Here is a 56,284-nt window from a genome sequence, read left to right on the forward strand (position 1 = left end):
ACGACTACGAATGGCGGGTCAACGTGACCCAACTGGCCAACGCGGACGGCAGCGCGGCCGACGGCACGGACGCGGACTCGCTGTCGGCCGGCGAACTGGAAGGCCGGCGCCAGATCGTGCAGTACCTGGCATTCCTGCGCGCCAAGGTGCCCGGCTTCGAGAACGCCTACGTGCTGGACATCGCTCCCCAACTGGGCATCCGGGAAACGCGCCGCATCGTCGGCGAAGCCGTGCTGACCAAGGAACACGTACTCGGCTGCGCCGACTTCGAGGACAGCATCGGCGTCAACGGCTGGCCGCTGGAAATGCACACGGCCGGCGACGTGCAGTGGGTCTGGCCGCCCATCCCGGAATCCCGCGGCTACAACCAGCTACCGTTCCGAATGATGGTGCCACGGCGCGGGCCGGGCCTGGCGGACAACGTGCTGGTCGCCGGACGCTGCGCGTCCATGACGCACGAGGGCCAGTCCGCCGCGCGGGTGAGCGGTAGCTGCTTCGTGATGGGCGAAGCGGCCGGCACGGCGGCGGCGATGGCGCTCCAGGCCGGCATCGCGCCGGCCGGCGTTTCCATCCCCGCTTTGCAGGCTCGAATGAAAAAGCAGGGCGCCTTCCTGGGCGGCCGGGACTGAACGGCGCGGAGGCCGCAATGAACGCAACGCAGAAAACGACGCCCTCGGGGCAATCCGTCATCGTGGTCGGCGGCGGCATCGGCGGCCTGGCCGCCGCGCTGGCGCTGACCCGCCAGGGAATCGCCGTACAACTGCTGGAACAGACCGCGCACATCGGCGAGATCGGCGCCGGCATCCAGCTCGGGCCCAATGCCTTCGCGGCGCTGGACGCGCTGGGCGTGGGCGCCGCGGCGCGCGGACGCGCCGTGTTCACCGACCACATCATCATGATGGACGCGGTGGACGCCCGGGAAGTGGTGCGCATCGACACCGGCGAAGCCTTCCGCGAACGCTTCGGCGGCCCCTACGCCGTCATCCACCGCGCCGACATCCACCTGTCCATCCTGGAAGCCGTGCAGCAGAACCCGCTGATCAGCTTCCGCACGTCCACGCAGATCGCCGGCATGTCGCAGGACGGCGCGGGCGTGGAGGTGGTGGACACGCAGGGCAACCGCTACCGCGCCGACGCGGTGGTGGGCGCGGACGGCGTGAAGTCCGTGATCCGCGAGCGCATGGTGGGCGATCCGGCGCGGGTGACGGGCCACGTCGTGTACCGCGCCGTGGTCGAGCGCGAGAACATGCCCGAGGAACTGCGCATCAACGCGCCCGTGCTTTGGGCCGGCCCGCACTGCCACCTGGTGCATTACCCCCTGCGCGGCGGCCAGCAATACAACCTGGTGGTGACCTTCCACAGCCGCGAGCAGGAAGAATGGGGCGTGCGCGAAGGCAGCAAGGAGGAAGTGCTGTCCTACTTCGAGGGCATCCACCCGCGCCCGCGGCAGATGCTGGACCGCCCCACTTCGTGGAAGCGCTGGGCCACCGCCGACCGCGAGCCCGTGGAGCGCTGGGGCCAGGGCCGCGTCACCATCCTGGGCGACGCCGCGCATCCCATGACGCAATACATGGCCCAGGGCGCCTGCATGGCGCTGGAAGACGCGGTGACGCTGGGCGAAGCGATCCGGCATTGCGGACAGGACCTGGAAGCCGCTTTCCGCCTGTACGAATCGGTCCGCATCCCGCGCAGCGCGCGCGTGGTCTGGTCCACGCGGGAGATGGGCAGGCTTTATCACGCGCGGGGCGTCGAACGCACCGTGCGCAACATGCTGTGGACGGGCCGCAGCCAGTCCCAGTTCTACGACGCGTTGCAGTGGCTGTATGGGTGGAAAGTGGAGAACTGCCTCGCACGGGGTTCGGCGCAGTAGGCAGAAAAAACAAGCTCAGGAGGAGACAACCATGTACAAGAAGACCATCGGCGGAACCGCCATCGCGCTGGCGCTGGCCTCGTTCGCGGCCGGCGCGCAGCCCAAGCCCGTGGACATCGGCTTCATCGGCACGCTGTCCACCCCCGCCGGCTATATCGGCGAAGACGAGCGCGACGCGTTCATGCTGGCCGTGAAGGAAGGCGGCGGCAAGCTCGGCGGCGTGCCGGTCAATGTGCGCGTCGAGGACGACGCGCTCAAGCCCGCCAACGCCAAGCAGATCGCCGACAAGATGGTGCAGGGCGGCGTGCGCCTGTTCACCGGCATCAATTTCTCGAACGTGATGGCCGCGGTCGGTCCGACGGTGCTGAACGCCGGCGCCTTCTACGTCAGCCTGAACGCCGGCCCATCCAACTACGCCGGCAAGGCCTGCAACCCCAACTACTTCGCCGTCGCGTTCCAGAACGATTCCTACGCGGACACCGCCGGCATGGCGGCCAATGAACTGGGCGCCAAGCGCGTGGTCATCATGGCGCCCAACTACCAGGCCGGACGCGACGCGGTCGCCGGCTTCAAGCGCGCCTACAAGGGCGAAATCGCCGACGAGATCTACACCAAGCTGGAACAGGCCGACTTCTCGGTCGAACTGGCGCGAATCCGCTCGCTGAACCCCGACGCCATCTTCCAGTTCCATCCGGGCGGCGCGGGCATCAACCTGACCAAGCAGTTCGCCAATTCCGGGCTGGCCGGCCAGATCAAGATGATCACGCCCATCTACTCGATGGACGACCGCATGCTGGCCGCCACCGGCACGGCGGGCGCGGGCTTCTACCTGAGTTCGCTGTGGAGCGCCGACCTGGACAACCCGCAGAGCAAGCACTTCGTGGAGGCCTTCACCAAGGCGTACAACCGCGCGCCCACCGCCTATGCCGCGCAGGCCTACGACACCGCCAACCTCATGGCCTCGGCCCTGAAGGCCGTCGACGGCGACATCGCCGGCCGCGCCGACGACTTCCGCGCCGCGCTTCGCCGCGCCGACTTCCCCAGCGTGCGCGGCAAGTTCAAGTTCGGCCCGAACCAGCACCCCATCCAGGACTGGTACCTGCTGCACATCGAGGCCGGCCCGGACGGCAAGCTGACCTACAAGAACCTCAAGGTCATCGCGCGCGACCACACCGACGTGCACGCGGCCGACTGCAAGATGTAGGCCGGGACGGAGGCGGGCGGACGGCGCACGGCCGGACCGCCTCCGCGCCGCTCCACAAGGAGTTTCCATGCTGATGTTCCTGGAGCAGGTCCTCAACGGCCTGCAATACAGCGCCTTGCTGTTCCTGCTGTCGGCGGGCTTGACGCTGGTGTTCGGCATCATGAACGTCATCAACCTGACGCACGGCTCGTTCTACATGGTGGGCGCGTTCTGCGCGGCCAGCGCGGCCGCCGCCACGGGCTCGTTCGCCGCGGCCCTGCTGGCGGCGCTGACCGGCGCGGCGCTGTACGGCCTGGCGGTGGAACTGCTGGTGATCCGCCACCTGTACCGCCGCGACCACCTGGACCAGGTGCTGGCCACGCTGGGCCTGACGCTGTTCACCAACGAACTGGTCACGGTGCTGTTCGGCCGCAGCCCGCCGTTCATGGACATCCCGCCGTTCCTGTCGGGGTCCGTGGCGCTGCTGCCGGGCCTGAACTACCCCGTGATGCGGCTGGCCTTCATCGGCGCGGGCGTGCTGGTGGCGGTCGGGCTGTGGTTCCTGATCTCGCGCACCCGCATCGGCATGCTGGTGCGCGCCGGGGCCGACGACGGCGAAATGGTCGACGCGCTGGGCGTGAACATCCAGCGCCTGTTCACGCTGATCTTCACGCTCGGCGCCCTGCTCTGCGGCTTTGCCGGCGTGATGGCGGCGCCGCTGCTGGCGGTGGAGATCGGCATGGGCGAACGCATCCTGATCACCACTTTCGTGGTCATCGTGGTGGGCGGCGTGGGCTCGGTGCGCGGCGCGCTGGCGGGCTCCCTGATGATAGGCATGACCGACGCGCTGGGACGCGCGTACATCCCGTTCTGGATGTCGCGGCTGCTGCCGCCGGAACTGTCGGATTCCGCCAGTTCCAGCCTGGTGTCGGCCAGCATCTACATCCTGATGGCCGTCGTGCTGCTGTTCAAGCCGCGAGGCCTCGTGCCCGCGCAGCGTTAGGAACGATAGTGTCAAACACCTCGATCAATAGAAAAGTCCTCGTCAACGCCATCGGGTTCCTGCTGTTCGCCCTGGTGCCCGCCATCGCGTCGGCCACGGGCGAGGCCTTCCTGGTCAACCTGATGACCCGCTTCCTCATCTACGCCATCGCCGCGGTCAGCCTGGACCTGATCCTGGGCTACGGCGCCATGGTCAGCTTCGGCCACGCCGCCTTCTTCGGGCTGGGCGGCTACGTGATCGGCATCGCCGGCTTCCACCTGGGCCAGGGCGACACGCTGTTCGGCTGGAGCGGCAGCAACGCCGCGCTGGCCATGTGGCCGCTGGCCGTCGCGGTTGCGGCGCTGGCCGGGCTGGCGGTGGGTTTCCTGTCGCTGCGCACCTCGGGCGTGCAGTTCATCATGATCACGCTGGCATTCGGGCAGATGCTGTACTTCATCCTCGTCGGCCTGATGGTCTACGGCGGCGACGACGGCCTGTCGATCGACGCGCGCAATACGCTGCCCGGCCTGGACATGAACCGCCCCGCCACCTTCTACTACGTCTGCCTGGCGCTCATGACGGCCTGGGTGCTGGCCTGCCGCCGCATCGTCGATTCGCCCTTCGGCATGGCGCTGCAAAGCATCAAGCAAAACCCGCGCCGCAGCGTCGGGCTGGGCCTGGCGCCGCTGCGCTACCGGCTCACCGCCTTCGTGCTGTCGGCCGCCGGCACCGGCCTGGCCGGCGCGCTGTGGGCGAACTACGCGCTCTTCGTCAGCCCGGACATGTCGTCCTGGCAGAAGTCCGGCGAACTGATGGCCATGGTCATCCTGGGCGGAATGGGCTCGATCTTCGGGCCGGTGCTGGGAGTGGCCGTGTACCTGGGCCTGGAGCAGGTCGCCACCGCATGGACGGAACACTGGATGCTGATCCTGGGGCCCGTCCTGGTGCTGGTGGTGCTGTTCGGCAAGCGCGGCGTGTATGGCTGGCTGGTGGGAGGGAAACACCATGACTGATCGGCCCAAACTGGAAATCCGCGGTCTCCAGAAGCGCTTCGGCGCCGTGCACGCCACGCAGGGCGTCGACCTGGCGGTCAGGCCCGGCGAACTGCACGCGCTGATCGGCCCCAACGGCGCCGGCAAGACCACGCTGCTGTCGCAGATCGGCGGCGAGATCCTGCCCGACGCCGGCAGCATCCTGCTCGACGGCCGCGACATCACCCGCATGCCCGCGCACAAGCGGCCTGCGGCGGGGCTGGCCCGCTCGTTCCAGATCAGCCAGCTCTATCCCGGCTTCACCGCCGAGGACAACGTCGCCATGGCCGTGCAGGCGCGCAGCCCCGGCGGCTTCAATCTGTGGAAGAACGCCCGCGGGCTGCCGCGACTGCGCGACCCCGCCCGCCAGGCGCTGGAGCGCGTCGGGCTGGGCGGCCGCGGCGGCGTGCGCGTGTCCGCGCTGGCGCATGGCGAAAAGCGGCAACTGGAACTGGCGATGGCGCTGTCGCTGGACGCGTCCCTGCTGCTGCTGGACGAACCCATGGCCGGCATGGGCGCGGAGGAGTCGCAGCGCATGACGGCCCTGCTGCAAGAGCTCAAGGGCCGCTACGCCATCCTGCTGGTCGAACACGACATGGACGCGGTCTTCGCGCTGGCCGACCGCATCACCGTGCTGGTCTACGGCAAGACGATCTTCACCGGCACCCCGGACGAAGTGCGCCGCCATCCCGACGTGCGCGCCGCCTACCTGGGCGAGGAGGAATGATGCTGCAACTCAAGGCATTGCAAGGCGGCTACGGCGCAAGCAAAGTGCTGTTCGGCGTGGACCTCGACATCGCGCCGCGGCAGGTCGTGTCCCTGATCGGCCGCAACGGCATGGGCAAGACCACCACGGTCAAGACACTCATGGGCATGCTGCCCGCTCAGGGCGGCGACATCCTGCTGGACGGCAAGCCCATCGCGGGCCTGGCCCCGCACCGCATCGCGCAGTTGGGCATCGGGCTGGTGCCCGAAGGCCGCCGCGTCTTCGGCTCGCTGTCGGTGGAGGAAAACCTCGTCGCCACCGCCCGCAACACCCGGGCGGGCTGGCACGTGGAGCGCGTGTTCGAATTGTTCCCGCGCCTGAAGGAACGCCGCGCGCAGTCCGCCCGCACCCTGTCCGGCGGCGAACAGCAGATGCTGGCCGTGGGCCGGGCGCTCCTCATCAATCCGCGCCTGCTGGTCCTGGACGAAGCCACCGAGGGCCTCGCGCCCCTGATCCGCCAGGAAATCTGGAACTGCCTGCGCCGCCTGAAAGAAGAAGGCCAGACCATCCTGGTGATCGACAAGAACCTGAAAGAAATGGCCACGCTGGTCGACCGCCACCACGTGCTGGAAAAGGGCCGCGTCGTGTGGCAGGGCAGCCCCGCCGAACTCGCGGCCCAGCCGGAACTGGCGCAACGATATCTTGGTGTGTAGGATGGGTGGAGCGCGAGAGTTCTTAAGCCAGAACGCGATTGCTGAACGCGCGAAACCCATGCGGCCGTGGGCAGATTGTTTTCTCCATCGGCCGAAGAACAGTCTATTGCGGCCGCATGGGTTTCGCGCGCTGAAGAGCGGGGTTCTTGTGGAGAGGATCTCGCGCTCCACCCATCCTACACAGCCCGACAGAAACCAAAAAAAACGGGCGGCCCGCCTTGCGGCGGCCGCCCGTGGCGTTGCAGCGCTTAGTTCAGGCTGGCGCCGGAGATCTTCACGATCTCCTGGTACTTCGCCTTCTCGTTCTTGACGAATTCGGCGAACGCCTCGGGCGTCATCGGCGCCGCTTCCGAGCCCATCGTCAGCAGGCGCTGCTTCACGTCAGGCTGCTGCATCGCTTCCGAATAGGCCTTGTTCAGCTTGGCGACCACCGGCGCGGGCGTGCCGCCCGTGGTGAACACGCCGAACCAGGTGCCCAGGTCGAAACCCTTGACGCCCGATTCCTCGACCGTCGGCACGTCGGCCAGCAGCGACGAACGCTTGGCGGTGGTAACGGCCAGCGCCTTCACCTTGCCGTCCTTGATCAGCGGAGCCGAGGCCGCCAGATTGTCGAACATGAAGTCCGACTGGCCCGACAGCAGCGCCAGTTGGGCGGGCGCCGCGCCCTGATAGGGGATGTGCTCGACGTTGATGCCGGCGCGCGCCTTCAGCAGTTCGCCCGACAGATGCCCGGCGCTGCCGTTGCCGCCCGAACCGTAGTTCAGTTTGCCGGGGTTCTTCTTCGCGTAGTCGATCAGGTCCGACAGCTTCTCGATCTTGTTCTTCTGGGCGAATTCGACGTTCATCACCAGCACGTTGGGCACCGAGGCCACGATCGTGACCGGCGCGAAATCCTTCACGGGGTCGTACGGCAGGTTGGCGAACAGCCAGGGGTTGATCGCGTGAGTCGCGACCGCGCCCATCACCAGCGTATAGCCGTCGGCCGGCGCCTTGGCCGCCAGGTCGGCCCCGATATTGCCGCCCGCGCCCGAGCGGTTTTCCACGATGACGGGCTGGCCCAGGGAGCCGCGCACCTTCTCGGCCAGCATGCGGGCCATGGTGTCCAGCGGGCCGCCGGGCGGGTAAGGCACGACGAAGCGCAGGGGCTTGGTCGGGAAATCGGTGGCCTGCGCCACGGCGGGCGCGGCGAAAGGCAGGGTCGCGGCCAGCGCCACGGCGCCTTGCAGCAAGGCGCGGCGCACGGCGCTGCGGGGGGTCGGCTTCATGGATTGTTCTCCTCACTCTGTATCGATAGCGGTCAGTAGCATACCGCAGGGATGAGATGAGCGTAACAAAGAGAAACCGGAAAAGTTCTCCGGTGCTCGGGTGTCCGGCCCCCTCGCGCCTCGTGTCAAGTGGCCGAAGGCGCCGCGTTCCAATCCGGCCGCCGCCTGGCCTTGGCTGCGGCGATCCCCTCGATCGCTTCGGTGCGCAACTGGCTGGCGAAGGATTGCGAGGCGGAGTCCAGATAGGTCCCCAGTTCTTCTTCGTGCCAGCGCTGCTGGCCGAACAGGCCCCGCAGCATCCGCTTGGTCTGCCCGGCGGCGCGCGGGGCGGCGTCCACGCAGCGCCGCAGCACGCCGGCGACTCCCTCCTCCCAGTCCCGCCCGGCATCGAACACATAGTCCAACAGGCCGATGGCGCGCGCCGCATCCGCGTCTATGCGTTCGCCGGTCAGCATCATCCGCCGGGCTGCTTGCAGGCCGATGCGGGCGGCGACAAAGGGAAGAATCTGCGCCGGCACCAGGCCGATCGACACTTCGGGAAAGCCGAAACGCGAATCGCGCGAACCGGCGGCCAGGTCGGCGGCGCAGACCAGGCCCGCGCCCCCACCCATGGCGGCGCCCTGCGCCAGCACCACGGTGATCTTGGAGCTGCCGGCAAAACGCTCCAGGAAGCGTCCGTAACGCCGGTTGCCCAGGGCGACCGGATCCTGGCCGTCGGCGCCAGGCCTCGCGGCGATCCGGTCCGCGATATTGCCGAGATTACCGCCCGCGCTGAACGCCGGCCCGGCCGCGCTGACCGCCACGACTCTTACGGCGGCGTCGGATTCGGCCTGGCCGAGCGCGTCCTCCAGCCGCTCGACCATTTCGCCGCCCAGCGGATTGCGCGTCTCGGGCCGGTTCAGGATCAGATGAAAAACCGCGCCGTCGCGCCGAGTGAGCAGCGGCGCGTCCGCCGCGCCGTTGGATTGCGCCAGGTTCATGGTTACCGCTCCTTCAGTACACTGCGGCGGCCGGGGCCGCCGCCAGTTGGATAATCCCTTCCTGTGCCAGCGCCTGGATGTCGGCCGGCGAGTAGTCCAGTTCCCGGAGCACCGCCTGCGTATCCTCGCCCACCGACGGCACACGCCCATCGGCCGGATCGCCTCCGGTATGCACGCCCGGCAGGCCGACGAATGGCACCTCGCCCAGGCCCGGCTGGCTGAGCGTCTGCACCAGGCCCAGGTGCCGCACCTGCTCGTCTTCCTGGAACTGGTCGTAGTCCTTGACCTCGCCGTACAGGATGTCGTTTTCGCGGAAGCAGTTGGTCCAGTACGCGGTGGGACGCGAGCGCAAGGCCTGCGCCACCCCGGCGTTGATCTCGTCGCCGGCCTGTATGCGGCGCTGCGGCGTGTCCATGCGCGGATCCGTCAGCCAGTCGTCGCGCCCGATCACCCGGCAGATCGCGGCGAACATCGCGTTGTTCATCGCGAACACCAGCACATAGCCGTCCGCCGTGCTGAAGATTCCCTGGGGATACGTGACGCTGGTGGCCGGTTCTCCGCGGCGCAACGCGTGGTCGATCAAGGAACTGTTCTGCAATGCCGCCATGGTGGCCAGCAGGCTGACGTCGATGTGCGTGCCCGATTGACCGCGCTCGCGCGCGAACAGGGCGCCTCCGATCGCATTGGCGGTGTAGACGCCGCAAGACAGATCGCCGACGAACGGCTTCACCCGCTGGGGCAGCCCCGCGCCGTCGCAATTCGCGGTGGTCAGGCCCGTGAGCGCCTGCACCACCGAATCGGTGCCCGGACGGTCGACATAAGGGCCGGACAGGCCGAACCCCGAGATCGATGCGTAGACCAGGCGCGGATTGATGCCGCTCAGGGCGGCATAACCCACGCCCAGGCGGTCCGCCACGCCGGGGCGGAAGCTCTGCACCACCACGTCGGCGCGCGCCGCCAGCCTGTGCAGGACCTCGCGGCCGGAATCGGTCTGGGCATCCAGGGCCAGGCTGCGCTTGCCCCGATTGAAGGCCAGCGCAATGGCGCTGAATCCTCCGCGCGGCACGCCCATGCTGCGTCCCCAGTCGCCATGGAACGGTTCCACCTTCGTCACCTGTGCGCCCATCTGGCCCAGGATCTGCGCGCAGTAAGGCCCCGCGATTCCCTGCGACAAGTCGAGCACGCGCAGGCCTTCATACACCCTGTGCAAAGGATTCGGATCAATAGCGGAATTCACGGCTGTCTCCCTGGACTTGGGGAAAGGCTGGGCTTGTGCCCGACGCCCGCGGCCCCGGATAATCGTCTGCGTACGCTGGCACACAAGGAAATCTCATGGCGGTGCGCGATCTGGACATAGGTTTGCTCAGGACTTTCCTGGCGGTGGCCGACCGCGAGAATTTCGCGGGCGCGGCCGACCAGGTGTTCCGCACCCAGGCCGCGGTCTCGCAACAGATGCAACGGCTCGAGCGGCTGCTGGACTGCAAACTGCTTGTGCGCGTGGGACGGCACAAGCGTCTCACCGAACAGGGCGTGCGACTGCGCGAGTACGCGCGGCGCATGCTCGCGCTGAACGACGAAACCTGCCGCGCGATGAACAAGAGCGTCTTCGCCGCGCCCACGCGCATCGGGGTATGCGCCGACGCCGTGGACACGATCCTGCCGGACTACCTGGCGCTCTGCGCGCGCACCTATCCCGGCATGCGCATCGAGATCCAGGTCAATCGCAGCCGCTGGCTGGCGTCGGCGCTGCGGCGCGGCGACATCGACCTGCTGCTCGAACTCGAGCAATTCGACGAGTTCCCCCGCATCACGTTTCGGACCTCGCCCGTGGTCTGGATTTCGGGCACGCATTTCCATCATCAGCAAAATCTCCCTTTGCCCCTGGTGCTGGTGGACTCGCCCTGCGTCTTCCGGCGCATGGCGCTGAACCGCCTGGAACAAGAAAACCGCCCCTGGCGCAATGCCTTCCAGACGCCCACGCTGGCCGGCGTGCGCGCCGCCTTGCGGGCCGGCCTGGGCATCACCCCGCGCACCATCGAGATGCTCACCCCCGGCCTCAAGGTGGTGGGCGAAGAACTCGGCCTGCCCACCTTGCCCTCCGCCAGCTACCATCTCTACATGCGCGCGGGCGACAACTCCGACGGCGCCCGCAAGCTCAGCGAATTATTCATCCCCTCCTGACCGCCGCTACCGTTGCTGCATGCCGGCGGCCACGATCACTTTGCCCCACTCCACCGTGTCGCGCCGCTGGATCGCCCGCAAGTCCTCGGGCGAGCCTGGCTGCGGCAGCAAAGCGCGATCGGTCAGGAATCGGCGGCCCTCCGGATTGTCGAGCGCGCCGTTGATCCACGCGGCCAGGCGCTGCGAAACCGCGGGCGGCGTCGAGGCGGCCGCCCAGATCGCGATCCACGACGACACGTCGAAGCCCGGATAGCCGAGCTCCGACACGGTGGGCACGTCCGGAAAGGCGGGCACGCGGGTGGCGGTGGACACCGCCAGGGCGCGGATCTTGCCGGCCCGCATCTGGGGCGTCGCGGTGACGGCGTCGCAGAAATAGAAGTCGTACTGGCCGCCCAGCAGATCCGTCATGGCCTGCGTGCTGGCGCGGTAAGGAATGTTCACCGCGTTGATGCCTGTCATCGCGCGAAAGCGCTCGCCGGCGATGCGGCCGCCGACGTTGGCGCTGGCGAAGCTCAGGCTCGCCTTGGAGGCCCGCGCGTCGGTAATGAATGCCTGGAGCGTTTCCGCCTTCACGCGCTGCGGATTGACGACCAGGAAATACGGCGCGGTCGCCAGTGTCGTCAGCGGCGTGAAGTCGCGCTCGGGATCGTAGGCCAGCGATTTGTAGATGCTGGCATTGGCCGCGTGCGTGGACGGCCCCGACACCAGCAGGTTGTAGCCGTCGCCGGATTGCCGCAATACGTACTCGGCGGCGATGTTGCCGTCGGCTCCCGGCCGGTTTTCGATGATGACCGGGCTGCCCACCTTCTCGCGTATCTTGTCCGCGACATAGCGGATGATGGTGTCGGTCGCGCCGCCCGCGCCGTATGCCACGGTCACATGGACCGTCTTGTCCAGCGTCTGCGCGCGGGTGCCGCCACAAGCGGCCAGCAGCGCGCCGGCTCCGGCCAGTTGAATGAATGCCCTGCGGGTCTGTTCCATTTGTAGTCTCCTCCCATCCTTTTGCTCCTGCTATTGCAGGATTTCTCCGGGACAAGGAATTTCCAGGTCCAACAGCATCTGGGCGTACGACTTGCCCAAGGGATCCGAGCGCAGGCTGGACGAACCGCCGCCGCCCAGCGCGCGCCGCAGCACGAAATTGACTGCCCCCGTCCCCGGAAGCTCGAAGCGCGACACGTCGCCCTGCACCAGATGGCTGAAGTACTCGCGCACCCGCTCGGCGGTCAGCTCGCGCAACAGCACGGGCCAATAGGCCTCGGAGCGCGCGATCACGCCGATGTTCGAATCGTCGCCCTTGTCGCCGCTGCGGGCATAGGCCAACCTCGCCAGCGGCACCCGCAGGGCGCCGTCCGGGCTCGCCGGCGCCGACGCGCAAGCCTGCTGCGCCGCGGGCGGAAACGACGGGCCCTCCTCGCCGTTTTCCGGCACGATGACCTCGGCGTGGACGTCGCCGCAGTCGAGCCAGACCGGCACGCATTGCTTGGCGATGTAGAACGATCCCGTCTTGATGATGGCCTGGATATCGGAACGGCCGCCGAAGTGGCTACGCGTGCCCGGTCCCATCGACGTCCCGGCCGAAGCGGACTCCTTCTGCAGGAACTCCAGCCCCTTGCGCTCGGCATGCGAGGCGGCGATGCGCAGGATCACCTCGCGGCTGTCGTTCTCGCGCGCGTTGCCGCCGTACATGGCTTCCGCCCCCAACAGCTCCACCACGGTGGACGTGTAGTCGGGCAGGCCGTTGAGCGCGAGCAGCTTGCGCGTGCGCCGCAGCAGCTCTTCCGCCGTGCGCAGGGCTTTTGCGCGCGCCCGTTGCCCGCGGATCGCCATCATGATGCCGATCTGATAGCCGGCGTGTCCTGTTGCGGTGATCTTGTAGCGTGTGGAAGGCGCCCGTCCGCGCGCGCCCTCCACCCGAACCCGGTCCGGCCCCGTCTCGCGGATGGAAACCTGCCGCAGGTCGCAGACCACGTCGGGAAGTTCGTACGCGGCGGGGTCGCCGATTTCGTACAGCAGTTGCTCGGCCACCGTGGCCCGGTTGACGAGGCCGCCGGTTCCGGGGGGCTTGGTCAGGTCGAAACCGCCATCCGGGCCCAGCACCACTATCGGATAACCGATATTGGCCCAGTCCGGGACCGTCTCCCAGTCGGTGAAGAGCCCGCCGGTCGCCTGCGGACCGCATTCGATCAAGTGGCCGGCCAGACTGGCCTTCGCCAATCTGTCGTAATCCGAAAACGCCCAATCGAACTCGTGTATCGCCACGGCCAGCGCGCAGGCGCTGTCCACCGCGCGCCCCGTGATCACGATGTCCGCATCCAGCGCCAGCGCCTGGACGATGGGGTAGGCGCCCAGGTATGCGTTGGCCGACAACAAAGGCCCGAAGCCGTTCAGGTCCGGCAGGCGGCGGCCCTGCGCATCGGTGAATTCGGCATGCAGTTCGGCGACGTCGTCGCCGCTGACGACGGCGATGCGAGGCGACAGGCCCTGTTCCCGGGCGAAGGCCAGAATGGCGTCGCGGCACGCTTGGGGATTCAGTCCGCCGGCATTCGACACCAGCCGCACGCCCCGCTCCAGCAAGGTTTTCAGATGCGGACGCAGCACGCTGACGAAGTCCGTCGCATATCCCAGCTCGGGGTTGCGCATGCGCGCCCGCTGCAGGATGGACATGGTCGTCTCGGCCAGATAGTCGAAGACGATGTAGTCCAGCTTCTCGGCCGTGAGCAGTTGCGGAATCGCAATCTGGGAGTCGCCCCAGAAACCCGAGGCGCATCCGACGTGCACGGTCTCTTTCGGCCGGCGCGCCCGGCTCTCGTCGTGGTTCGCGTTCATTGCTGCACCTCCATCAAGGCCTTCCCCGTGCTGACCTGGTCTCCCGCGGCAACGGCCAGTTTTGCCACAATGCCCGCCGCGCCCGCGGTGATCGACATTTCCATCTTCATGGACTCCAGCACCAGTACGGTCTGCTGCGCCGTCACACTATCTCCATCGCGCACGTCGACGCTGATCACTCTTCCGCTCATCGGCGCCCGCAGCAGCCGGGCCTGGCCGGACTGCTGGTCTTCGCGCCCGGCGAAACGCGTGGCCCGCAGGAAGCGCCAGACGCTCGCGCCGTCCTGCACCCAGGCGGCGCCCGTTCCCCCTTCCAGGGCCACGCGCAGGCGCCGGCGCAGGCCGCCCAGGACCAGCGCCATCTCGCCGTCGCGGCGATGAGCCGCGTCGATCCGGATCTGCCGGCATTCCCCTTCGGCGACGTGCCCATCCCAGGCGCGCAGCAGCAAGCCGCCATCGGCCTCCTGCGCGACGCGCAAAAGCCTGGGCTTCCCGTCGGAGGCATCGTCCAGCGCCACCTCGCCGGGCGCGGCGAGGCCTTGCGGGGCGCCCCCCGCGGGCCAACCGGCCAGCGCCAGCGCCGCGGCGGCCAGCGCATGCTCCGAAGGCTCCGCCCGCCAGTGCGCGGACGCCATGTCCTGCCCGGCCAGGAAGGTCGTCGTCACGCCGCCGTCGCGGAATTCTGGATGATCGATCGCCCGCGCCAGGAAATGCAGGTTGGAACGGACTCCCAGCAAACCGCCGGCCTCGCAGGCCCGCGCCAGCTTGCGGATGCACTCCTCCCGCGTTTCGCCCCACGCCAGGTACTTGGCCAGCATCGAGTCATAGTGCGGCGTGATTTCCAGGCCGTCCTCCAGCGCGGTATCGACGCGCAGCCCGGGCGGTTCGATCCATCTGAGCACGGTGCCGACCTGCGGCACGAAGCCCGAGGCCGGGTCTTCCGCGCAGACGCGCAACTCCATCGCATGGCCGCGGCTGCGCACGTCCTCCTGCCGGAAGGCCAGCGGCTCGCCCTGGGCCACCCTCAGTTGCCACTGCACCAGGTCGATGCCGGTGACCAGCTCGGTCACGCCGTGCTCGACCTGCAGCCGCGTGTTCATCTCCATGAAATAGAAATCGCCCGCTTCGTCCAGCAGGAATTCCAGCGTGCCCGCCCCCACATAGCCTATCGCCTGGCACGCGCGCACCGCCACGGCGCCCATGCGCTCCCGCAGCGCCGGCGACACCGCGGGCGACGGGCTTTCCTCGACCAGCTTCTGGTAGCGCCTCTGCAGCGAGCAGTCCCGCTCTCCCAGGTGCAAGGCATTGCCGTGCTCATCGCACAGCACCTGTATTTCGACATGGCGAGCCGCCAGGATGGCCTTCTCCAGGATCAACTCATCGGAACCGAAAGCCCCCAGCGCTTCGGAGCGGGCCAGCGGCAGCGCCTGCGCCAGCCCCGCGTCGTCCTGCGCCAGCCGCATGCCGCGTCCGCCGCCACCCGCGGCCGCCTTCAGCAATACCGGATAGCCGATGGCGCGAGCCCGCGCCGACAATTCCCGGTCGTCGGAGATGCCTTGCGCGCCGGGCACCGTCGGCACATCGGCGCGTTGCAGCGCCTCCTTGGCGCGGGCCTTGTTCCCCATCAGCGCGATGACTTCGGCCGGCGGCCCCACGAACGTCAGCCCGTCCTCCGCCACGGCGCGGGCGAACTCGGCATTCTCGGAAAGAAAGCCGTAGCCCGGATGCACCGCCTGCGCGCCGGTCAAAGCGCAGGCCCGCAGAATCGCGTCCACATTGCGGTAGCTGGCCTGCGCTGGCGCGGCGCCGATGCGCACCGCCATGTCGGCCTCCCGGACATGACGGGACTCCGCGTCCGCGTCCGAGTACACGGCGACCGTGCGCAGGCCCAGGGCGCGCGCCGCCCGGATGACCCGCAGCGCGATCTCTCCCCGGTTGGCGACGAGCAAGGTATCGAATCTCATCGTGTCCCCCCCTCGCGGCGTCAGGCCGCTCGCGCGGGCAGGATGCCCATGTGCTTGCAGATGATGGTGAGCATGATCTCGTCGGCGCCGCCGCCGATGGAGATCAGGCGCAGGTCGCGCCATGCGCGCGACACCGCGTTTTCCCACGTAAATCCCATGCCGCCCCAGTATTGCAGGCACGAGTCCGTGACCTCGCGACACAGGCGCCCCGCCTTCAGCTTCGCCATGGACGCCAGCTCCGTCATGTCGCCGCCATCCATGTGCACCCGCGCCGCGCGGTACACCATGGCGCGCAGCATCTCGACCTCCGTCTTCAACTCCGCCAGCCGGAAATGCACGGCCTGGTTGTCGAGCAGCGGCTTGCCGAAGACCTGGCGCTGGCGCGTGTAGTCGATCGTGTCGTTGATCACATCGCCCAGGGCCGTCACGCGGCGGGTCGCGCCGCTCAGGCGCTCCTCCTGGAACTGGCGCATCTGGTAGGTGAAGCCCATGCCTTCTTCGCCGATGCGGTAGCGCTGCGGCACGCGGACTTCGTCAAAGAACACCTGCGCGGTATCGGAAGACCACATGCCCACCTTCTTGATCTTGCTCATCGTGACGCCGGGCACCGGCTTGCCGTTGTCCTGCTTCAGCGGCAGGCAGATCAGCGACTTGTTCCGGTGCGGCTTGTCGTCGCTGGTGTTGGCAAGCAGGCACATCCAATCGGCCTGCGTGGCGTTCGTTATCCACATCTTGGAACCGCTGATCACATAATCGTCGCCGTCCTTGCGGGCGGTCGTCTTCAGCGAAGCGACGTCGGAACCCGCCCCGGTTTCGGATACGCCCAGGCATGCCACGTAGTCTCCGGCGATCGAAGGCCGCAGGAACTGGTCGCGCACCGAGTCGTTGCCGAAACGCGCCAGCGCCGGCGTGGCCATGTCGGTCTGCACCGCGATCGCCATGCCGACGCCGCCGGCCCGCACCGAACCGATCGCTTCGCAGAACGCGATTTCATAGGAATAGTCCAGGCCCATCCCGCCGAACTCGGTCGGCTTGTTCACTCCCAGGTAACCCGCCTTGCCAAGCTTCTTGAAGACTTCGTGGGCGGGGAAGATCTCCGCCTCCTCCCACTGGTCCAGATAAGGATTGATCTCTTTCTCGATCAACTGGCGTACGCCGTCCTGCAACGCGATGTGCTCGTGGGTAAACATGGAATCTCCTCGTTAGAATCTCGCGACGCCGAACTGGATCGGATGAACGTCGCGCTTTGCCGACCGCGTGCAAGCGGCCAGCGCCACTCCCAGAACGTCCCGGGTGGCGCGCGGGTCGATCACGCCGTCGTCCAGCAGCAGGCTGCTGGTATGCACGGCGGAAGACTGCAATTCGAATGTCCGCACGATTTCCTGGCTCTCCGCTTCCAGCGCGGCGGAATCGGGCGCCGTGCCGGCGCGCCTGGCGCTGTTCTCGGCCACGCGCCGCATGGTCATGGCGGCTTGTTCGCCCCCCATCACGGCGGTCCTCGCGTTCGGCCACGAGAACAGGAAATCCGGCTTGAATGCGCGCCCGCACATGCCATAGTTGCCGGCGCCGAACGAGGCGCCGCAGAGAACGGTCAGGCGCGGCACGCCGGCATTGGACAAGGCCTGGATGAGCTTGGCGCCATGCTTGATCATGCCCGCCTCTTCATGCGCGCGGCCCACCACGAACCCCGTGATGTTCTGCAGGAATACGATGGGCCTGCCCAACTGCGAACACAGTTGTATGAATTGCGCGGCCTTGGTCGACCCAGCCGTATCGAGCGGACCGTTGTTGGTCAGCAGCCCTATCGGCGTGCCGTGCAGCGTCCCGTACCCGCAGACCGTGGCCGCTCCGTAGTCGGGCTTGAACTCATGGAAATCGGATCCATCGATCAGCCGCGCGATCACTTCGCGCATATCCACAGGCACCCGGTAATCGGCGGGCATGATGCCCAGCAGGTCCTGGACGTCATGCCGGGGCGGCGCGGCGGCGCGGACGTCCTCTTTCCCCGCCCACCCGAAGGCGCGCACGATGTCGCGCACCTGGAGAATGGCCTCGCGGTCGTTGTCGGCCACGTAATCGGCCAGGCCCGACACCGACGCATGCATCTCCGCTCCGCCCAGTTCTTCTTCCGTCGCGGTCTCTCCGGTGGCGGCCTGCAACAGCGCCGGGCCCGCCAGGAAGGCATGCGCCTGGTTGCGCACCATGACGACGTAATCGGACAACCCCGGCAGATAGGCTCCGCCCGCGGTCGAGGAACCGTGCACCAGGGATATCACCGGAATCCCGGCGGCGGACAGTTTCGCCAGGTTGTAGAACATGCCGCCGCCATGGACGAAGCGTTCGGCGCGGTACTTCTTCAGATTCCCGCCCGCGCTCTCGACCAACTGGATGAAAGGCAGCCGGTTGGCCAGCGCGATCTCCTGGCACCGCATGACCTTCTGGGCCGTCATGGCCTGCATGGCGCCCGCGCTGATGCCGGCGTCGTTGATAACGATCATGCATTGCACGCCGCAGACCTCGCCGACGCCCGCAACGATGGCTGCCCCCGGCACACTGGTGGCGGGATCCGGGTTCTCGATGCCGCAATAGCCCGCCAGCTTCATCAATTCCACAAAGGGGCTACCGGGATCGATCAGCGCCGCCAGCCGTTCCCGCGGCAGCAGCTTGCCGCGCTTGCGGAACGCGGGCGCGGCCTGCGCCGACCGGTCCACCGCCCGTTGCTCCAGTTGCGACAGTTCCGACAGCAGCGTCAGCATCTGTTCGCGGTTGCGCTGATAGGCAGGGGATTGCCTGTCGAGGCGGGATTCCAGATCGGCCATGGTTGCAGACACCTTATGTCGAGTTCCGGGGAGCGCCGGGCGGACCGGCAGCGTGAGCCTATGATGGGCCACGCGGACAGCCCGCACAATCAAGAACTCGTCCGCCGACAGTTAAGAATTGCTTATGTGATGCGAGCCGGGCGCCACGCCAGGGCTGGCGAAAAAAAACCGCCGCGGCGGTTTCTTGGAAGCCCGGACGGATGGCGGGCAGGGCACGACGAGCACGGTGGCTTTGTCAGAAAGCTAGCGCAACCCCACCATCGTCGCCCGCAATTGCGACGCCGTCTGCCGCAACGGCTGGAGAAACTCCGCCACCGCGGCCTCTTCCTGGTAAGTGCCGGCCGTCAGGCTGACGTTGACGGCCGCGACGATGGTGCCGTCTTGATCGCGCACCGGCACCGCCAGGCCGGCGATGGAATCGTCCAGCTCGCTGTCCACCCAGGCATAGCCCTGCTCTCGCGCAAGCAGGATCTCCTCGCGCAACCGGTCCCGGTCCACGACCGTGGCGGCCGTCATCTTTTTCAGCCTGGCCGCTTGCAGATAGCCTTGCAGCGCGTCGTCTTCCAGGCCCGACAGCAAGACCCTGCCCATCGATACCGCGTGCGCCGGCAGGCGGCTGCCCAGCGAAGGGCTCATGGGCAGGATGCGCTTGGTATGCAGGCGCTGCACATAGACGATTTCTTCCTCGTCCAGCACCGAGACCGCGCAGGACTGGCCTATGCGCGCGCCCAGTCCCTCGAGCGCCAGTTGCGACTGCCGCCAAAAGGGCAGCGTGTACAGATAGGACAGGCCCAGGCGCAGCACCTTGGGCGTGAGCCAGTAGTGCTTGCCGTCGCTTTTCACGAAAGCCAGTTCGACCAGCGTCATCAGGAAGCGGCGCACCGCGGTGCGCGGCAACTCCACGGCCGACGCAACGTCGGCCAGCGTCTGGCGCGCTTCGCCCTGCCCCATGGTTTCGATGATTTTGAGTCCGCGCGCAAAGGTGCGGACGAAGGATTCGCTTTCAGGCGTTGCCATAGATGCTCCTGCATACGTGCTTGACACGTCTGCATTCAACTCTCAGAATGACCGTATAGCGGATGAATATATCCGCCTAGCGGTCATTATAGACAGAGTGACCGTGCTGCGCAAGTCCGGGCCCGGCAATGCGCCTTCCCCACAACCCGCCCTGGAAAGGCCATGACTCAAACCACATTCGAGACAGACTTCTGGAAAGACGCCGCCACGCGCAAGATCTGGGACGACATCGTCCCTGGCGAGCCTCGCAAGACGATTCCCTACACCCTGACGCTGGAAGCCATTCAAAAGTATTGCCGCGTCGTCGGCGACATGCACCCCCTGTACTTCGACGAAGCCTATGCGCTGAAGTCCCCCTACAAGGGCCTGATCGCCCCGCCGGCCATCCACATCCTCCTGATGTTCTCCTGCACGCCTGCCGATGACTGGATGCGCAGCCCGGGCACGGTCAATGCCGGCCAATCCTGGAGCTACAACATCCCGGCGCGCCCGGGCGACGTCATCCGGCTGGAAGCCCGCGCGCTCGACAAATTCATCCGCAAGGACCGCCTGTTCGTCGTGCACGACAACGTCTTCTTCAACCAGAACAACGAAGTGATCTGCTCCGGCCGCGGCTGGACTATCCGGCCCGTGTAAGGAGCACCAAGATGACCCAAGCTTTCGACTCGCTCGCGATCGGCCAGAAAATCGAAGGGGCGCCCTTCTCGCCCACCCGCGAATCCATTCGCGCCTTCTGCGAAGCCTCGCTGGACTACAACCCCCTGCACCTGGACGACAACTACATGCAGGGCGACTTCGGCCGCACCAACTTCGGCGGCATCATCATGCACGGCATGAACAACTTCGGCGTGATCACGCGCATGCTGACCGACTGGCTCTACGAGCGCGGCGGTGTGCAGCGCCGCCTGGAAACACGCTGGAAATCGCCGGTCAAACCCGGCGACACCATCACCCCGCTGGCGGTGATCACGGCCACGCGCAAGACCGAGCAAAGCCGTTGGGCGACGCTGGACGTGCAAGTGCTCAACCAGCGCGGCGAGACCGTGGCGTCAGGCGAAGCCATGGTGGAGTTCCCCCGCTGAAGCCTCCGGTATCCGCCGCGCGGATACCGGTTCAAGAAAAACCGAGGAGACAACAATGAATCGCTGGTTGCATACTGCGGCCTCCCTGTGCCTGGGGATGCTGTGCCTGTTGCCCCTGGTCGCGCGCGCCCAGGCCTTTCCCGATCATCCCGTCCGCCTGGTCGTGCCCTTTCCGCCCGGCGGCACCACCGACATCCTGGCACGCATGCTGAGCAACGCGCTGGGCACGGAATGGAAACAGCCCGTGGTCGTCGAGAACAAACCCGGCGCCAGCGGCACGATCTTTTCCGAACAACTGGCCCGCACGCCCGCCGACGGCTACACGCTGATGGTGACGGCCACGCACCACGTGATCAACCCGGCGCTATACAAGAATCTGCGCTACGACAGCAGGAAGGACTTCACCGCGGTCGCGCAGGTGGCCGCGGTGCCCAATGTGCTCGTGATCAACCCGGACTTCGCCGCGCGCAATCGCATCAATAGCGTGGCCGACCTGATCGCCTACGCCAAGGCCAACCCCGGCAAGGTGAACTTCGGCTCGGCGGGCACCGGCGGCGCCAACCATCTGTCCGGTGAATTGTTCAAGTCCATGACCGGCGTGTCCATGGTCCACATTCCCTACAAAGGCGCCGCGCCGGCCCTGAACGACCTGCTGGGCGGCCAGATCCCCATCATGTTCGACTCGGTTCCGGGCGTGCTTCAGCACATCAAGGCCGGCAAGCTGCGAGCCCTGGCCGTGACCTCGCTGACACGCTCTTCCGCCCTGCCCGATGTGCCGACGCTGGATGAAGCGGGCGTCAAGGGTTTCGAGGCCACGGCCTGGTTCGGCCTGTACGCGCCCGGCAACATGGATCCCAAGCTGCTCGCCAAGATATCCGGCGACGTCCTGGCCGCTTTGCGTTCTCCGTCCATCCAGGAGCAGTTCGCGCAGCAAGGCGCCATGCCGGGAACTATGACGCAGCCCGAGTACGCGCGCTTCGTCAACGCGGAAATGGACAAGTGGGCCAAGGTCATCGACGACGCCCACATCACCATCCAGTAGGAGCAGGCATGACGGCAACTCCCTCGAGCAACGCGCCGGCGCGCGGCGCGCTCTCCCACATCCGGGTGCTGGACCTCTCGCGCATCCTGGCCGGCCCCTGGTGCACGCAGAACCTGGCCGACCTGGGCGCGGACGTGATCAAGATCGAGCGCCCGGGCACGGGCGACGACACGCGCGCCTGGGGGCCGCCCTGGATCCGCGACGGCGCGGGCCAGGACACGCGCGACTCCTCCTACTATGCGGCCGCCAACCGCGGCAAGAAATCGCTGACCCTCGACATCTCCAAACCCGAGGGCCAGCGCATCGTGCGCGAACTGGCCGCGCAAAGCGATGTGGTCATCGAAAACTACAAGATCGGCGACCTCAAGCGTTATGGCCTGGACTACGCCAGCCTGCGCGCCATCAACCCGCGCCTGGTGTATTGCTCCATCACCGGCTACGGACAGGAGGGCCCCAGCGCCAGCAAGCCGGGCTATGACTTCGTCTTCCAGGCCATCGGCGGCCTCATGAGCATTACCGGCGAACGCGACGACCTGCCCGGCGGCGGCCCGCAGAAAGCCGGCATCGCGATCGCCGACGTCATCACCGGGATGTACGCCACGATCGCCATCCTCGCCGCGTTGAATCACCGCGATGTCTCCGGCCTGGGCCAGTACATCGACATGGCCCTGCTCGACTGCATCGTGGCCCTGGGCGGCAACCAGGTCACCGGCTACTTCGCCAATGGCAACGACCCCAAGCGCTACGGCAACGCCCATGCCAGCCTGGTGCCCTACCAGGTCTTCGCGGTGGCCGACGGCGAGATCGTCGTGGCCGTGGGCAACGACGACCAATGGCAACGCTATTGCGCGGCCATCGAGCGCCCGGACCTCGCCGCCGATACGCGCTGGACCAAAGTCACGGGCCGCATCCAGGGCCGCGATACCCTGGTGCCCGAGCTGGCGCGCAGCATGCTGGCGCGGCCCGCCGCCGACTGGATCGAAAGGCTTGAAGCGAACGGCGTGCCCTGCGGCCGCATCAACAGCTACCAGCAAGTGTTCCAGGATCCCCAGGTGCGGCACCGCGGCCTGCGCGTGGACATTCCCCGGCCCGCCCACGCCGATATCGACGGCCTGGTATCCACCATCGCCAGCCCCTTGCGGCTGAGCGATACGCCGCCGCGCTACGACCTGCCGCCGCCGCGGCTGGGCGACAGCACGGACAGCGTGCTGAGCGCGCTCCTGGGCTACAGCGCCGAGCAAATCGCCAGGCTGCGCGAACAGCGCATCGTTTGAATGGACACTCCCATGACGCAACAGGAATCCCCGCTGGCGATCTACCACCGCCACCTGTCGGCCGGGCACCTTGCCTATCAGTACGATACGCGCACAGAAAGCGCGGTCTTTCCGCCGCGCGTAATCGGCCCGGGCTCCGGCAACCCGGCGCTCGAATGGCGGCTGAGCGCGGGCCTGGGCACCGTGCACGCCGTGACGGTCGTGCATCCGCGCGACCGGGGCCCCTACAACGTCGTCCTGATCGACCTGGACGAGGGCTTTCGCCTCATGAGCCGGGTCGAAGGCCTGCCCGCCATCGGCATGCGCGTGCGCATGCGCGCTCATACGCCGCCAGACGGCGGCGCCCCCTATCCCGTCTTCGATATCGAGGAGCCGGCATGACCCCCACGCTGCAACGCGGCGGCGTCGCCATCGTCGGCGCCGCCGAATCCGACCTGGGCAAAGTCATGCCCGGCCTCGGCCCCCTCGACCTCATGGCGCAGGCCGCGGCGCGCGCGCTGGACGACTGCGGCCTGCGCCTGGACGAGGTCGACGGGCTGTTCGCGACCACCTCGCAAAGCCGCATGCCCACGCTGGCCCTGGCCGAATACCTCGGCATCCAGCCGCGCCATCACGACGCCACGAATATGGGCGGCGCGTCGTTCATGACCATGGTTGCGCGCGCCCAGGCCGCCATCGAGGCCGGCCTGTGCCAGGTGGCTGTCATCGCTTACGGCAGCACCCAGCGCAGCCTGGGGCGAGCCAACGTCGCCGCGCCCGACCCCAACCCGCACGAAGCCCCCTATCGGCCCCTGTACACCGCCAGCTCGTACGCGCTGGCCGCCTCGCGCCACATGCACCAGTACGGGACCACCCGCCGGCAACTCGCCGAGATCGCCGTCGCCGCCCGGCAATGGGCGCTGCGCAATCCGTCCGCCTGGGAGAAAAAGCCGCTCACCATCGAAGACGTCCTCGCCTCGCCCATGATCAGCGAACCGCTCACCCTGCGCGACTGCTGCCTGGTCACCGACGGCGGCGGCGCCCTCGTCCTCGCCAGCGCCGAGCGCGCCCGCCACCTGCGCCGCCCGCCCGTCTACGTGCTGGGCGTGGGCGAGGCGCTCGGGCACTATTCGATCTCCGCCATGCCGGACCTTACCGCCACGGCTGCCGTGGCGTCCGGCGCCCAGGCCTATCGCATGGCCGGTCTCGCGGCCCGGGACATCGACGTCCTGCAGCTCTACGACGCCTTCACGATCACGCCGCTGCTCTTTCTCGAAGACCTGGGCTTTTGTCCCAAAGGCGAAGGCGGCCGCTACGTCGAAAACGGCCGCATCGCGCCCGGCGGCGAACTGCCCGTCAACACCAGCGGCGGCGGCCTGTCGTATTGCCACCCCGGCATGTACGGCATCTTCGCGCTCATCGAAGCCGTCCGCCAACTGCGGGGCGAATGCGGCGAGCGGCAAGTCGCCGACTGCCACACCGCGCTCGCGCACGGCAATGGCGGCACGCTGTCCAGCCAGAGCACCGTCATCCTCGGCAGCGCCGCGGCGCTGTAGGGCCGAAAAAAATCCCCACGCGGCGTAGCGCTGCGCGGGGATTCTTTCGTGGAACCCTTGCGGCGGGTTCCGGGCAATTCGAGGCCGGAATCAGTGCAGGATCTGGCTCAGGAACAGCTTGGTCCGGTCGTTCTGCGGATTGTCGAAGAATTCGTCCGGGCTGTTCTGCTCGATGATTTCGCCGCGGTCCATGAAGATCACGCGGTTGGCGACCTTGCGCGCGAAGCCCATTTCGTGGGTCACGCAGATCATGGTCATACCGCTTTCCTGGGCAAGGCTCACCATCACGTCCAGCACTTCCTTGACCATTTCCGGGTCCAGCGCGGAGGTGGGCTCATCGAACAGCATGATCTTGGGGTTCATGCACAGGGACCGCGCGATCGCCACGCGCTGCTGCTGGCCGCCCGACAACTGGCCGGGAAACTTCGTGGCCTGCTCGGGAATGCGCACGCGTTCCAGGTATTTCATGGCGGTGGCTTCGGCCTCCGCGCGCGGCTTCTTCAGCACCCACATGGGGCCCAGCGTCAGGTTCTCCAGCACCGTCAGGTGGGGGAACAGGTTGAAGTGCTGGAACACCATGCCGACGTCCTTGCGGATGGTCTCGATGTGCTTCAGATCATTGGTGAGCTCCGTGCCGTCCACGATGATGTGGCCTTTCTGGTGCTCTTCCAGGCGGTTGATGCAGCGGATCATGGTGGACTTGCCCGAGCCGGACGGCCCGCACACCACGATGCGTTCACCCGGCGCCACTTCCAGGTTGATGTTGCGCAGCACGTGGAACTGGCCGTACCACTTGTTCACGTCCTGCATTCGAATGATGGCATCAGACATGCCTGTACTCCCGTAAGTATCGCGGTGCGCGCCCGCCTCGGGCGGGCGCGCTGCAAGGTTCTAGCGTGCGTGTCCCGTGGCCAGGCGTTTTTCCAGCGCCTGGCTGTATTTGGACATGGAGAAGCAGAAGACGAAGTAGATGAGCGAAATGAACAGGTACGCCTCCACCCCGAATCCGCGCCATGCCGCGTCGGACAAGGCCGCCTTGGCCGCCAGCGTCAGGTCGAAAATGCCGATGATCACCACCAGCGACGTGTCCTTGAACAAGGCGATGAAGATGCTGACCAGCGGCGGAATGACGATCTTCAGCGCCTGCGGCAGGATGATCTTGCGCATCTGCTGCCAGTAGCTCAGGCCCAGGGAATCGGCGCCTTCGTACTGGCCCTTCGGGATCGCCTGCAAGCCGCCGCGCACCGTTTCGGCGATGTACGCCGCGGCGAACATGATGATCGCGATCTGGGCGCGCAGCAGCTTGTCGATGGAGAAGCCTTCCGGCAGGAACAGCGGCAGCATCACCGACGACATGAACAGCAGGCTGATCAGCGGCACGCCGCGGATCAGCTCGATGTACACGACGCACAGCGCCTTGATGGCGGGCATCTTCGAACGCCGGCCCAGGGCCAGCAGCACGCCGATGGGGAACGCGAAGGCGATGCCGAACGTGGACAGGATGAGCGTGAGCGGCAGGCCGCCCCAGCGCGCGTTTTCCACGTACGTGAGGCCGAGCACGCCGCCCCACATCAGGACCGCCACGGCCGTCAGGCCCACGGTCCAGATGATGGCGAGCTTCCAGTTCCAGAAACGGCGGATGCCGCTGCACACGATCACCGCGACCAGGATGATGGTCGCGATCAAGGGGCGCCACTGCTCGTCGAACGGATAGGTGCCGAACAGGATCAGCCGGTGCTTCTCGACGATGAACGCCCAGCAGGCGCCGCCGGACGCGCGGCACTCCTGCGCGTTGGCGGCGTTGAAGTCGGCCTTGATGAAGGCCCATTCCACCAGCGCCGGCACCGCCATGAGAAGGAACCACGCCAGCAGCACCGTGATCAGGATGTTCAGCGGCGACGAGAACAGGCGGGACTTGAGCCAGGCCCATGCGCCCACGTGCGAGCTGGGCGGCGGCATGGCCTCGGTGGGGGTATGCGTAGTGCTGCTCATCTCAACGCTCCACCAGCGCGATGCGCTTGTTGTACCAGTTCATGAAGATCGAGATCGACAGGCTGACCGTGAGGTACGCGGCCATGATGATCAGGATGCCCTCGATGGCCTGCCCGGTCTGGTTCAGCGTGGTGTTCACCACGGAAACGATGTCGGGATAGCCGATGGCCACGGCGAGCGAGCTGTTCTTGGTCAGGTTGAGGTATTGGCTGGTCATCGGGGGAATGATGACGCGCAATGCCTGGGGCAGGACCACCAGGCGCAGCACCTGCTTGCGGCGCAGCCCCAGCGAACCCGCGGCCTCCCATTGGCCGTTGTTCACCGCCTGGATGCCCGAGCGGACCACTTCGGCGATGAACGCCGACGTGTAGATCACCAGGCCGGCCAGCAGCGCGGCGAATTCCGGCGACAGCGTCAAGCCGCCCGAGAAGTTGAAGCCCTTGAGTTCCGGCATGTCCAGCGTCAGCGACGCGCCGCTGATCAGCCAGCCGACGATGGGCAGGCCGATGAGCAGGCCGATGGCCGCGCGGCCCAGCGGGAACACCCGGCCGGTGGCCTCCTGGCGCTTCTTGCCCCAGTGGCCCAGGAAGATGATGGCGACGATGGCCACGCCCAGCCCGATCAGCATCCAGTCCAGCGAATTCCCTTCCAGCGCCGGCACTTTCAGGCCGCGGTTGGAGATGAATACGCCCGGCAGCGGATTGTGCGCCTGGCGCGGGCCCGGCATGTTTTCCGTGATGAGCGCATACCAGAAGAAAAGCTGCAACAGCAGCGGTATGTTGCGCATCACTTCGACGTAGACCGAAGCGACCTTCGCGACCAGCCAGTTCTTGGACAGGCGGCCGATGCCGATCAGCGTGCCGAGTATCGTCGCCAGCACGATGCCGATGATGGCCACGCGCAGCGTGTTGAGCAGGCCGACCAGGATGGCGCGGCCGTAATCGCTGGCGGGGGAATAGGCGATGGGCGTTTCGCCGATCGCGAACCCGGCCTCTCGGCTGAGGAAGCCGAAGCCCGTGGCGATGTTGCGCACGGACAGGTTGTGCAGGGTATTTGAAACCAGGAACCACACGGCCCAGGCAACCGCCGCCAGCGCAAGCACCTGGTAGACCACGGAGCGTACGCCGGGGTCGTTCCAGTTCAGGCGCCTGGGAGGTGCCGAAAGCGGGGCGTTTTTATCGGGAGTCGTCATATGAATCTACAGAAGTCGGACATCAGGCGGCGAGGACCGAGGCCCTGCCGCCCACTCCTGCCGCCCGCGCGTGGCGGGCTAGGGCCTGTGCGACGCTCCGTCGGGTGTCAACAGGCCCTAGGCAAAACGGAGCGCCAGGCTCCGTTTTACCAGGCAGCCGCGCGTCAGCGCACCGGCCAGCCGTACATCAAGCCCCCTTGCTTGTAAGAGGCGTTCAAACCGCGCTCCAGCTTCATCGCGCTGTTCTTGCCCAGCGTGTTTTCGAAGCTTTCACCGTAGTTGCCCACGTTCTTGATGATGTTGTAGGCCCACTTGTCGTCCACGCCCAGGTTCTTGCCCATGCCCGGGGTCACGCCCAGGATGCGCTGGATGTTGGGATTGGTGCTCTTGGTCATTTCATCGACGTTGGCCTTGGTGATGCCGTATTCCTCGGCTTCCAGCATGGCGTTGAGCGACCAGCGGACGATGTTGAACCATTGCTCGTCGCCCTGGCGGACCATGGGGCCCAGGGGCTCCTTGGAGAAGTCTTCCGGCAGGATGACGAACTTGTCCGGATTCTCGAGCGTCGTGCGGGTCGAGGCCAACTGCGACTTGTCGGTCGTGAAGGCATCGCAACGGCCGGCCGAGAAGGCGCGGATGATTTCGTCGTACTTGTCGATCACGACCGGCTTGAATTCGATCTTCTGGCCGCGGAACCAGTCGGCCAGGTTCAGTTCGGTCGTGGTGCCGGGCTGCACGCAGATCGTGGCGCCGTTGAGCTCCTTGGCGCTCTTGACGTTCAGGTCCTTGGACACCATGACGCCCTGGCTGTCGTAGTAGTTCACGCCCACGCCGATCAGGCCCAGCGTCGTGTCGCGCGTGAGCGTGACGGTGGTATTGCGGGTCAGGACGTCGACTTCGCCGGATTGCAGCGCGGTGAAGCGCTGCTGCGTGTTCAGGGGCGTGAACTTCACCTTGGTGGCATCGCCGAACATGGTCGAGGCGATGGCGCGGCACAGGTCCACGTCGATGCCCTTGTATTCGCCCTTGCTGTCAGCGATGGAGAATCCCGGAATGCCCGTCGAAACCCCGCACTGGACAAACCCCTTTTTCTTAACGTTATCGAAGGTCGCGCCCGCGTTGGCTGCCGCGGATGCAGCGAACAAGGCGGCGCCGACAGCAGCGAGTTTCAGTACTTTCATCGTGTTCTCCGTGTGGGATAAGGCGAATTCGCGCGAGGCCGGGTTGGGCCTACGCATGGGGCGGATGGTAGCGTCCGGGCCGCACGCGGCGCATCCGGGAATTCCCTTGAAATATAGGGACACTGGATGAAATGAAACGCTGTTTTCCTGCGAAAAGAGGGACGTCGCACCGGGGCGGCCGGGGAACTTCCCGGGCCCCATCCCTCTGTCGCCTTAGGCCACCTTACTGTCCCCGAGTTACTATTGCGGCTTCATCTGACAGCCGCCATGATCGAATTCCAGCACGTATTCAAATCATATGGTCGCGGCCGCAATATCCTGGCCGACATCAACTTCCGCGTGAGCGCGGGAGAGTTCGTTTTCGTGTCGGGGCCATCCGGCGCCGGCAAGTCCACCCTGCTCAAGCTGATCGGCGGGCTGGAACCCGCCAGCCGGGGGTCCATCCAGGTCAACGGCCAGCGGCTGGACAAGCTGCCCGCGCGCGCCCGGCCCTACCTGCGGCGCGCCGTGGGCGTCATCCTCCAGGACACCCACCTGCTGTTCGACCGCAGCGCGTTCGAAAACGTGATGCTGCCCCTGGCCGTCACCGGGCACGCCTGGAATTCGGCCGCCGCCCGCGCCCGCGCGGCGCTGGACAAGGTGGGGCTGTCGGGCAAGGAAGACCTGAATCCGATCGAGCTGTCCGGCGGCGAGCAGCAGCGCCTGGCGATTGCCCGGGCCATCGTGAACCGTCCGGCGATCCTGATCGCGGACGAGCCCACAGCCAACCTCGACCACGACAACGCGCAACGCATCATGAATGTTTTCCGCGACTTCAACCGCGTCGGCGTCACCACCCTGATCGCCTCGCACGACCAGGAACTCATGGCGGGCTACGCCACCCGCACCCTGCGCATCGAACCGGGCAAGTTCGCCGACTCCCACGGCGGCGCCCAGCCGCCCGAGGCGGGCGCCGGGCGCGCCGCGCCCGGGCATGGCCAACCGGGAGAAACGGCATGAACGCCTGGCTGCGGCAGCACCGCTACGCGTTGATGGTCACCCTGCGCCGGCTGGTCAAGCAACCCTTCTCCTCGCTGGCCAACCTGCTGGTCATGGCGCTGGCCCTGGCCCTGCCGCTCCTGGGCAGCGCCATCCTGGTTTCGGTGCAGCCCGTGGCGCGCGAAATGTCCGTCACCCCGGAAGTCACCGTATTCATGCGCGTGGACGCCCCGGCCGGCGCCGCCGGCGACGTGGCCAGGCGCATCCAGGGCGAGTACGGGCAGGACGTCCGCGCCGTGCGCGTGGTGGGCCGCGAGGACGCCCTGGCGGCCCTTCGCGCGAACCCGGCCTGGCAGCAGGCTCTGGCCGTGCTGCCGGGCAATCCGCTGCCGGACGCGGTGGTGGTCACGCTGGCCGACGGCGAAGACCTGGCCGGGCGAGCGGACAAGCTCGCGGCGGCCTGGAAGCAATGGAACCACGTCGACCTGGTGCAGTTGGACAGCGCCTGGGTGCAGCGGCTGGAGGCGATCCTGCGCTTCGCCCGCATCGGCCTGGGGTTCCTGGCCGCCTGCGTCGCGGTGGTGGTGCTGGCGACCGTCTTCAACACCGTGCGCATGCAGGCGCTCTCGCAACGCGAGGAAATCGGCGTGGCGCGGCTTGTCGGCGCGACCGAATCCTTCGTGCGCCGCCCCTTCCTGTACCTGGGCGCGCTCTCGGGCGCCGTGGCGGCGCTGCTGTCCATCGGCGTGGCGGCGATCGCCCTGGCCCCGCTGAACGACGCCCTGATCGGGCTGGCCCGCAGCTACGGGGCGGAATTCGCCCTGCACCTGCCCGGTCCGGCGGTGCTGATCGGCGCGGTGGCCGCCGCGGCCGCCCTGGGCGCGCTGTCCGCCCGCTGGTCGGTCACCCGCAGCACGCGCTTCTAGCGGCCGCCCAAAGGCCCCGTATAGCCCCGCTTCCTCCCCGTGATCCGGGGAACGGTTCCCGTCCGCCTGTGTAGGATGCCGGGAGGCGTCCCGGCGCGGGCAAACGGGCGCTCCGCCGGCCCATACAAATTGGGGACGCACCAGAGCAATCCTGGATCGGATCGACGGTTACACACGAATTCCCCCACTCGACGCTTGGATATGCAAGAATAAAGCGACATTTTCTTACACTTTTTGACACAATCGCCGTTTTACCGAACCGTTCCTTTCGTGCTCCACTCGCCGTCCTTCCCTCTTATTCCGTCCCATGGCCGCCCGTCTTGAAGCCCGCGCGACGCGCCACTATTTCGATAGCGCGTTCCAGTGTCAGGCGGTGAAAGTACTGCCCAACGAGTACTACGTCACCGACGAAGACCTGATGATTTCGACCGTGCTCGGGTCGTGCGTCGCCGCCTGTATCCATGACCCCGTGAAGGGCGTGGGCGGAATGAACCATTTCATGTTGCCGGAAGGCGACATGCAATCGCCCGCCTCGGCCACCATGCGCTACGGCGCGTTCGCCATGGAAGTGCTGATCAACGAACTGCTGAAGGCCGGCGCCGTGCGCGACCGCCTGGAAGCCAAGGTGTTCGGCGGCGGCGCGGTGCTTTCCGCCATGCAGCAGATGAACATCGGCGAGCGCAACGGCCAGTTCGTGCTCACGTACCTGAAAACGGAAGGCATCCCGGTCAAGGCGCAGGACCTGGGCGACGTGCATGCGCGCCGCATCAATTACTTCCCGCGGGACGGCCGGGTGATGGTCCGCAAGATGGCGCCGCACCACCAGCGCGCCGAGGAAATCATCGCCAGGCGCGAACAGGCCGCCGCCCAGAGCGTGCAGGCCAAGACGGAAAGCCCGCCGCGCGTCGAACGTTTTTCCCGGCCGGGCGTGGAACGCTTCGACCGCCCCGCCCGCCCCGGCGTGGAGCGTTTCGACACGGGCGTCGTCCGCCGGCGCAGGCCGGAAACCGCGGGCAGTTGAACCGCGCGGTCGCGCCCCTACAATCATGGCATGTCGACCGTCCGCCTTTTCTACGCTTTGTGGCCTTCGCCCGCGCTGGCCGGATCGCTCGCGGCCTGGGCGGAACAGGCCCGGCCGAACTGCGGCGGCCGCGCCATGCGCATGGAAACCCTGCACCTGACCCTGGCTTTCCTGGGGCCGGTGGACGCGGCGCTGGCGGACGAACTGGCCGCCGCCACCCCCGAAAAACGCCTGGATCCCGGCGCAATCGAACTGGACCGCTACGGCGTATTCAGCCGCCAGCGCATTCTGTGGGCCGGCCCCGGCGACACGCCCGCCGGCCTGCAGGCCGCGCATGACGGGTTATGGCAATGGCTGGCCGGGTTCGGCCTGGGCGCGCCGCCCCATCCCTTCCGCCCCCACGTCACCCTGCTGCGCAACATCGAGCGTCCCGAACCGCCCCCCGACGCGCCGGCGCCCCTGCTGTGGCCCTATGACCGCATGGTGCTGGTCGCGTCCGAGTCGCTCACGGGCGGCAGCCGCTACCGCATCGTGGCGCAGTCCCGGCCGCAATCTGGCTAACGTCCCGCTCTGGCACAATCGGACGGTCGCAACCACCGCCGGATCGCCATGATCATCCTGCTGGACCAAGACGGCGTGCTCGCCGACTTCGAACACGCCTTCATCGACGCCTGGCGCGCGCGCCATCCCGGCATCCCGCCCGTGGAATTCGAGGACCGCAAATCCTTCTACATCCGCCAGGACTACGCCCCCGAACTGCGCGGCATGGCCGAAGCCATCTACACCGCGCCCGGTTTCATCCGCGACCTGCCGCCCGTGCCCGGCTCCCTGGATGCGGTGAAGGAATTGCTGGCGCTGGGCATGGACGTGCGCATCTGCTCGTCGCCGCTCACCCAGTTCGAGAACTGCGTGGCGGAAAAATACCTGTGGGTGGAAAGACACCTGGGGCGCGAGGCCACCAACCGGCTGATCCTGACCAAGGACAAGACGCTGGTGCACGGCGACCTGCTGATCGACGACAAACCCGCGATCGACGGCGCGATGAAGCCCCGCTGGAAGCACATCCTGTTCGACGCGCCCTACAACCGGGAGGTCGCGGACCGTCCCCGCATCACCTGGCAGAACTGGCGCAGCGTGCTGGCCGGAGAGCTGTATACGGCGGACGAGTGAGCCCCGTCCGCCGGCCGCGCGCCGGGGATCCGACAGGCGTCCTCAGTAGGCCCGGCGGAACAGGGCGCGGAAATCCGCCTCGGTGGTGTGGCGCGGATTCCAGCGGTTGTAGTCCGCCGCATAGCTGCGCCGCGCCAGTTCATCGAGCGAATCTTCCGTGACGCCGGCATCGCGCAGGCGGGCCGGGATGCCCAGATCGGCGCAGAGTTCACGTATCGCCTCGACGGCGCGGCGCGCCGCATCAAGCTGCGACAGGCCGCGGCGGTCCACGCCGAGGATGCCGGCGACGTCCGCATAGCGCGCCGGGTTGGCGATCAGGTTGAATTCCGCCACCGTGGGCAGGCACAGGGCATTGGCCAGCCCGTGCGGGACATGGAACACCGCGCCCAGCGGCAGCGCCATGCAATGCACGTTGCCCAGGCCCGTCACCCCGAAGGACATCGCCGCCATCGAAGAACCGCACAGCATGTCCATCGCCGCGCGGGTATTGCGGCGATTGGCCACGAACTGCCGGATGCTGCCGGCGATCAGCGTCATGGCGTGCAGGTTGACCGCGTCCGAAAAGGGATTGGCCAGTTTGGACAGATATGACTCGAAGGCATGCACGAAGGCATCGATGCCGGCATGCGCGGCCACATGGGCCGGCATGGAGCTGACCGCCAGGGGGTCCAGCACGGCGACCTGGGCCGGGCTGAAGGCGGCATGGCGGATGGCCATCTTGACGTTGCGCTCGGTGTCGGTGACCACGCAGGCGCCGGACACCTCCGAACCGGTGCCCGCCGTGGTCGGCACGGCATACAGCGGCATAGGGCGTACGCTGAATTTCTCGATGCCCTCGTAATCGGCGATCCGGCCTCCATTGGTCATCAGGATGGCCACGGATTTGGCGACGTCGATGGTACTGCCTCCACCGATGGCGATGATGGCCTCGCCGCCATGGGCGCGGCAGCGTTCGTAGGCCGCATGCACCGTGGTGTCGCTGGGGTCGGGCTCGACCTCGGCAAACACGGCCAGCGGTAGCTGGCGCTCGCCCAGCCTGGCCATGATCGCGCGCGCGATCTCGCTCTCGACCAGGGCCGGATCCACCACCATAAACACACGCTGCGCGCCGCCGGCGGCGACGATGGCCGGCAGTTGCTGGTGGGCGTCCACGCCGAACACCAGGCGGGTCGGGCAGGCAAAACTCGAAACAGCGTTCATGGCGATGACCTAGATGCGGATGCAGATATTCTTGACCTGGGTGTAGGACAACAAAGCGTCCAGGCCTTTTTCGCGGCCGAAGCCGGATTTGCGGTAGCCGCCAAACGGCAGTTCCACCCCGCCTCCGGCGCCATAGCAGTTGATGAAGACCTGCCCGGCCTGCACGCGCTGCGCCAGCCTGTGCGTCTGGCCCACGTCGCGCCCCCAGATACCGGCGACCAGGCCATACTCCGTGCCATTGGCGATGTCCGCGGCCTCGTCGATCGTGTCAAAAGGCACCAGGGTCAGCACCGGCCCGAAGATTTCCTCCTGGTGCACCCGCATCCGGGGATGGGCGCCGTCGAGCAAGGTGGGCATCACGAAATTGCCAGCATCCAGATCCGCGCCCGCCAGCGGCTGCCCGCCCACGATGACCTCGGCCCCCTCGTCACGGCCGATGTCGATATATTCCAGCACCTTGCGCTGCTGGTCGCGGCTGACCAGCGCGCCGATATCCGGATCGTTCAAGCCGGGCCCCACCCGCAGTTGGGCGGCCAGCGCGGCCAGGCGCTCGCGCAGCGCCTTGTGCGCGCCGCGCTGCACCAGGATGCGCGTGCCCGCCGAGCAGGTCTGCCCGGCATGCGGAAAGGCCGCCTTGAGCAACAGGGGCGCGGCCGCGTCCAGGTCCGCGTCGGCCAGCACAATATTGGGCGACTTGCCCCCCAGCTCCAGCAGCACGGGCACGATGTTCTCGGCGGCCGCCTTCATCACCCCCTTGCCGGTAGCCACCGAACCGGTGAATACCACCAGGCCCACGCCCGGATGCGCGGCCAGCGCCGCGCCCGACTCCTGGCCCAGCCCGGTCACGACGTTCAGCACCCCCGCCGGCAAGCCCGCCTCGTGGCAGATGCGGGCAAGCTCAAGCACGCTCAGGCAGGCCAGCTCGGCCGGCTTCATCACCACGGTATTGCCCGTGGCCAACGCCGGCGCCAGGCCGCGCGAGGCGATCTGCAAGGGGTAGTTCCAGGGCACGATCTGCGCGGTCACGCCGATGGGCTCGCGCACCGTGAAATCGAAGTATTCCGCGCCCAGCGGGATGGAACTGCCCAGCACCTTGTCGGCCACCCCGGCGTAATACTCGAAGAAGCGCGCGGCGGCCACGGCATCGGCCTGCGCCTGCTTGAGCGGCTTGCCGGTGTCCTGGCTTTCAAGACGGGCCAGATGCTCCTGCTCCAGCGTGATGCGGCGCGCGATCTCGGCCAGTACGCGCGCGCGCTGCACCGGCGGGCATTCGGCCCAGCCGCGCAGGGCGCGCCGCGCGCTCTGCACAGCGGCATCCACTTCCTCTGCCTGGCCGCGCGCAATCGCGGCGATGGGCTGGCCGGTGGCGGGGTCCAGTACCTCGATCGCGCCGCCCGAACGCGCGGGGCCCCAGATGCCGTCGATGAAGCAACCGTATTGCGGGAGTGTCATGGCAAATCCTTGTTCAATGAATAAGAGGCGTCAGGCGGCGAACTCGCCGCCCAGATAGGCTTCGCGTATGCGCGGATCGCGTCGCAGTTCGGCCGCCGGCCCCTCCAGCATCACCGACCCGCCCTCGAGCACATAGGCCCGGTCCGCGATCGCCAGGGCCTGGTTGGCCATCTGCTCGATCAGCAGAATCGTCATGCCTTCGGCGCGCAGGCGCTTGAGCCCCCGGAAAATATCCACGGTCACCAGCGGCGCCAGGCCCAGCGAGGGTTCATCCAGGATCAGCAGCCGGGGGTTGGACATCAGGGCGCGGGCGATGGCCAGCATCTGCTGCTCGCCCCCGCTCAAGGTGCCCGCGACCTGCTCGCGGCGCTCCCTGAGCCTGGGGAACATCTCGAAATAGCCCTCGATCTGGCGCGCCACGCGCTCCCGGTCCCGGCGGATGAGGTAGCCGCCCAGCAGCAGGTTCTCGTATACGGTCTGGTCGGTGAATACCTGGCGACCCTCGGGCGCCATGGCCAGGCCGGCCATCACGCGCTGGGGCGTGGGCAGCCCGCGCAGGTCGCGGCCCTCGAAACGCAACTGCCCGCTGGCCGGCACCAGGCCCATGACGCCGCGCAGAAGACTGCTCTTGCCCGCACCGTTGGCTCCCAGCAAGGCGACGATCTCGCCCTGCGCGATCCGCATCGACACACCGCGCACCGCGCGCACCGGGCCATACGAGATTTCCATGTCGTCGATATCGAGCATCACTCCTCCAATCCCGCGTCGCTGCCCAGATAAGCCTCGATCACACGCGGGTTGCTCTGGATCTCCTTGGGATTTCCCTCCGCGATCACCAGGCCTCTATCCAGCACGACGATGTGATCCGAGATATTCATCACCAGGCTCATATCGTGCTCGACCATCAGCACCGCGACGCCGAGCGCGCCGATGCGGCGCACCAGTTGGCCCAGTTCGCGGGTTTCCTGCGGATTCAGGCCCGCGGCCGGTTCGTCGAGCAGAAGCAAGGCCGGGCGGCTGGCCAGCGCGCGCGCCAGTTCCACGCGACGCTGCACTCCATAAGGCAGGCTGCCCGCCCGGGCCTGGGCGTGCGCAAGCAGGCCGGTAAACGCCAGCACCGCCATGACTTCCTGCCGCGCCTGCGCTTCCGGCACGCCCTGGCCCAAGCGCGAATGGGCGCCCACCAGCACGTTGTCCAGCACCGACATGGCGCCAAACAGGCGCAGGTTCTGGAAGGTCCGCGCCACGCCGGCGGCCGCCAGCCTGTGAGCGCCGGCCCGCGTCATGTCGCGGCCTTGCAGGGTCAGCGTGCCCGCGGTCGGCGGGATGACGCCGGTCAGAATGTTGATCAGCGTGCTCTTGCCCGCCCCGTTGGGGCCGATCAGCGCGTGAATGCGCTGCGGCTCCAGCACCAGATTGACATCCTGGGCCGTCACCACGCCGCCGAAGTTCTTGCAGATGCCCGACAGTTGCAGCAAGGGAACCCCCTTGGCGACCGGGCGCACCGGCAGCTCGGCACCGTTCGGCGCGGCCGGCAGCTCGGGCGGCGCGGGCCGCCAGCGGTCGAACAGGCCGACGATGCCGCGCGGCATGAGATAGAGCGCGAACAGCAGCATCCCGCCATAGACGAAATGCTGGGCAAACGGCCACTGCGCCAGAAACACTTCGGCCAGCGTCAGCACGACGGCGCCCGCCAGGGGGCCGTAAATCGTTCCCGCGCCGCCAAGCAGGACCAGCAGGAGAATGAAGACCGAAAGGTGAAAGGTGATGAAGTCGGAATTGAAATACTGATTCTGCTGCGCCACCAGCGCCCCGCCCAGGCCGCACAGGGCCGCCGCCACCATGAAGGCCAGCGTCTTGTAGCGATAGACCGCGATGCCCGAACAAGCGGCGGCGATCTCGTCGAACTGCAAGGACAGCAGCGCCCGCCCGAAGCGGCCGCGGAAGGCGCGCGCCAGCGCCAGGTGCACCGCCAGGCTCAACCCTATCACCAGCCACACCCATTGCTGCAAGGAGAACGGCGTCTGGGCGATGGCCAGCGGCGCGATCCCGTAGATGCCCTGGGCGCCCCCGAACACGTCGGTCCATTCCGTGACCAGTTTCTCGGCCACGATGCCGAAGGCCAGCGTCACCAAGGCCAGGCTGGGGCCTTTCACGCGCAGCGAGGGCAAGGCGATCAACAGGCCGACCCCGGCCGCCACCACGGGAGCCGCCGCCAGCGCCAGCGCCGGATGCCATTCCCATCGCGTCGTCAGCAAGGCCACCGCATAGGCGCCGGCCGCGAACAGGCCGGCCTGCCCCAGGGACTTCTGGCCCGCATAGCCCGCGAGCACATTCATGCCGGCCGCGCACAGATAATAGACCCCGCACATGAACATGATGCGCAGGTAGAAATCATTGTTCAGCACCAGCGCCAGGACGGCGAGCAAGGCCGCCACCACGACGGCGCCCGGCCGCAGGCTGCCGCGTGGGCGCGGCGCCGGCTGTGCCTGAGTCTGGGCCGCGCTCATACTTTCTCCACCAGTGTCTTGCCGAACAGGCCGTTGGGAAAGGCCGCCAGCACCGCAATCACCACCACGAACACCACGATTTCGCGCCACTGCGCGCTCCACAGGCCCGTGAAGGATTCCGCCAGGCCGATCAGGATGCCGCCCAGCATGCAGCCGCGCAGATTCGTGAGCCCGCCCACGATGGCGGCCGAAAAGCCCTTGAGCGCGATCACCACGCCCATGAACAGCGAAGCCGAGACGATGGGCGCGATCAGCACCCCGCTCAATCCGGCCAGGGCCGAACTCACCACGAAAGTCAGCGCCATCACGCGCGTGACGCGTATGCCCATGAGGGCGGCCGCATCGCGGTTCAGGGCGACGGCCCGCATGCTGCGGCCCAGCGAGGTGCGATGCATGGCGAAGTCCACCGCCCCCAGAAGCAGCATGGCCAGCACCAGCACCACGATCTCCTGCGACCTGAAGCCGGCCCCCGCCACGCGGATCACCTCATCGCCCAGGGGAGCCGCCACCATGCGCGCGCCCGGTCCCCAGAGAGACAGCGCGGCGCTTTGCATGATGATGCCGAAGCCGATGGTGCTCATGACCCAGGACATGCCGGGCCTGCCGGCAAAAGGCCGGATGGCCGCCAGATAGAGCGGCAGCCCCATCACGCCCATGACCACGGTAGCGGCCAGCGCGGCCAGCACATAGGCCCAGGGCGAAGTCGCCGGATCTATGGCCAGCGCGCTTCCCACCAACCCTACTGTGCCCAGGCCCACGAAAGCCCCCACCGAGACGAAATCGCCCTGCGCGAAGTTCAGCGTCCGCGTGGTCGTGTAGGTCAGGCTGAAACCCAGGGCGATCAAGGCATAGATGCCGCCCATCGTCAGCCCGCCGATCAAGGCCTGAAGTATGGTTGTCGACATACTCTTGCCTTTACTTCTTGAAGTCGGCCGGCGTCATGGCATCGAGCACCGGATCCTTGAAGTCCACCACGACGCCGCCTTGCCAGCGCGACCAATGGTAGTCCTGCGCCTGCAGGCCTTCATGATTCGCGGCCGAGAACGGCTGCGTGTATTGCTTGACCAGGCCGTCGACCGGCTGTTGCAGGTTTTCCAGCGCGCGGCGCACGGCCTCGCCATCCAGGCTCTTGGCCTGCTCGGCGGCGGCGGCCCACACCAGCACCGTGTCGTAGGCCTGGGTCGCCGCCCAGAACATCGACGGATTGGCCAGCTTGGGGCCGATGCGCTCAAGCAGCGACTTGGCCGCCGGCGACTTCGCCTCGCTGGAGGTGGTCAGAAACACCGGCCACTCCATCAGCTTGTTGCCCGCCACCTGTGGAAAACCGCTGAACGAGGCCGCCCAGGTCGTCAGCACGCGCGGCATGTAGTCGATCTTCTCCATGCTGCGCACCAGATGGCCCAGAGGCGCGGCCTGGGCCCAGACCACCAGCGTGTCGACGCCGGCCGCCTTGGCCTTGCCCAACTGCGACGTCATGTCCGTGTCGCGCGCGTCGAACTTCTCGATCACCGCCGGCTTGATGCCGTGCAGGGCGGCGATCTGTTCCATATCCTTCAGGCCCGCCTGGCCATAGCCCGTGGTCTCGACAAAGAAGCCGATCTTCTTGGACTGCGGACTCTTGGCGGCATAGGCGACCAGCGCGGCCGCCTGATCGCGGTCCACCATGGAAATGCGGAAGAGATAATTGGGATTGTTGCCGGCCGGCTCGGTGATGGCCGTGCTCGAGGCGCTGGAAACCAGCACCGGCATCTTCTTCTGGTTGGCGATATGCTTCCAGGCCAGCGCATTGCCCGAATTGGTCGGCCCGAAAACCACCGCCACCCGCTCGCGGTCGATCAGGTCGGTCATGTTCTGGATGGACTTGGGCGGCTGGCCCAGGTCGTCGCGCACCAGAAACGTCAGCTTGCGCCCGAGCACGCCGCCGCGCTTGTTGATGTCGTCCACCGCGGCGGTGATGCCCAGTACGCCGATCTGGCCCGATTCGGCCGAGGGCGAACCCGAAATATCGCCGTTGTAGGAAATCTTGATGTCCTGGGCTTGCGCCGAGCAGGCGACGGCGGCCGTCGCCGCCAATAGCCAATGCTTCAATGTCTTCATGTGTCTCCTCCGGTGGTTGGTGTGCCGTACTTGGCGGCTGTTGTAATGGCTGTGGATTCAACCCGGGGGTCGCGGGTCGTCGGGAAGATCGATCTCCAGGTCCAGCAAATACCCCGCCAGCGACTTGCCGTGCGAATCCAGATTGAGGGCGTCGTTGACGCCTCCATCCAGCACGTCATCGATGACGAAATTCATCGCCGCCAGTTGCGGCAGCAGATAGCGGCGGATTTCGCCGGGCTGCCGATGGGCGAACACGCGGCGCACGGCCGCGACGGTCACCTGGGCAACGATGCTGTCGTAATGGCGCGGGTCATAGGCAATGACACTGACATTGGAGCGATTGCCCTTGTCGCCCGTGCGGCCATGCGCGATCTCGAATAAATGCACCCGCTTGGCGGCCGTCATGCCAGCACCTCATGGCTCGCGTTCACCAGCGCGCGGTCGATATAGGCCGAGCGCGTCTCCAGACGCCGCCGCACGGCGCTGCGCACCCCGCCGCCGCCGGCGGGCCCGCAGCAATAAAGCGCATTGACCTCGCGCGCCAGGGTGTCGGCCGCCGCGCGCTCGGCGAACTTGCCGGCCACCCTCAGGCGCACGTCGCGCGCGCCGCTGTCGGGCAGGCCGCGCATCAGACGGCCGTCGTCGTCGGCCAGCAAGCTCTGCACGCCGATGAGATCGACGCGCAGGCCCTCGCCCAGGCGATGGCGGATCACGTCGGCGGCCAATCTGGCCCGCGCCTCGGCGCGCGGGCCGCCATAGGAAATCTCGGCCTCGCCCAGCCAGCCGCCCTCATAGAAGGCGCTCACTTTGAGCGTATCGGGACGGCGATGGCCGCGCACCCCGTTCAAGGCCACGCGGTCGCCCCCCAGTTCGGTGACCGTGGCCGCGCTGATATCGGCTGAAACGTCCGGCGTCAGATAGGCCGAGGGGTCGTGCACTTCGTAAAGCAACTGCTCGGTGACCGTGCGGCGATCGACCACGCCGCCGGTATCCTCGGCCTTGCCGACGATGCAATGCCCGTCGGGCAGAATCTCCGCCACCGGGAACCCCAGATTCCATAGGCCCGGCACGTCCTTGAAACCGGGGTCGGCAAAATAGCCGCCCGTCACCTGCGAACCGCACTCCAGCAGATGGCCCGCCATCGTGGCCGGACCGAGGCGGTCCCAGTCATCGGCCGCCCAGCCGAAATGCGCCAGGGCCGGGCCGCTCACCAGCGAGGGATCGGCTACCCGGCCCGTCACCACGATATCCGCGCCATCGAGCAGGGCGGCCGCGATGGCCTCTCCGCCCAGATAGACATTGGCGCTCACCAGCGAGGCGGGCCGCGCCAGGCCGGCCAGGCCGATCACGGCCTCGGCGTCCTCGCGCGCCAGCAGGTCATCGCCGCGCACCACGGCCACGCGCGGGGCGCGCAGTTTCAGTTCTCGCGCCAGGCCCAGGATATGCCGGGCGGCGCCCTCTGGATTGGCGGCGCCGAAATTGCTCACGATGGCGATGCGCTCGCGCAGGCACAGCTCCAGCACCGGACGCAGCAAAGGCTCGAGCAGGGGCTCGTAACCGGCTTGCGGGTTCTCGCGGCGGGCCAATTGGGCCAGGGCAAGGGTGCGCTCGGCCAACGTTTCCAGAATCAATACCCGGTGTCCTTCACGCCGGGCCAGGGTGCGCACCACGGGCAGGGGCGCGTCCAGGCGATCCCCCGAAAAACCGGCCCCACATCCTATCCAGAGCGGCGTCACCATTATCTCGTCATGTTGTTGGAATGAACGGATTGTGGGAGCCGCAAACTCAGAAGTAAAATCGAAATTTCAAAAGCATTCATCCAAAAACCAAATCAATTGGAATGAACCTCTCCACCCGCCAGCTCCGCGCCTTCGTCAGCGCCGCCGATCACCAGAACTTCACCCGCGCGGCGGCCGAAATCGGCCTGTCGCAGCCGGCGTTCAGCGCATTGATCAAGTCGTTGGAAGAAGAACTGGGCGCGCAGCTCTTCGTGCGCAACACCCGCAATATCGAACTGTCCGCCTTCGGCAAGCTGTTCGAGTCCTTTGCGCGGCGTTCCCTGTATGAAACCGACACCGCGCTGCAACATCTACAGGACTACGCGGCGGGGCGCATCGGAACAGTACAGGTCGCCGCCCTGCCCTCGGTGGCGGCCAGTTGGCTGCCGCCCGTCTTCCGGCAATTCCGCGCCCAATACCCGGGCGTGACCACCGTCCTGCGCGACGGCATGTCGCAAGAATGCGTGGAATTGCTCAGCAATGGCGAGATCGACTTCGCCATCGCCACTGTCGACCACTATGCCGCCAAGCTCGAACGCCAGCTCCTGTGGCAGGATCAACTGCACCTCATCTGCCCGCCCGACCATCCCCTGGCCCGCCAGCGCAAGCGCGTGACCCTGGAGCAGATCGCCCAGTACCCCATCGTCAACTTTGTCAGCCACAGCAGCGTGCGCCAGCGCGTGGACGCCGCCTTCGGACCCCATACGCTCAATACCGTCCTGGAGGTCGAACATCTGGCCACCGCCAGCGCCATGGTCGAAAGCGGCGTGGGCCTGACCATCGTCCCCACGCTCACGCTCTACCAGTTCCGGCGCCCCACCCTCACCATCCGCGCCATCGAAGACAATAGCTTCAAGCGGGAGGTCTTCGTCCTCACCCGAAAGAACAGACAGCTCTCGCGTCCGGCCCGAGCGATGTTCGACATGGTGACGGCCCACGTAGCCGGGCTGAAGCATGACGGCTGAGCGGCATACGGCAGAAGAGTGAGTCCTGTTCAACGGTCATGATTTGGGACTATTCTGTGTTGCCGTACCCCCAACACGGAGGAGCCCGCACCATGAATCTGCACCGTCTGCTCAAGCAGCGAGAAGCCGATCACAAGCCGTTGCGCGTCGCATTGCTGGGCGCCGGAAAGTTCGGCGCGATGTTCATGAGCCAGGCCCCGCGCACGCCGGGGATGAGATTGGTGGCGGTGGCGGACCTGGCGCCCGACCGCGCCCGCGCGGCGCTCACCCGGGTCGGCTGGCCCGCCACGGCGCTCCACGCCACCAGCACCGGCGACGCCCTGAAGAACGGCAAGGTCTACTTCAGCGACGACCCCTACGCCCTGATCGCCAGCCCCGACGTCGAAATCGTCATCGACGCCACGGGGCAGGCGGCCGCGGGCATCGGCCACGTGCTGGCCTGCTGCGAACACGGCAAGCACATCATCATGGTCAACGTCGAGGCCGACGCGCTGGCCGGGCCCCTGCTGGCGCGCCGGGCGCGCGAGGCGGGCATCGTCTACTCGCTGGCCTACGGCGACCAGCCGGCCCTGATCTGCGAGATGGTGGACTGGGCGCGCGCCAGCGGCTTCGAAGTCATGGCCGCGGGCAAGGGCACCAAGTACCTGCCGGAATTCCATACCTCCACGCCCGACACCGTCTGGCCCTATTACGGTTTCACCGCCGAAATGGTCGCGGCGGGCGACTTCAACGCGCAGATGTTCAACAGTTTCCTGGACGGCACCAAGAGCGCCATCGAGATGGCCGCGGTGTCCAACGCCACGGGGCTGCTGCCCTCGCCTTCCGGCCTGCATTTCCCGCCTTGCGGCGTGGACGACCTGGCCCGCGTGCTGCGCCCGCGCGAAAGCGGCGGCATCCTGCACCACCGCGGGCAGGTGGAAGTGATTTCCTCGCTGGAACGCGACGGCCGGCCGGTGTTCCGCGACCTGCGCTGGGGCGTCTACGTGACGCTGGCGGCGGACAGCGACTACGTGCGCCGCTGTTTCCAGGAATACGGGCTGGTCACGGACCCCAGCGGCAACTTCACGGCCATGTACAAGCCCTATCACCTGATCGGGCTGGAACTGGGCATCAGCGTGGCCAGCGTGGGCCTGCGGCGCGAGCCCACCGGCGCGCCCGCCGGCTGGCACGGCGACGTGGTGGCCACCGCCAAGCGCGACCTCCCCGCCGGCCAGATCCTGGACGGCGAAGGCGGCTATACGGTGTACGGCCGGCTGATGCCGGCCCGCGATTCGGTGGCGGACGGCTACCTGCCGCTGGGGCTGTCGCACCAGGTCAAGCTGAAGAACCCGGTGCGGCAATCGCAGGCGATCCGCTGGCGCGACGTGGAATTCGATGAAAGCGCCACGGCGGTGCAGTTCCGGCGGGAGATGGAGCAGACCTTCGCTTGAGAACGCATGAGGTAGGAGTTTTCTTGAGCCGCCGATGTCCGGACTGCGGGATTCCGATGCTCGCCCCACTGGGGCTGCGCTTCGGATCCCTCCGCCCGGCCACCGGCTCACGACATCTGCCCATGAACGGGATTCAAAACCATCGCATAACGCGGCTGTCAGCCGAGGCCCCCGGAGCCATCCGAAGCGCAGCAAAAACGCCCTAAACAGGCGCGGGACGCTCCGCCTGGAAGAGACGCAGGCGGTCGGCGGCGTTGCGCAGATGCTGCTCGGCCGCCCGGCCGGCCTCGTCCGGATCGCCGCTGTCGATAGCCAAAAAAATAGCCTGGTGCTCGCTCTGCACCGCCGCCATGCGCTCGGCGTACATGCGCGCCGTGTTGTTGCGAGCGCTGCGGATGACGCGCCGGACATTGGCTTCCAGGTAGTCGTTCAGCGCCACCAGGTGCGGGTTGTGCGTGGCCTGCACGATGGCCTGGTGGAACTGGTAGTCCTCTTCGTCGCCCAGCTTGTCGTTCAGCAGCGCGTATTCCATGCCCACCAGCGCCTGGCGCATCTTCTTCAGGTCCGCCTCGGTGCGGCGCTGCGCTGCGTAGCGCGCCGCCGTGACCTCGATGGACAGCATCAGCTCCAGGATGTGCTCCAGGTCCTGGTTGTCGCCGGGCGTGGGCGCGGCGATGCGGAACGCGTTCTTCTGGAAGTTCGGATCGACGAAAACGCCGCTGCCCTGCTGCGACGTGATCAGGCCTTCGGACTTCAAGCGCGCCAGCGCCTCGCGCACGACGGCGCGGCTGACCGAGTAGGTTTCGGTCAACTGCTTTTCCGTGGGCAGGCGATCGCCGGGCGCGAGCACCCCCTGGCGTATCTGCTCCGCCAGCGCGTCGCCCAGCGCCGCGGAAAGCGAACTCTTGGGCGCGGCGCGCGGAGGATCCTGTTCTTGGGTGGGCTGCATTGGAATCGTGAATACCTGCCGGCCGCGCACGCGCGGCCCTGTCTGTTGATCGGAATACCCGTTTGCCGCGGCGGCGGCCGCCGCGGAATTCGACTTTACGCGATATAGATGCCGCCGTTGACCTGCATGACCTCGCCGGTGACGAAGCTGGCCAGCGGCGAACACAGGAACGCGATCGAACCCGCGATTTCCTCGGCGGTGCCGAAGCGGCGCAGCGGCGTGCTTTCCAGCAACTGCCCGCCCTTCTGCCCGATCAGGTCATGGGTCATGGACGTGGCGATGATGCCGGGCGCCACCGCGTTCACGCGGATCTGCGGCGCCAGTTCCAGCGCCAGGCTGCGCGTGAAGCTCTGCACCGCGCCCTTGGACGCGGAATAGGCGGCGTGCGCGTAGCTGCCGCGCTGGGCGGCCAGCGATGTCAGCAGCACGATGGACCCGTCATGGCGCAGGTGGCGCTGGGCGGCGCGGCACACGTAGAACGTGCCGTCCAGGTTCACGCGCATCAGCGTGCGCCAGGCCTCGTCGCTGGTGTCCTTGACCAGGTTTTCCGGATAGATGCCGGCGCAGTGCACCAGGTGGTCCAGCCCCCCGAAGTGCCTGGCCGCGGCCTCGAACACGCGTTCGCAATCCGCCGAAGCGGACACGTCCAGCGCGCGGGTGTAGACGCGCTGGCCGCTGGGGTCCAGTTCGGCCGCGACCGCTTCCAGCCGCGTGCCGTCGATGTCGGTCAGCACCAGCCGGGCGCCGTGCGCCGCCATCAGCCGGGCCGTGGCCAAGCCGATGCCGTTGCCCGCGCCGGTGATGACGGCAACCTTTCCTTCGAACGAAATCATCTTGTCTCCTGAAGCGCTTTTTCGAGCGGGCCGGCGGCTTCCCGGCCGCCGCTGCAATTCCGATTGAACCCCTGAACCGGCCGCTTGACACGGGAAAAACGCTTGCCCTATGATTTATCTGACAACTTAATAAAGTTGACTGACAACTTATTCCGAAAGCGTAAATCAACTGCCGCTTTCAGGCAAGCGCGTCGGCAACACACGGCTTCGAGGCCGCAGCACCGGCAGGGGACAAATCAGGTGGAAATCACCGGCAGCACTACCGTTTTCGCGATCGCGGCGGACCCGATCGCGCACGTCAAGACGCCCCAGCGGCTCAATGCGCTGCTGCGCGAGCGCGGCGCCGACGCCGTCATGGTTCCCTTCCACGTGCGCGCCGAGGCCCTGCCCGGCCTGTTCGCCGGCCTCCGCGGGCTGGCCAACCTGGGCGGCGTCGTGGTGACGGTGCCCCACAAGGAAAGCGCGGCCGCCCTGTGCGATGCCCTGACGCCCTCCGCCCGGCTGAGCGGCGCGGTCAACGCGGTGCGCCTGCAGGACGGCGTGCTCACCGGCGGCAACTTCGACGGCCTGGGCTTCGTGGCCGGGCTGCGCGGCCAGGGGCACGACCCCGCGGGCCGTCATGTCTACCTGGCCGGCCTGGGCGGCGCGGGCAAGGCCATCGCCTGCGCCATCGCCGACACCGGCCCCGCCAGCCTGCGCCTGTACAACCGCAGCGCCGACAAGGCCGCGTCCTTCGCCGCCCATCTCGGCCGCCAATACCCCGGCCTGGCTATCAGCCTGGCCAGTTCCGCTCCCGGCCCCTGCGACATCGCCATCAACGCGACTTCGCTGGGCCTGGACGACACCGATCCCCTGCCCTTCCAACTGGACGCCCTGGCCGCCGGCACCGTCGTCGCCGACGCCGTGATGAGCCGCGTCGACACGCCCCTGCTGCGCGCCGCCGCCGCGCGCGGCTGCCGCACGCATCCGGGCCTGTACATGCTGGAAGGACAGATCGCAGAAATTGCCCGCTTCCTGGGCATACAAGAGCCGCAATAAGCGCGCTTGCTTGATCCACGGGTTCACCCACTCCCATTCACGGAGGAGACACTCATGAAGTTTGCTTTCACTTCCGGCCTGCTATGCCTGGCCGGCATCGCCGCATCCGCCCAGGCCGCGCCCGTCAAGGTCGGTCTGATCGAAACGCTGTCGGGCCCGCAGGCCTCGACCGGCCTGATATTCCGCTCCGCGGTCAAGTATGAGCTCGACCGCATCAACGCCGCCGGCGGCTGGAACGGCCAGCCGCTGGAATTGGTCGAATTCGACAACCAGGGCGGCCCGGTGGGCGCCTCCGACCGCTTCCGCGCCGCCGTGGCCGACGGCGTGCAGATCCTGGTGCAGGGGGCCTCGTCGGCCATCTCCGGCCAGCTTACCGAAGACGTGCGCAAGCACAATCTGCGCAACCCGGGCAAGGAAGTCGTGTTCCTGAACGTGGGCGGCGAAGCGCTGGAGCTGACCGGCCAGAAATGCCATTTCTACCATTTCCGCTTCACCACCAACGCCGACGTGCGCGTCAAGGCCCTCGCCTCGGTCATGTCGGCCGACGGCACCCTGGGCAAGCGCGTCTACGCCATCAACCAGAACTACTCCTGGGGCCAGGACATGGAAGGCGCCACGGAGCGCTTCGCCAAGCAGTACGGCTACGAGGTGGTGGGCAAGACCCTGCACGAAGTCAACAAGATCCAGGACTTCGCGCCCTACGTGGCCCGCATCCGCTCGGCCAACCCCGACACCGTGGTCACCGGCAACTGGTCCAACGACCTGCTGCTGCTGATGAAGGCCACGCAGGCCGCGGGCCTCAAGGTCCGCTTCGCCACCGTGTTCCTGGACCAGGTGGGCAACCTGGCCAACGCCGGCGACGTGGCGCTGGGCCATTACATCGCCCACCCCTACAACATCGAGGCCGCGGGCGAGGAAGGCGCCAAGTTCGCCGAGGACTACAAGGCCAAGACCGGCCACTACCCCAGCTACACCGAGCCGCAGACCGTCATCGGCATCACCTTCCTGGGCGAAGCGCTCAAGCAGGTCAAGCCGCAGGACGGCAAGCTGTCGGTGCCGGAACTGGCCAAGGCGCTGGAAAAGGTCACCTACACCTCGCCGCTGGGCACCTACACCATGCGCGCCGAAGACCACCAGGTGCAGTTGCCCATGGTGGTGTCCAAGGTCGGCAAGAACGCCAAGTACAAGGCCGACGGCACCGATATGGGCTTCGAACCGGTGAAGGTCCTGGCCGCGGCCGATGTGTCCGCGCCGGTCCAGGCGACCTGCAAGATGCAGCGTCCGGATTGATGCGGCATGGGTGGATGCCGTGTGGGTGTCTGACACTGCCGCATGGGTGTCTGACACCTCACCAAGGTGGCATCAAGCCCGCAACAACTATGCGCACACCGGCGCGGGCCGGAAAAAACAAGTGCGCGATCGCTCGCAAGACGCACGCCGTCTTAGCGCAAGAATCCTGGAGCGGACATGGAATACTTTACCGTCTCGCTGTTGAACGGCGTGATTTACGGCCTGCTGCTATTCATGGTGTCGGCAGGCCTGACACTGATTTTCGGGATGATGGGGGTGCTCAACTTCGCGCACGCATCGTTCTACATGATAGGCGCGTACGCCGCCTATACCCTGACGCCCGTCACCGGCTTCTGGACGGCGCTGGTGCTGGCCACCGTCATCGCGGGCGTGCTGGGCATGGGCGTGGAGCGCTTTTTCCTGCGCCGCGTCCACAAGTTCGGCCATGCGCAGGAACTGCTGGTGACCTTCGGCCTGGCCTTCATCGTGGCCGAACTCATCAAACTGTTCTACGGCGATTTCCCGGTCGACTACCGGGTGCCGCAATTCCTCAACTTCGCCGCCTTCCGCGTGTTCGACGCGGACTATCCCTTCTACCGCCTGCTGATGGGCGGCGTGTCGCTGGCGATGTTCGCGGTCATCTACCTGCTGCTGTCGCGCACCCGCGTCGGCATCGTGGTGCGTTCGGCCATCTACCGCCCCCGCATGGCGGAAGCGCTGGGCCACAACGTGCCGCTGGTGTTCATGAGCGTGTTCGGCGTGGGCGCGGCCATGGCCGGCCTGGCCGGCGCGGTGGCGGGCGCGTTCTACACCACCAACCCGAACATGGCGCTGGAACTGGGCGTGCTGGTGTTCGTGGTGGTCGTGGTGGGCGGGCTGGGCTCGCTCGAAGGCGCGATGATCGCGTCGCTGCTGATCGGCCTGATCAGTTCCTTTTCCGTCGGCATCGACGCCAGCCTCGCGTCCCTGTTCGGCCTGTTCGGCGCCGGCGAATGGGCCGAGAGCGTGGGCGGCCTGATGACCGTGAAGATTTCCAGCCTGGCTGCCACCCTGCCCTTCCTGCTGATGCTGGTGGTGCTGCTGGTCAAGCCCTCGGGCCTGAAGGGAGAACAGCCATGAGCCAGACCCGCCGCACTTCCGGGATCCTCCTGCTGGTCCTCTGCGTGGCCGCGCTGTGCGCGCTGCCCTGGCTGCTGCCTCCGGGCCAGTTGGTGGCGGCGGTGCAGATGCTGATCGCCGCGCTCTTCGCCTGCGCCTTCAACCTGCTGGCCGGCCAGGGCGGCATGCTGTCCTTCGGCCACGCCGCGTACTTCGGCGTGGGCACGTTCGCCACCATCCACGCCATGAACGCGCTGGGCGGCGCGGGCCTGCTGCCCACGCCCCTGATGCCGCTGGCCGGCGGCGTGGCCGGCCTGCTGTTCGGCCTGGTCGCCGGGTGGTTCGCCACCATGCGGGCCGGCGTGTATTTCTCGATGATCACGCTGGCGCTGGCCGAACTGCTGCATGCGCTGGCGCCGCACCTGAAGGGCGTGTTCGGCGGCGAGGCGGGCCTGTCCGCCATGCGCATGCCGGCCTGGGGCTTTACCTTCGGCTCCGACGTCGAGGTGTACTTCCTGGTGCTGGCCTGGGTGGTCGTGTCGCTGGCCGCGCTTTACGGCCTGACCCGCACGCCGCTGGGCCGGCTGACGCTGGGCCTGCGCGAGAACGCCCACCGCCTGCGCTACCTGGGCTACCGGCCGCACACGCTCAAGACCATGGTGTTCGCGCTGTCGGCCATGTTCGCCGGCATCGCCGGCGGCCTGCAGGCCCTGAATATCGAGGCCGGCAACTACGTGCTGTTCGAGGTCAAGCTGTCCACCGACGCGGTGCTGTTCGCCTATATCGGCGGCGTCAACGCCTTCCTCGGCCCGGTGCTGGGCGCCTCCATCCTCACCTTCCTGTCGCAGACGCTGGCCGACATCACGCGGTCCTGGCTGCTGTACCAGGGCATTCTTTTCGTGCTGGTGATGCTGTTCGTGCCGGACGGGCTGGTCGGCCTGGTGCAGCGCGCGGCCAAGTCGCTGCGCGAACGCGGCCTGGCCAGTTGGCTGCCGCGTGCCGCGGTGTCGGTGGCGGCCGGCCTGCTGCTGACCTGCGCCACGGTCTTCTCGGTGGAAATGCTGCAACGCATGTTCGCCCGCGACTACCGTTCGCTGCTGGCGATGAACCCCGACGCCGGCTGGCCGCCCATCCCGCTGTTCGGCCACGACTGGGCGCCGCTGGCGCCGTCCACCTGGCTGATTCCGCTGGCGCTCTTCGCCGTGGGCCTCGCGGCCTGCCGCTGGGCGCTGGCCCTGTGGCGCGACGACGCCGAAGCCGCACCCGTGCTGGAGGCCGCGAAATGAGCCACGACATCCTGACCCTGACCGACGTGCGCAAGTCTTTCGGCGAAGCGCAGATCATCCGCGGCGTGAACCTGAAGGTGGAGGCGGGCGAACGCCACGCCGTCATCGGCCCCAACGGCGCGGGCAAGTCCACCCTGTTCCACCTGATGTCGGGCTCGTTCGCGCCGACCTCGGGCGATATCAGCCTGCGGTCGCGCCCCATCGGCGGCCTGCCGCCGGAACGCATCAACCGGCTGGGGCTGGCGCGTTCGTTCCAGATCACCAACGTGTTCCCGCGCCTGTCGGTGCGCGAGAACCTGCGGCTGGCGGTGCTGCGCATGCATGGCCTGGTCTACAACTTCTGGCGCCCGATCGCGCGCAACCGCGCGGTCAACGAAGACGTGGACCGCCTGCTGGAGAAGGTCCGGCTGACGGAGAAGCAGGACACGGCCGCCGGCGACCTGAACTATTCCGAGCAGCGTTCGCTGGAAATCGGCATGACCCTGGCGTCGCGCCCCAAGGTCATCCTGCTGGACGAACCGATGGCGGGCATGTCCCAGCACGAAGTGGACTACACGGTCGAACTGATCAAGGACGTCACCCGCGACTGCACCCTGCTGATCGTGGAGCACGACATGCAGGTGGTGTTCTCGCTGGCCGACCGCATCAGCGTGCTGGTGTACGGCGAGATCCTCGCCACCGGCACGCCGGCCGACATCCGCGGCGACGCCCGTGTGCGCGAAGCCTACCTGGGAGAGGAAACGGTATGAGCACCCCGACGAATACATCCGCCCCCCTGCTGAGCCTGCAAGGCGTGCACGCCCATTACGGCAAGAGCCACATCCTGCATGGTATCGACCTGGCCATCGGCCGCGGCGAAGTCGTGAGCCTGCTGGGCCGCAACGGCGCGGGCCGCTCCACCACCATGAAAAGCATCATGGGGCTGGTGGACGTGACCGGCGGCCGCATCGCCGTCGAAGGCCGCGACATCACCAACAAGCGCCCCTTCGAGATCGCCCGAGCCGGGCTGGGCTTCGTGCCGGAAGAGCGCGAGGTGTTCGCCAACCTGACGGTGGACGAGAACCTGCGCATGGGCGAACAGCCCCGGCGCGACGACGCGCCCTTCTGGTCGGCGGACCAGATGTTCGATTATTTCCCGCGCCTGAAGGAACGCCGCGGCACGCGCGCCGGCAATCTGTCGGGCGGCGAACAGCAGATGCTGACCATGTGCCGCTCGCTGCTGGGCAATCCCAAGGTCATGCTGATCGACGAGCCCACCGAGGGCCTGGCGCCGAAGATCGTGGAAGTGATCGCCGACGTGATCCGCGACATCCACAAGCGCGGCGTGGCCGTCGTGCTGGTGGAGCAGAAGCTGACCATCGCGCTGAAGGTTTCCACCCGCGTCAGCGTGATGGGCCACGGCCGCATCGTTTTCGAAGGACCGCCCGCGCAACTGCATGAGCGCAAGGACGTCGTCCAGGAATGGCTGGCGGTCTGACCGCCGGCGCCACACCCTTCTTACAGGCAAGTACCGTGGACAACACCAACGAACCCCTCCATCCCGAACTGCGCGGCCAGGCCGTCGTGATCACCGGCGGCGCCAAGGGCATCGGCCTGGCCGCGGCGCAGGCGTTCGCCCGCCAGGGCGCCCGCATCGCGCTGCTGGACATGGACGCCGCGGCGCTGGACGAGGCCGTCGCCGGACTCGCGGCGCAGGGGGCCGAGGCCCTGGCCTGCCAGGCTTCCGTCACCGACGCCGACGCGGTCGAACGCGCCTTCGCCCAGGCCGAGCAGGCCTACGGCCGCATCGACGTGCTGGTCAACAACGCCGGCGTGTCCGCCAACAAGCCGACGCTGGAAGTCAGCGTGGACGAATGGCGCCGCGCCGTGGACATCAACCTGACCGGCGTGTTCCTGTGCGCCCAGGCCGCCGGCCGCCGCATGGTGCCCGCCGGCTCGGGCGCCATCGTCAACCTGGCCTCCATGTACGGCGTGGTGGCCGCGCCCGACCGCGCCGCCTACTGCGCCACCAAGGGCGCGGTGGTGCTGCTGACCGAGACCCTGGCCGTCGAATGGGGCCCGGCGGGCGTGCGCGTGAACGCGCTGGCGCCGGGCTACGTGGAGACGGACCTGGTGCGCGACCTGGCCGCTCGCGGCCGCCTGGACCCCGAACGCCTCAAACAGCGCACGCCGCTGCGTCGCCTGGCGCAGCCGGCCGAAATGGCCGACCTGGCGGTGTTCCTGGCCTCGCGCCAGGCCGCCTACATCACCGGACACACCCTGGTGGCCGACGGCGGCTGGAGCCGCTACAGCTACCTCTAACCGCAAGACGCCTACCCACATTCTGGAGATTCATTCATGGCCACCTACCAACCGCTTGGTTCCCAAGCGCCCTGGCGGCAACTGACGGTCGAAGCCAAGGACTGGCAGCAGGCGGACCCCGCCCTGCTGGGCACCATGCTGACCCAACTGCATTGGATCCGCGCCTTCGAAGAGGCCGTGCTGGACCTGGCCGCGGAAGGCCTGGTGCACGGTCCCGCGCACTCGTCCGTGGGCCAGGAAGGCGGCGCGGTCGGTTCCGTGCTGGCGCTGGGCGCCGGCGACCAGATCAACGGTTCGCACCGCGGCCACCACCAGTTCCTGGCCAAGGCGCTTCAGCACGTCGCGCCGCTGGGCCTGGATCCGCGCAACCCGCTCACGCCCGCCATCGACGAGGTGCTGCAGAAGACGCTGGCCGAGATCATGGGCCTGGCCCAGGGCTATTGCCGCGGCCGCGGGGGCAGCATGCACCTGCGCTGGCTGGAAGCGGGCGCGCTGGGCACCAACGCCATCGTCGGCGGCGGCGTGCCGCTGGCCGCGGGCGCCGGCTGGGCCCACAAGCACGCGGGCACCGACCGGGTGGCGGTGACCTACTTCGGCGACGGCGCGGTGAACATCGGCTCCGTGCTGGAAACCATGAACCTCACCGCGGCCTGGAAGACGCCGCTGTGCTTCTTCATCGAGAACAACCGCTACGCCGTGTCCACCACGGTGGAAGAATCCACCGCCGAACCGCGCCTGTCGGCGCGCGGCCAGGCCTTCAACATTCCGTCCTGGCAAGTGGACGGCATGGACCCGCTGGCGGTCTACCTGGCGATGTCCGAGGCCGTGGCGCACATGCGCGCCGGCCGCGGCCCCACCATCGTCGAAGTGGACGTGTACCGCTTCTTCCACCAGAACGGCCCCTTCCCCGGCAGCGCCTTCGGCTACCGCAGCAAGGACGAAGAGGCGCAATGGCGCCGGCGCGATCCGCTGGACCGGATCGCCGCCGAGATGATCGGCCGCGGCCTGATCTCGCAAGCCGAGGTCGACGCGCTGCGCCAGCGCTGCAAGGAAGTGATGAAGGACGTGTCCGGCCGCCTGACGGAAGCGGCCGACGGCGGCAAGCGCCGAGTGCGCGCCGACCTGTGGCCCAGCCCCGACTTCCGCGACGTGGGCCTGCGCAGCGACGGCTCGGAACTGGCCGGCCTGCGCTACCAGGAAGCCGCCGACTACGCCGGCCAGTCCGTGGAACGCAAGTTCGTGGACGCCGTGGCCGACGTGCTGGACCGCCGCATGGAAACGGACGGCGGCGTGGTCGTGCTGGGCGAGGACGTGCACCGCCTGAAGGGCGGCACCAACGGCGCCACGCGCGGCCTGAAGGACAAGTACCCCGACCGCGTGCTGGGCACCCCCATTTCCGAGAACGCCTTCGCCGGCCTGGGCGGCGGCCTGGCCATGGACGGCCGCTACAGGCCCATCGTGGAATTCATGTACCCCGACTTCATGTGGGTCGCGGCCGACCAGATCTTCAACCAGATCGGCAAGGCCCGCCATATGTTCGGCGGCGACATCGACGTGCCCTTCGTGCTGCGCACCAAGGTCGCGATGGGCACGGGCTACGGCTCGCAGCACTCGATGGACCCGGCCGGCATTTTCGCCACCGCGCCGGGCTGGCGCATCGTCGCGCCGTCCACGCCGTATGAATACGTCGGCCTGATGAACACCGCCCTGGCCTCCAAGGATCCGGTGCTGGTGATCGAGCACGTGGACCTGTACGCCTCGTCGGGCGAGGTTCCGGCGGACGACCTGGACTATGCGATTCCGTTCGGCCGCGCACGCGTGCGCCGCGCCGGCGGCAAGGTCTCCATCCTGACCTACCTGTCCATGGTCGGCCGCGCGCTGAAGGCCGCGGAGGAAGCCGGCGTGGACGCGGAAATCATCGACCTGCGCACCCTGGACCGCGCCAGCCTGGACTGGGACACCATCGGCGCCAGCATCCGCAAGACCAACAACGTGCTGATCGTGGAACAGGGCGCGCGCGGCACCTCCTACGGCGCCATGCTGGCCGACGAGATCCAGCGCCGCTACTTCGACTGGCTGGACCAGCCCGTCAAGCGCGTGACCGGCGGCGAGGCCTCGCCCAGCATCTCCAAGGTGCTGGAGCGCGCGGCGTTCGCGGACACCGAGGAAGTCGCGGCCGGCCTGGAAGACGTGCTGGCCGACCTGGGAGAAAAGGCATGAGCGGCCCCCTGCGTATGACCGTGCCGATGGAAGTCGGCATCTGCTGCGCCGACCTGGACGCGCTGCTGGCCTTCTACACCGGCGTCGTCGGGCTGAAGCTCGTCAACCGCGTGAGCGTCCCCGCCGACAAGGCGCGGGCCACCGGCCTGACGCGGCATGGCTATGACGTGGCGCGCCTGCAGACGCCCTATGGCGAACGCATCAAGCTGCTGCAGCCCAGCGCCGCGCCCGAAGCCGCCGCGCGCGGCGAGGCCATCCTGGACCGGCAGGGCGCGACCTACCTCACCTTCATCGTCCGCGACCTGCCCGCCGTGGTGCGCGATATGGAGGCCAAGGGCGTCGTGTTCGACAGCACGCCGGCGCCGATGGAAGTGCGGCCCGGCACCTGGCTGGCGTTCTTCCGCGATCCCGAAGGGAACGTGCTGGAACTGGTCGAATACGACGATCCCGCCGCCTACCGGCCGGACCTGGCCGGCGCCGAACAATAGGACGAACAACGTGGCACACCTTATCAAGCTCCCCTCCGTCGCGGCCGACACCTCGGGCGGCACGCTGCACCAGTGGCTCAAGAAAGAAGGCGACACGGTCGCCGTGGGCGATGCGCTGGCGGAAATCGAAACCGAGAAGGCCATCGTCGAGATCAACGCCGAACATGCCGGCGTACTGGGCCGCATCGTGGTGCAGGCCGGCGCCGCTTCGGTCCCGGTGAACACCGTGATCGGCGTGCTGCTGGCGCAGGGCGAGGACGCCTCGGCCATCGACCGCGCCCTGGCGGAAAGCGGCGCCGCCCCCTCCGCCCCGCCCGCTCCGGCGGCCTCGAGCGCCGCCCCTGCGCCCGCCGCGGCGCAAACGCCCGCGCCTGCTCCCGCCGCTGACGACCCCGTCCCAGGCGGCCGCCTGTTCGCCA

The 56,284-nt window shown here is 67.5% G+C and carries 54 protein-coding genes (2 of these 54 only partly in view); 31 read left to right on the plus strand and 23 right to left on the minus strand.

Going from position 1 to position 56,284, the window contains the following annotated elements; translation table 11 throughout:
* The 7 genes from WHX56_RS01530 to WHX56_RS01560 all read left to right on the plus strand — a co-directional run.
* Positions 1–629 carry the final stretch of an FAD-dependent oxidoreductase gene (locus tag WHX56_RS01530; protein WP_338880107.1) on the plus strand. It extends 724 nt beyond the left edge of the window, so the window shows 629 of its 1,353 coding nt (coding positions 725–1,353); its start codon lies off the left edge, out of view; it ends in the stop codon at positions 627–629.
* Positions 630–646: 17 nt separating this feature from the next.
* Entirely contained in the window at positions 647–1,870 is a 1,224-nt protein-coding gene (locus WHX56_RS01535) for a 3-hydroxybenzoate 6-monooxygenase (RefSeq protein ID WP_338880108.1), read from the plus strand.
* A gap of 31 nt (positions 1,871–1,901) precedes the next feature.
* A complete protein-coding gene (locus tag WHX56_RS01540) occupies positions 1,902–3,074 on the plus strand; it encodes an ABC transporter substrate-binding protein (RefSeq protein WP_338880109.1) in 1,173 nt (390 codons plus the stop codon).
* Between the two features lie 67 nt (positions 3,075–3,141).
* On the plus strand, positions 3,142–4,056 hold the full coding sequence (locus WHX56_RS01545) for a branched-chain amino acid ABC transporter permease (RefSeq protein ID WP_129241002.1): 915 nt from the start codon (positions 3,142–3,144) through the stop codon (positions 4,054–4,056).
* A 5-nt stretch (positions 4,057–4,061) separates the two neighbouring features.
* Positions 4,062–5,048 (plus strand): branched-chain amino acid ABC transporter permease, encoded by a 987-nt coding sequence (locus tag WHX56_RS01550; protein WP_422393650.1) that lies wholly within the window; start codon positions 4,062–4,064, stop codon positions 5,046–5,048.
* On the plus strand, positions 5,041–5,793 hold the full coding sequence (locus WHX56_RS01555) for an ABC transporter ATP-binding protein (protein WP_129241003.1): 753 nt from the start codon (positions 5,041–5,043) through the stop codon (positions 5,791–5,793). The genes WHX56_RS01550 and WHX56_RS01555 overlap by 8 nt, the downstream gene beginning before the upstream one ends.
* Positions 5,793–6,485, plus strand: coding sequence for an ABC transporter ATP-binding protein (locus WHX56_RS01560; RefSeq protein WP_338881732.1), 693 nt, complete (start codon positions 5,793–5,795; stop codon positions 6,483–6,485). The genes WHX56_RS01555 and WHX56_RS01560 overlap by 1 nt, the downstream gene beginning before the upstream one ends.
* A gap of 248 nt (positions 6,486–6,733) precedes the next feature.
* On the opposite strand, the gene WHX56_RS01565 is transcribed toward WHX56_RS01560, so the two are convergent.
* From WHX56_RS01565 to WHX56_RS01575, 3 genes are all read right to left on the minus strand, one after another.
* Positions 6,734–7,750 (minus strand): tripartite tricarboxylate transporter substrate binding protein, encoded by a 1,017-nt coding sequence (locus WHX56_RS01565; RefSeq protein WP_338880110.1) that lies wholly within the window; start codon positions 7,748–7,750, stop codon positions 6,734–6,736.
* A 125-nt stretch (positions 7,751–7,875) separates the two neighbouring features.
* Positions 7,876–8,730, minus strand: a complete 855-nt coding sequence (locus tag WHX56_RS01570) for an enoyl-CoA hydratase/isomerase family protein (protein ID WP_338880111.1) — start codon at positions 8,728–8,730, stop codon at positions 7,876–7,878.
* Positions 8,731–8,743: 13 nt separating this feature from the next.
* Positions 8,744–9,967 (minus strand): CoA transferase, encoded by a 1,224-nt coding sequence (locus WHX56_RS01575; protein WP_338880112.1) that lies wholly within the window; start codon positions 9,965–9,967, stop codon positions 8,744–8,746.
* A gap of 95 nt (positions 9,968–10,062) precedes the next feature.
* Between WHX56_RS01575 and WHX56_RS01580 the strand changes: the two genes are divergently transcribed.
* On the plus strand, positions 10,063–10,911 hold the full coding sequence (locus WHX56_RS01580) for a LysR family transcriptional regulator (RefSeq protein WP_129241007.1): 849 nt from the start codon (positions 10,063–10,065) through the stop codon (positions 10,909–10,911).
* Between the two features lie 6 nt (positions 10,912–10,917).
* Here WHX56_RS01580 and WHX56_RS01585 read toward each other — a convergent pair whose 3' ends face one another.
* The 6 genes from WHX56_RS01585 to WHX56_RS01610 all read right to left on the minus strand — a co-directional run bounded on the left by WHX56_RS01585 (position 10,918) and on the right by WHX56_RS01610 (position 19,537).
* Positions 10,918–11,892 (minus strand): tripartite tricarboxylate transporter substrate binding protein, encoded by a 975-nt coding sequence (locus WHX56_RS01585; RefSeq protein WP_338880113.1) that lies wholly within the window; start codon positions 11,890–11,892, stop codon positions 10,918–10,920.
* Between the two features lie 30 nt (positions 11,893–11,922).
* A complete protein-coding gene (locus WHX56_RS01590) occupies positions 11,923–13,737 on the minus strand; it encodes an acyclic terpene utilization AtuA family protein (protein WP_338880114.1) in 1,815 nt (604 codons plus the stop codon).
* The gene (locus WHX56_RS01595; RefSeq protein ID WP_338880115.1) at positions 13,734–15,701 is read right to left on the minus strand and encodes an acetyl/propionyl/methylcrotonyl-CoA carboxylase subunit alpha; all 1,968 of its coding nucleotides are present in this window, start codon (positions 15,699–15,701) and stop codon (positions 13,734–13,736) included. The genes WHX56_RS01590 and WHX56_RS01595 overlap by 4 nt, the downstream gene beginning before the upstream one ends.
* Positions 15,702–15,721: 20 nt before the next feature.
* Positions 15,722–16,891 carry an acyl-CoA dehydrogenase family protein gene (locus tag WHX56_RS01600; RefSeq protein ID WP_338880116.1) on the minus strand — a complete coding sequence of 390 codons (1,170 nt, stop codon included), beginning with the start codon at positions 16,889–16,891 and terminating at the stop codon, positions 15,722–15,724.
* A 12-nt stretch (positions 16,892–16,903) separates the two neighbouring features.
* Positions 16,904–18,520 (minus strand): acyl-CoA carboxylase subunit beta, encoded by a 1,617-nt coding sequence (locus tag WHX56_RS01605; protein ID WP_338880117.1) that lies wholly within the window; start codon positions 18,518–18,520, stop codon positions 16,904–16,906.
* A gap of 243 nt (positions 18,521–18,763) precedes the next feature.
* A complete protein-coding gene (locus WHX56_RS01610) occupies positions 18,764–19,537 on the minus strand; it encodes an IclR family transcriptional regulator domain-containing protein (protein ID WP_338880118.1) in 774 nt (257 codons plus the stop codon).
* 162 nt (positions 19,538–19,699) lie between these two features.
* On the opposite strand from WHX56_RS01610, the gene WHX56_RS01615 reads away from it, so the two are divergent.
* From WHX56_RS01615 to WHX56_RS01640, 6 genes are read left to right on the plus strand one after another with little or no spacing between them, the layout of a single operon-like run.
* Positions 19,700–20,173 (plus strand): MaoC family dehydratase, encoded by a 474-nt coding sequence (locus tag WHX56_RS01615; RefSeq protein WP_338880119.1) that lies wholly within the window; start codon positions 19,700–19,702, stop codon positions 20,171–20,173.
* A gap of 11 nt (positions 20,174–20,184) precedes the next feature.
* Positions 20,185–20,619, plus strand: a complete 435-nt coding sequence (locus WHX56_RS01620; RefSeq protein ID WP_129241015.1) for a MaoC family dehydratase — start codon at positions 20,185–20,187, stop codon at positions 20,617–20,619.
* Between the two features lie 55 nt (positions 20,620–20,674).
* A complete protein-coding gene (locus WHX56_RS01625; RefSeq protein WP_338880120.1) occupies positions 20,675–21,661 on the plus strand; it encodes a tripartite tricarboxylate transporter substrate binding protein in 987 nt (328 codons plus the stop codon).
* 8 nt (positions 21,662–21,669) lie between these two features.
* A complete protein-coding gene (locus WHX56_RS01630) occupies positions 21,670–22,935 on the plus strand; it encodes a CaiB/BaiF CoA-transferase family protein (RefSeq protein ID WP_338880121.1) in 1,266 nt (421 codons plus the stop codon).
* A gap of 12 nt (positions 22,936–22,947) precedes the next feature.
* A complete protein-coding gene (locus WHX56_RS01635; RefSeq protein ID WP_338880122.1) occupies positions 22,948–23,316 on the plus strand; it encodes a Zn-ribbon domain-containing OB-fold protein in 369 nt (122 codons plus the stop codon).
* A complete protein-coding gene (locus WHX56_RS01640) occupies positions 23,313–24,470 on the plus strand; it encodes an acetyl-CoA acetyltransferase (protein WP_338880123.1) in 1,158 nt (385 codons plus the stop codon). The genes WHX56_RS01635 and WHX56_RS01640 overlap by 4 nt, the downstream gene beginning before the upstream one ends.
* A 90-nt stretch (positions 24,471–24,560) precedes the next feature.
* Here the strand turns inward: WHX56_RS01640 and WHX56_RS01645 are convergent, their stop codons facing one another.
* From WHX56_RS01645 to WHX56_RS01660, 4 genes are all read right to left on the minus strand, one after another.
* Positions 24,561–25,301, minus strand: coding sequence for an amino acid ABC transporter ATP-binding protein (locus tag WHX56_RS01645; protein WP_129241020.1), 741 nt, complete (start codon positions 25,299–25,301; stop codon positions 24,561–24,563).
* Positions 25,302–25,361: 60 nt separating this feature from the next.
* On the minus strand, positions 25,362–26,462 hold the full coding sequence (locus tag WHX56_RS01650) for an amino acid ABC transporter permease (RefSeq protein ID WP_129241021.1): 1,101 nt from the start codon (positions 26,460–26,462) through the stop codon (positions 25,362–25,364).
* 1 nt (position 26,463) lies between these two features.
* Positions 26,464–27,654, minus strand: a complete 1,191-nt coding sequence (locus WHX56_RS01655) for an amino acid ABC transporter permease (protein WP_338880124.1) — start codon at positions 27,652–27,654, stop codon at positions 26,464–26,466.
* Positions 27,655–27,818: 164 nt separating this feature from the next.
* The gene (locus WHX56_RS01660) at positions 27,819–28,835 is read right to left on the minus strand and encodes an amino acid ABC transporter substrate-binding protein (protein ID WP_129241023.1); all 1,017 of its coding nucleotides are present in this window, start codon (positions 28,833–28,835) and stop codon (positions 27,819–27,821) included.
* Between the two features lie 267 nt (positions 28,836–29,102).
* On the opposite strand from WHX56_RS01660, the gene WHX56_RS01665 reads away from it, so the two are divergent.
* The 5 genes from WHX56_RS01665 (at position 29,103) to WHX56_RS01685 (ending at position 32,930) form a co-directional block, all read left to right on the plus strand.
* Entirely contained in the window at positions 29,103–29,834 is a 732-nt protein-coding gene (locus WHX56_RS01665; RefSeq protein ID WP_129241024.1) for a cell division ATP-binding protein FtsE, read from the plus strand.
* Positions 29,831–30,739 (plus strand): cell division protein FtsX, encoded by a 909-nt coding sequence (locus WHX56_RS01670; protein WP_338880125.1) that lies wholly within the window; start codon positions 29,831–29,833, stop codon positions 30,737–30,739. Before WHX56_RS01665 ends, WHX56_RS01670 begins: the two co-directional genes overlap by 4 nt.
* 307 nt (positions 30,740–31,046) lie before the next feature.
* The gene (cheD, locus tag WHX56_RS01675) at positions 31,047–31,760 is read left to right on the plus strand and encodes a chemoreceptor glutamine deamidase CheD (RefSeq protein WP_129241026.1); all 714 of its coding nucleotides are present in this window, start codon (positions 31,047–31,049) and stop codon (positions 31,758–31,760) included.
* Between the two features lie 30 nt (positions 31,761–31,790).
* Entirely contained in the window at positions 31,791–32,321 is a 531-nt protein-coding gene (thpR, locus tag WHX56_RS01680; RefSeq protein WP_338880126.1) for an RNA 2',3'-cyclic phosphodiesterase, read from the plus strand.
* A 48-nt stretch (positions 32,322–32,369) separates the two neighbouring features.
* Complete coding sequence (locus tag WHX56_RS01685) at positions 32,370–32,930, plus strand: 5'-3'-deoxyribonucleotidase (protein ID WP_338880127.1); 561 nt, start codon at positions 32,370–32,372, stop codon at positions 32,928–32,930.
* Between the two features lie 42 nt (positions 32,931–32,972).
* On the opposite strand, the gene WHX56_RS01690 is transcribed toward WHX56_RS01685, so the two are convergent.
* From WHX56_RS01690 to WHX56_RS01725, 8 genes are read right to left on the minus strand one after another with little or no spacing between them, the layout of a single operon-like run.
* Positions 32,973–34,130 (minus strand): iron-containing alcohol dehydrogenase, encoded by a 1,158-nt coding sequence (locus WHX56_RS01690; RefSeq protein WP_338880128.1) that lies wholly within the window; start codon positions 34,128–34,130, stop codon positions 32,973–32,975.
* 9 nt (positions 34,131–34,139) lie between these two features.
* A complete protein-coding gene (locus WHX56_RS01695; protein ID WP_338880129.1) occupies positions 34,140–35,582 on the minus strand; it encodes an aldehyde dehydrogenase family protein in 1,443 nt (480 codons plus the stop codon).
* 30 nt (positions 35,583–35,612) lie between these two features.
* Entirely contained in the window at positions 35,613–36,329 is a 717-nt protein-coding gene (locus WHX56_RS01700; protein WP_129241031.1) for an ABC transporter ATP-binding protein, read from the minus strand.
* Positions 36,329–38,092: an ABC transporter permease subunit gene (locus tag WHX56_RS01705; RefSeq protein WP_129241032.1), complete on the minus strand. Its 1,764-nt coding sequence runs from the start codon at positions 38,090–38,092 to the stop codon at positions 36,329–36,331. Before WHX56_RS01705 ends, WHX56_RS01700 begins: the two co-directional genes overlap by 1 nt.
* Positions 38,089–38,997, minus strand: a complete 909-nt coding sequence (locus WHX56_RS01710; protein ID WP_287754248.1) for a branched-chain amino acid ABC transporter permease — start codon at positions 38,995–38,997, stop codon at positions 38,089–38,091. The genes WHX56_RS01705 and WHX56_RS01710 overlap by 4 nt, the downstream gene beginning before the upstream one ends.
* 10 nt (positions 38,998–39,007) lie before the next feature.
* A complete protein-coding gene (locus WHX56_RS01715; RefSeq protein ID WP_129241034.1) occupies positions 39,008–40,189 on the minus strand; it encodes an ABC transporter substrate-binding protein in 1,182 nt (393 codons plus the stop codon).
* A 57-nt stretch (positions 40,190–40,246) separates the two neighbouring features.
* Positions 40,247–40,594, minus strand: a complete 348-nt coding sequence (locus WHX56_RS01720; RefSeq protein ID WP_338880130.1) for an AtuA-related protein — start codon at positions 40,592–40,594, stop codon at positions 40,247–40,249.
* Positions 40,591–41,928 carry an acyclic terpene utilization AtuA family protein gene (locus WHX56_RS01725; RefSeq protein WP_338880131.1) on the minus strand — a complete coding sequence of 446 codons (1,338 nt, stop codon included), beginning with the start codon at positions 41,926–41,928 and terminating at the stop codon, positions 40,591–40,593. Before WHX56_RS01725 ends, WHX56_RS01720 begins: the two co-directional genes overlap by 4 nt.
* 101 nt (positions 41,929–42,029) lie before the next feature.
* Here WHX56_RS01725 and WHX56_RS01730 point away from each other — a divergent pair, with 101 nt between their 5' ends.
* Positions 42,030–42,932: a LysR family transcriptional regulator gene (locus WHX56_RS01730; protein WP_129241037.1), complete on the plus strand. Its 903-nt coding sequence runs from the start codon at positions 42,030–42,032 to the stop codon at positions 42,930–42,932.
* 92 nt (positions 42,933–43,024) lie between these two features.
* Complete coding sequence (locus WHX56_RS01735; RefSeq protein WP_129241038.1) at positions 43,025–44,362, plus strand: NAD(P)H-dependent oxidoreductase; 1,338 nt, start codon at positions 43,025–43,027, stop codon at positions 44,360–44,362.
* A gap of 202 nt (positions 44,363–44,564) precedes the next feature.
* Here the strand turns inward: WHX56_RS01735 and WHX56_RS01740 are convergent, their stop codons facing one another.
* Complete coding sequence (locus tag WHX56_RS01740; protein WP_338880132.1) at positions 44,565–45,311, minus strand: FadR/GntR family transcriptional regulator; 747 nt, start codon at positions 45,309–45,311, stop codon at positions 44,565–44,567.
* A 95-nt stretch (positions 45,312–45,406) separates the two neighbouring features.
* Positions 45,407–46,144 carry an SDR family NAD(P)-dependent oxidoreductase gene (locus WHX56_RS01745; protein ID WP_338880133.1) on the minus strand — a complete coding sequence of 246 codons (738 nt, stop codon included), beginning with the start codon at positions 46,142–46,144 and terminating at the stop codon, positions 45,407–45,409.
* Between the two features lie 240 nt (positions 46,145–46,384).
* On the opposite strand from WHX56_RS01745, the gene WHX56_RS01750 reads away from it, so the two are divergent.
* The 10 genes from WHX56_RS01750 to WHX56_RS01795 all read left to right on the plus strand — a co-directional run.
* Positions 46,385–47,182, plus strand: a complete 798-nt coding sequence (locus WHX56_RS01750; protein ID WP_338880134.1) for a shikimate dehydrogenase — start codon at positions 46,385–46,387, stop codon at positions 47,180–47,182.
* Between the two features lie 54 nt (positions 47,183–47,236).
* A complete protein-coding gene (locus WHX56_RS01755) occupies positions 47,237–48,472 on the plus strand; it encodes a branched-chain amino acid ABC transporter substrate-binding protein (RefSeq protein WP_129241042.1) in 1,236 nt (411 codons plus the stop codon).
* Positions 48,473–48,649: 177 nt separating this feature from the next.
* Entirely contained in the window at positions 48,650–49,591 is a 942-nt protein-coding gene (locus WHX56_RS01760) for a branched-chain amino acid ABC transporter permease (RefSeq protein ID WP_129241043.1), read from the plus strand.
* Positions 49,588–50,856 (plus strand): branched-chain amino acid ABC transporter permease, encoded by a 1,269-nt coding sequence (locus WHX56_RS01765; RefSeq protein WP_287753772.1) that lies wholly within the window; start codon positions 49,588–49,590, stop codon positions 50,854–50,856. Before WHX56_RS01760 ends, WHX56_RS01765 begins: the two co-directional genes overlap by 4 nt.
* Entirely contained in the window at positions 50,853–51,605 is a 753-nt protein-coding gene (locus tag WHX56_RS01770; protein ID WP_338880135.1) for an ABC transporter ATP-binding protein, read from the plus strand. Before WHX56_RS01765 ends, WHX56_RS01770 begins: the two co-directional genes overlap by 4 nt.
* Positions 51,602–52,333 (plus strand): ABC transporter ATP-binding protein, encoded by a 732-nt coding sequence (locus WHX56_RS01775; protein WP_338880136.1) that lies wholly within the window; start codon positions 51,602–51,604, stop codon positions 52,331–52,333. The genes WHX56_RS01770 and WHX56_RS01775 overlap by 4 nt, the downstream gene beginning before the upstream one ends.
* A gap of 35 nt (positions 52,334–52,368) precedes the next feature.
* A complete protein-coding gene (locus WHX56_RS01780; RefSeq protein ID WP_338880137.1) occupies positions 52,369–53,157 on the plus strand; it encodes an SDR family oxidoreductase in 789 nt (262 codons plus the stop codon).
* 36 nt (positions 53,158–53,193) lie between these two features.
* Positions 53,194–55,377 (plus strand): alpha-ketoacid dehydrogenase subunit alpha/beta, encoded by a 2,184-nt coding sequence (locus tag WHX56_RS01785; RefSeq protein WP_338880139.1) that lies wholly within the window; start codon positions 53,194–53,196, stop codon positions 55,375–55,377.
* Positions 55,374–55,865 (plus strand): VOC family protein, encoded by a 492-nt coding sequence (locus tag WHX56_RS01790; RefSeq protein ID WP_129241049.1) that lies wholly within the window; start codon positions 55,374–55,376, stop codon positions 55,863–55,865. Before WHX56_RS01785 ends, WHX56_RS01790 begins: the two co-directional genes overlap by 4 nt.
* A 10-nt stretch (positions 55,866–55,875) precedes the next feature.
* Positions 55,876–56,284 carry the 5' portion of a pyruvate dehydrogenase complex dihydrolipoamide acetyltransferase gene (locus tag WHX56_RS01795; RefSeq protein WP_338880140.1) on the plus strand. Its footprint extends 833 nt past the window's final position, so the window shows 409 of its 1,242 coding nt (coding positions 1–409); it begins with the start codon at positions 55,876–55,878; its stop codon lies beyond the right edge, outside the window.

Origin of the sequence: Achromobacter veterisilvae, assembly GCF_037619525.1 — a bacterium.
Lineage (GTDB): Bacteria > Pseudomonadota > Gammaproteobacteria > Burkholderiales > Burkholderiaceae_B > Achromobacter > Achromobacter veterisilvae.

Excerpts from the sequence above, each read along its gene's own strand:
- WHX56_RS01545 (WP_129241002.1), top strand. The coding sequence starts at position 3,142 with ATGCTGATGTTCCTGGAGCAGGTCCTCAACGGCCTGCAATACAGCGCC.
- cheD (WP_129241026.1), top strand. The coding sequence starts at position 31,047 with ATGGCCGCCCGTCTTGAAGCCCGCGCGACGCGCCACTATTTCGATAGC.
- WHX56_RS01650 (WP_129241021.1), bottom strand. The coding sequence starts at position 26,462 with ATGAGCAGCACTACGCATACCCCCACCGAGGCCATGCCGCCGCCCAGC.
- WHX56_RS01640 (WP_338880123.1), top strand. The coding sequence starts at position 23,313 with ATGACCCCCACGCTGCAACGCGGCGGCGTCGCCATCGTCGGCGCCGCC.
- WHX56_RS01705 (WP_129241032.1), bottom strand. The coding sequence starts at position 38,092 with ATGAGCGCGGCCCAGACTCAGGCACAGCCGGCGCCGCGCCCACGCGGC.
- WHX56_RS01595 (WP_338880115.1), bottom strand. The coding sequence starts at position 15,701 with ATGAGATTCGATACCTTGCTCGTCGCCAACCGGGGAGAGATCGCGCTG.
- WHX56_RS01535 (WP_338880108.1), top strand. The coding sequence starts at position 647 with ATGAACGCAACGCAGAAAACGACGCCCTCGGGGCAATCCGTCATCGTG.
- WHX56_RS01625 (WP_338880120.1), top strand. The coding sequence starts at position 20,675 with ATGAATCGCTGGTTGCATACTGCGGCCTCCCTGTGCCTGGGGATGCTG.
- WHX56_RS01775 (WP_338880136.1), top strand. The coding sequence starts at position 51,602 with ATGAGCACCCCGACGAATACATCCGCCCCCCTGCTGAGCCTGCAAGGC.
- WHX56_RS01790 (WP_129241049.1), top strand. The coding sequence starts at position 55,374 with ATGAGCGGCCCCCTGCGTATGACCGTGCCGATGGAAGTCGGCATCTGC.
- WHX56_RS01720 (WP_338880130.1), bottom strand. The coding sequence starts at position 40,594 with ATGACGGCCGCCAAGCGGGTGCATTTATTCGAGATCGCGCATGGCCGC.
- WHX56_RS01690 (WP_338880128.1), bottom strand. The coding sequence starts at position 34,130 with ATGAACGCTGTTTCGAGTTTTGCCTGCCCGACCCGCCTGGTGTTCGGC.
- WHX56_RS01580 (WP_129241007.1), top strand. The coding sequence starts at position 10,063 with ATGGCGGTGCGCGATCTGGACATAGGTTTGCTCAGGACTTTCCTGGCG.
- WHX56_RS01660 (WP_129241023.1), bottom strand. The coding sequence starts at position 28,835 with ATGAAAGTACTGAAACTCGCTGCTGTCGGCGCCGCCTTGTTCGCTGCA.
- WHX56_RS01565 (WP_338880110.1), bottom strand. The coding sequence starts at position 7,750 with ATGAAGCCGACCCCCCGCAGCGCCGTGCGCCGCGCCTTGCTGCAAGGC.
- WHX56_RS01685 (WP_338880127.1), top strand. The coding sequence starts at position 32,370 with ATGATCATCCTGCTGGACCAAGACGGCGTGCTCGCCGACTTCGAACAC.
- WHX56_RS01695 (WP_338880129.1), bottom strand. The coding sequence starts at position 35,582 with ATGACACTCCCGCAATACGGTTGCTTCATCGACGGCATCTGGGGCCCC.
- WHX56_RS01605 (WP_338880117.1), bottom strand. The coding sequence starts at position 18,520 with ATGGCCGATCTGGAATCCCGCCTCGACAGGCAATCCCCTGCCTATCAG.
- WHX56_RS01735 (WP_129241038.1), top strand. The coding sequence starts at position 43,025 with ATGAATCTGCACCGTCTGCTCAAGCAGCGAGAAGCCGATCACAAGCCG.
- WHX56_RS01670 (WP_338880125.1), top strand. The coding sequence starts at position 29,831 with ATGAACGCCTGGCTGCGGCAGCACCGCTACGCGTTGATGGTCACCCTG.
- WHX56_RS01590 (WP_338880114.1), bottom strand. The coding sequence starts at position 13,737 with ATGAACGCGAACCACGACGAGAGCCGGGCGCGCCGGCCGAAAGAGACC.
- WHX56_RS01740 (WP_338880132.1), bottom strand. The coding sequence starts at position 45,311 with ATGCAGCCCACCCAAGAACAGGATCCTCCGCGCGCCGCGCCCAAGAGT.
- WHX56_RS01610 (WP_338880118.1), bottom strand. The coding sequence starts at position 19,537 with ATGGCAACGCCTGAAAGCGAATCCTTCGTCCGCACCTTTGCGCGCGGA.
- WHX56_RS01725 (WP_338880131.1), bottom strand. The coding sequence starts at position 41,928 with ATGGTGACGCCGCTCTGGATAGGATGTGGGGCCGGTTTTTCGGGGGAT.
- WHX56_RS01555 (WP_129241003.1), top strand. The coding sequence starts at position 5,041 with ATGACTGATCGGCCCAAACTGGAAATCCGCGGTCTCCAGAAGCGCTTC.
- WHX56_RS01710 (WP_287754248.1), bottom strand. The coding sequence starts at position 38,997 with ATGTCGACAACCATACTTCAGGCCTTGATCGGCGGGCTGACGATGGGC.
- WHX56_RS01630 (WP_338880121.1), top strand. The coding sequence starts at position 21,670 with ATGACGGCAACTCCCTCGAGCAACGCGCCGGCGCGCGGCGCGCTCTCC.
- WHX56_RS01665 (WP_129241024.1), top strand. The coding sequence starts at position 29,103 with ATGATCGAATTCCAGCACGTATTCAAATCATATGGTCGCGGCCGCAAT.
- WHX56_RS01615 (WP_338880119.1), top strand. The coding sequence starts at position 19,700 with ATGACTCAAACCACATTCGAGACAGACTTCTGGAAAGACGCCGCCACG.
- WHX56_RS01600 (WP_338880116.1), bottom strand. The coding sequence starts at position 16,891 with ATGTTTACCCACGAGCACATCGCGTTGCAGGACGGCGTACGCCAGTTG.
- WHX56_RS01585 (WP_338880113.1), bottom strand. The coding sequence starts at position 11,892 with ATGGAACAGACCCGCAGGGCATTCATTCAACTGGCCGGAGCCGGCGCG.
- WHX56_RS01635 (WP_338880122.1), top strand. The coding sequence starts at position 22,948 with ATGACGCAACAGGAATCCCCGCTGGCGATCTACCACCGCCACCTGTCG.
- WHX56_RS01770 (WP_338880135.1), top strand. The coding sequence starts at position 50,853 with ATGAGCCACGACATCCTGACCCTGACCGACGTGCGCAAGTCTTTCGGC.
- WHX56_RS01655 (WP_338880124.1), bottom strand. The coding sequence starts at position 27,654 with ATGACGACTCCCGATAAAAACGCCCCGCTTTCGGCACCTCCCAGGCGC.
- WHX56_RS01560 (WP_338881732.1), top strand. The coding sequence starts at position 5,793 with ATGCTGCAACTCAAGGCATTGCAAGGCGGCTACGGCGCAAGCAAAGTG.
- WHX56_RS01540 (WP_338880109.1), top strand. The coding sequence starts at position 1,902 with ATGTACAAGAAGACCATCGGCGGAACCGCCATCGCGCTGGCGCTGGCC.
- WHX56_RS01745 (WP_338880133.1), bottom strand. The coding sequence starts at position 46,144 with ATGATTTCGTTCGAAGGAAAGGTTGCCGTCATCACCGGCGCGGGCAAC.
- WHX56_RS01645 (WP_129241020.1), bottom strand. The coding sequence starts at position 25,301 with ATGTCTGATGCCATCATTCGAATGCAGGACGTGAACAAGTGGTACGGC.
- WHX56_RS01765 (WP_287753772.1), top strand. The coding sequence starts at position 49,588 with ATGAGCCAGACCCGCCGCACTTCCGGGATCCTCCTGCTGGTCCTCTGC.
- WHX56_RS01620 (WP_129241015.1), top strand. The coding sequence starts at position 20,185 with ATGACCCAAGCTTTCGACTCGCTCGCGATCGGCCAGAAAATCGAAGGG.
- WHX56_RS01730 (WP_129241037.1), top strand. The coding sequence starts at position 42,030 with ATGAACCTCTCCACCCGCCAGCTCCGCGCCTTCGTCAGCGCCGCCGAT.
- WHX56_RS01760 (WP_129241043.1), top strand. The coding sequence starts at position 48,650 with ATGGAATACTTTACCGTCTCGCTGTTGAACGGCGTGATTTACGGCCTG.
- WHX56_RS01570 (WP_338880111.1), bottom strand. The coding sequence starts at position 8,730 with ATGAACCTGGCGCAATCCAACGGCGCGGCGGACGCGCCGCTGCTCACT.
- WHX56_RS01785 (WP_338880139.1), top strand. The coding sequence starts at position 53,194 with ATGGCCACCTACCAACCGCTTGGTTCCCAAGCGCCCTGGCGGCAACTG.
- WHX56_RS01755 (WP_129241042.1), top strand. The coding sequence starts at position 47,237 with ATGAAGTTTGCTTTCACTTCCGGCCTGCTATGCCTGGCCGGCATCGCC.
- WHX56_RS01715 (WP_129241034.1), bottom strand. The coding sequence starts at position 40,189 with ATGAAGACATTGAAGCATTGGCTATTGGCGGCGACGGCCGCCGTCGCC.
- WHX56_RS01700 (WP_129241031.1), bottom strand. The coding sequence starts at position 36,329 with ATGCTCGATATCGACGACATGGAAATCTCGTATGGCCCGGTGCGCGCG.
- thpR (WP_338880126.1), top strand. The coding sequence starts at position 31,791 with ATGTCGACCGTCCGCCTTTTCTACGCTTTGTGGCCTTCGCCCGCGCTG.